This window comes from Methylobacterium nonmethylotrophicum (genome assembly GCF_004745635.1).
Taxonomy (GTDB): domain Bacteria; phylum Pseudomonadota; class Alphaproteobacteria; order Rhizobiales; family Beijerinckiaceae; genus Methylobacterium; species Methylobacterium nonmethylotrophicum.
Genome location: NZ_SRLB01000009.1, coordinates 1 through 57671, shown reverse-complemented (window position 1 = coordinate 57671; position 57671 = coordinate 1). Strand labels below are relative to the sequence as shown.

The following is a 57671-nucleotide window of genomic DNA, read 5'->3' as shown; positions in this document are numbered from 1 at the left end:
GCACCGATTTCCGTCTTGCTACAAAGAATAACACCAGCTTTTAGCTTCCTTCATCAATGGACCGCGTTCCTGATGCGCAGAGAAATTGAAGAATTTGATTGGAATATTGGAGCATATACATATGGACTTCCTAGGATACATGACAAGGGTCTTGCAAATTTGAGCATCGGACGCTTCTGCTCGATCGGCGAGGGCGTCAATATCGCCCTCGGCAACCATCGAATGGACACGGTATCGACATATCCATTCAGCCAGCTCCATGACATGGTCCAGGATTGGAGTGGTGCATCAGGCAAGCTTGACCACGCCACGAAAGGCGACGTCACGATCGGGTCGGATGTTTGGATCGCGACCGGGGCTTTCATCGCTTCGGGCGTCGACATCGGACATGGTGCGGTCGTTGCCGCAGAAAGCGTGGTCACGAAAGCCGTTCCTCCATACGCGATCGTCGCAGGGAATCCCGCGAGACTCATCCGTTACAGGTTCGGTGAGAAAACCGTTGAACGGCTGCTTCAGACCGCATGGTGGAATTGGAAAGCCGAAAAGATAAATAAGTGTCTTCCTCTGATGCTGAGCGGTGATGTGGAGCTGTTTTTGGAGCAGGCATGATATCATCGCTGCCGTGTCATCGACCGCATCCAGGACGGGGCGAGCGTCTCGACGAGGCCGTCCTTGAGGGCTCGCCGCGCCCATGACGAGGCGTCCCTGCTCGGGTGTTCGGGATCGGAACGGCGTTGGGACGCGGCCCGTCGGGCGGTGGCGGAGCATGCCGGAGCGCTCGATCGGGGTGGCGCGCGGGATGGCGTGAGCCGCGACTGGTCGTCGGGGACGTCCGGGGCCCTTGGTCTCGCGCGGCGGCTTGGCCTGGCGCGCGGCGGGAGGGGGCGCCCCCCGGCTCGCGCGCCAGAACCCGGACCGGGTCCGGGTCGGGAGCCCTCCGGCTCCCAGACCAAGGGCCGGTCGAGGCAAGGAGGAACGTCGGGCGAGATCGCGGTTCTCCGCCGTGGCGAAGAGTCGGCCCGATCGAGGATCGGCATTCACGACGCGGCGGCGTTGGGGCATTCTGACCGGTGTCCATCCGAGGCTCCGGATCCGGGGTTGCAGGTATCCCGACCACACCCTCGCTCCCACGCTTCGGACGGAAGGTCTCCACCGTCGCGACAGCCAGGGCGGCCGCATGCACCGTTCGAGAAGGACACCGACAATCGCGATCGCCTGCTCGGCGGCACCGGCGACGCAGTCCCGGCCGGTTGCGGCCCTCCGAACAGCGGGGGCCTGCCGGCGCATTCCCGATGCCGCGCGTCAGATCACGACTGCGTCGGGGCAGCGCCGCCGACCAGCGCCTCTCCCCCTTGCCGACGAGGCGATCGCGTGAGGCGGCGCGATCTCGTCGTGCTCGCGGCCGGCGCTTTGGCATCGCCACCGGCAGCTTGGGCACAGGGAACCACTTGGGCACAGGGAACCACTTGGGCACAGGGAACCACTTGGGCACAGGGAACCACTTGGGCACAGGAACGGGACAGTCCGTTCCGCATCGCCGTCCTGGGCAGCGTGGCCGCGACCAACCCCGTCAGCGTCAGCGAGCTTGCCTGGCTGAGAGAGGGCCTGGAGATGGAGGGCTGGTCGGAAGGCCGGCATTTCCTGCTCGACGCTCGTTACGCCGACGGCGATTACGGCCGCTTTCCCGAGCTGCTGGGCGAGCTCCTCGGCTGGAGGCCGGGCGCGATCACCGTGGGGACGATCGCCGGCGCCAAGGCTGCGCAGGCGGCGACCAGGACGGTTCCGATCGTCATGCTGGGGCTGAACGACCCCGTTCGGACCGGGCTCGTGGCGAGCCTCGCGAGCCCGGGCGGGAATGTGACCGGCCTTGCCACCCAGAATGAGGACCTGCAGGTCAAGTTGTTCGGGCTGATGCGGGAAGCGCTGCCGCGAGCGCGCTCGATCGCAGCCATCCTCAACCCCGAGAACCCGTCCAATCCGAGCATGCTGTCGGCGGTCTCCCGAGCGGCGGAGGCGGCCGGGCTGTCGCTCGACGCGTTCGAGATCCCAAACCCGTCCGCCGTGGAGGGCGCGGTCCGGGCAATGGCGGACAGGCGGCCGGACGTGGTGTTCGTCCTTCCGGACGTCGCGCTCGCGGGCCTCCTCGGCCGCATCGTGCTGGCCGCCACCGCGATGGGCGCGCCCACGATCGGGACGTTCCTCGAGTTGCCCGAGATGGGCGGCTTGCTCGCCTACGGCTTCCTGCGCCGGAACACGGTCCGACGCGCCGCCTCCTACCTCAAGCGGCTCGCCGGGGGCGCCCGGGCGGCGGATCTTCCGGTGGAGCAGCCGACGGCGTTCCGCCTCACCGTCAGCGTCCGTGCGGCAGCCGCGCTCGGCCTCGTGATCCCGCCCTCGCTCCTCGCCCGCGCCGACGAGATCGTCGAGTGAGACGCGGGCGCCCGAAACCCGCTCCCGGATGGTCCACGCGCCGGCGAAACCGAGCGCCGGCACCGCACGGTCCCGCTGGCCGGGGAGACGGACACGGTGCGCGGCTCGTCGAAGGTCAGGCTGAGCTGTGCGGCGGAATGGGTGGCGCGGTCGGCGTGGAGTGAGCGGGCCGGCGCAGTGCGACGATCACTCGATGCGCTCGACCGCGTAGCCGTCCTGCTCCAGAAGCCGCAGCAACCCTGCACGGCCCGGAAGATGGGCGACGCCCACGGCCACCAGGGTCGCACCCTTCGTGAGCAGCGGCTCCATCCGGATGCGCATCCGGGCGCTGCGCGCATCGAGGAGACGATCGAGAAACACCGGAGGGAGCCGGGAGGAGGGATCGCCGGGAACGAGCGCGGGCGAGCGCATCCACGCGAGCAGCGCTCCCGTGTCCCGCGCGGCGTAGCGGGCGATGGTGGTCTCGACGATGTCCTCGGCCGCGCCGGCCTGCCGCAGGACGGCCAGCAGGAGGGATCGCTCGACCGATGGGGAGAGGCGGCTCATGATCGCGATCTGCTCGGACAATGTCTCGAGCCCGACGACCGCGACGCCGGCCTTGGCCGCGCGCTCCGCCAGCACCTGCTCGGCATGGCCGTGGCCCCCGTCCCCCGACGGCCGTGCGCAGGCCGGCAGGTCGAGCATCAGGGCCAGCACGGCCGGGCGCAGCCGGAGGATCGCGGCCGGCGCGAAGCCGCGCTCCGTCGCAAGGCGGGTCAGGCGTGCGACGTCCGCGGGCTTCAGCAACCTTGATGCACGGTGCCGGACGGGCGCGCGAAAGGTGGACAGGACACGGGCGGCGTCCCGGCCGCGTTGCGCCTCCGGCGTCTCGGCAAGCTCGAGCGCGACCTGGCGCACGCTCGACAGCGCCTGGTGCACCTGCGGTGAGAACGCGACGACCCGTGGGTCGTTGAGGTGCAGGGTCCCGAGCAGGTAGGAAGGCTCGCGATCCGCCCGAGTCAGCCGAAACAGGATGCCGGCGGCGTGCGGCAGGGCGCGCCCGGCCTCGATCTGCGCCATCGCGTCCGGGGCCCGCTCGCGCAGGCGCGCGAACAGGTCGATGCCGCCGCAGGCCGCCTCGGCCCGGCCCGTCGCCGCGACGGCAAGCACCAGGAGCGTCAGCCAAGTGCCGGCTCTCGCCGGCGTGCCCGCCGTCATCGGCCCGGCCCGATGCGGCGTCGGCGCTCCGCGCTCACCATCGGACGCGGACGCCGCCCTTGCCGCCGACGCCGAACAGGTTCTCGCCGCCCCGCACCTCGCCCTGGAGGAAGGTCGAGACCCCGTTCCCGAAATCGAGATTGGCGGCGAGGATGCCCTGGCCGCGCACCTTGCCCTCGTCCGACCGCGCCAGGATGTCGGCGGCGATGAAGCCCGCTCCGGGGAGGAAGCCCCCCGTGACGATCACGTCCGAGTAGGCGAGCGCGGTGAACGACGTGGTCAGGCGGGTATCCCGCCCCAGCAGGAGGTCCGTGCCGACCCGCAGGCCGCCCTGGACGCGCAGCAGGTGACCGTCGTCGAGGCCCAGCGCCAGGGCGTTCCGGTCGTAGACCGAGGCGGTGTAGCGGATGCCCGCGGTCGGCTCGAGCCAGAGATCGGTGCCGATGGGGAAGCGGTAGTTCGCGTTGGCGATGACGGAGGTGTTGATCAGTCCCGTCGCGGCGCTGCCCGCGAAGGTCACGACGCTCGGCGGCCGCAGCACGCCGCCGATGATGTTGGCCGAGAAGCCGAGCTGGTCGACGAACCGCTCGTCCAGGGCGTAGATGTCGGCCTTGACGGTCAGGTCGGTCGAGAAGGGACCGTCGAAGTAGGTGGCGAAGGCGCCGACCGAGGGGCCGGCGAGATTCGCGCGCAGCGATCCGCCGCCATTCGGCACCTGCCCGGTATTGGAGGAGACCGCGCGGCTGGTGATGTCGATCGAGGCCGAGGTGTAGCCGGTCAGCAGGCCCAGGATGACGCCGTCGCCGGCGCGGCCGACGTCGCGGACCGTCATGTCGAGGCCGCCGATGAAGCCCGCCGTGGTGGTGCGGCTCTCGATCGAGATGGCGAGCGGCGTCGGGAAGCCGCCGGGCGCGGCGTTGGTGCAGCAGTTGATGTTGTTCTGGCCGCGGCCGGACCGCTCCTCGTAGTCGCCGAAGCCGAACGCCCAGGCCGAGAAGCGCGGCCCCTCGGGCAGCGGCACGAATTCGACGGGCAGGGGAGCGTCGTAGCCCTTGACGACCCGGTAGGGTCGCGGGGCGGGCTCGGCGCCGACGGGCTCGTCCCGCGCCGGGGCGACGATCCGGCCGGGACGGGCGCCAGGCTCCTCCCGCGCGACGGCGCGCGGTGCCTCCGCCCGAGCCCCGGCCGGACGACGCCCGGCCTCCCGGGGCGGCGGAACCTCCCGGTCGCGGGGCGGGGCGGCCTCCGTGCGGGCGCGGCGGCGTGCGGGTTGCTCTGCCGGCTCGGCGCGGCGCCCGGCCGCCCGGGGCGGCGCCTCCTGGTCGCGGGCCGGGGCGGCCTCCGCGCGGGTTCGGCGCTGCGCCGGCCGCTCCCGCGGCTCGGCGCGGTCGCGCTCGGCCCGCCGCTGCGGTTGAGCCTCGCGGTCGGTCCGCCGCTCCGCCGGCTGGCGGGCCGGGGCCTGGTCGCGGCCGGCCTCGCGCTCCCGGGCCGGGGGCGAGCGGTCCCGCTGCGCCTCGGCGTTGCGCCGGGCGCCGATCGCGTCCGTGGTCGCGCGGGAGGTCTCCTGGGTCGAGGTCTGCGACAGGTTGCTCAGGGCCTGGCTGCCGAGCGCCGCGCCCGAGAAGGCGCCGATCGTCCCGTTGGTGCAGGCCCCGTTGTCGAGATTGAAACCGGCCTGGTTCGGCGTTCCGGCGACCCCCGCCACGACCGTCGGGCAGAAGGCCTGCTGGGCTGCCGCCGGCAGTGCCTGGCTCAGCAGGAGCGCCGTCGTCCCGATCAGCGGCCAGCCGAGACGAGTATTGGTGCGCCGAATCATGCGATACTCCGAGCTGCGCCGCAGCGTAGATGCAAAGTGGAATCTTGGCTGTTGTCGTTTGGCAACTCGCGGAGGTCGACTGCACCGGCCGTGTCCGCGCCGCTCAGCCCGACCGGCCGATCGCGTGCGGAAGGGCACGCTGCCGCGCAGTGAACGCCACAATTCAGAATTGCCGCCGCACCAGCCGTGTTATGGTGAACAGAGTATGAAGGGGTACGGCATGTCACTTAACGGGCGGTATACTCGCGTGGTGACGCTGCTGGCCTGGATCGCGGCGGGCCTCGCCGGATCCGCCGCGGGTCTCGCCCGGCCCGCCTCTGCGGCGACCGGCGACCGGGAGGCCTGCAACCGGTCGATGGCGAACCCGAATGCCGGCATTCCGGCCTGCACCCGGCTCCTCAACGAGGAGCGGAATCCGGAGGTCATCCCGGGGCTCTACAACAACCGCGGCGTGGCGAAGGTGCAGGCAGGCGACCACCGCGGCGCGGTGGAGGACTTCACCAACGCCCTCAACCGCAACCCGTCCTTCCTCGATGCCCTGCGCAACCGCGGCATCGCCTGGCAGATGCTGGGGGATTACGAACGGGCGATCGCCGACCTGACCCAGGCTCTGCGGCTCGATCCCCGCTCCGCCGCGACGCTCAACGCCCGCGGCGCCGCCCTCCTCAGCAAGGAGGAGTACGACCGCGCGATCACGGACTTCACGGCCGCCATCGCGCGCGAGCCCACCTTCTTCCGCGCCTTCGCCAATCGCGGCCTCGCGCATCTCGCCAAGCGGCAGCTCGACCGGGCGCTCGACGACTTCAACACCCTGATCCGCCTGCAGCCGAACGAACCGATCGGCTACGAGAACCGCGCCGCGCTCCTGATCGATCGGGGCGAGTTCGACGAGGCGGTCGCCGACTACAACGCGGCGATCCGGCTGCGCCCGCGCCACTGGCCGGCCTACAGCCAGCGCGGCGAAGCCTGGCGCCTCAAGGGCGAGGTGCAGCGGGCGCTCGCCGACCACGACCGGGCGATCGAGCTCGGCCACGCGCCCGAGGCCTATACGAACCGTGCCCTGGTCTTCAAGCAGACGGGACAGCTCGACAAGGCCCTGGCGGATTGCGACGAGGCGCTGCTGCACAATCCCCGCTACGCGCTGGCGCTCGCCAACCGGGGCGACATCCTGCGGCTGCGCGGCGATCTCGGACGCGCCCTCGACGACCTGACCCGGGCCGTCGCCCTCAACCCGCGATCGCCGATCGCCCTGACCTTCCGCGGCGACGCCCACCGCCAGGCGGGCCAGCCGGACCGGGCGCTCGCCGATTACGACGAGGCGCTCCGGATCGTGCCGGATTTCGTGGCGGCCTATACGGGCCGCGGGCTGGCCCGCGAGCAGCAGGGCGAGACCGCCCTCGCGCGCGAGAACTACGAGCGCGCGATGAGCCTGTCGCCGGATCGCGACGCCGCCCTGGCGCGCCCGGCCCAGGCCCTCGCGCATGAGCGCATCGCCGCGCTGGTCAGCCTCCAGGCCGAGAAGGCGCGCAACGCCGCCCGCGCCGCCGAGGCCCAGACCGTCGAGGCCTCGGCCCGGCGCGCCTCGGCCACGCAGGCCGCCGAGGACGCCCGCGAGGCGCGCGTGCGGGCCGAGGCCGAGGCCGCGGCGCGCGGCCGCGCCGAGAGCGAGGCCCGCGCCGAGTTCGAGGCCCGCACCAAGGCGGAGGCGCGGGCCGAGGCCCTGTCGCGCATCCAGTCGGCCGACCAGGCGCGCAAGACCGCGCTCGCCGAGGCGGCGCAGGCCCGGGCCGCGGCCGAGGAGGCCGTGAAGGCCGCCGCCCAGGCGCGCATCGCCGCCGAGGCCGACGTGACGCTCAGGGCGGAGCGGGAGGCCGCCGCGCGGGCCGAGCTGATGGCGCAGGTCGCGGCCTCGAACACGGCGCTGGCGACGGCGCGGGCCGAGGCGGAGCGCGCCCGCCTGGCCGAGAATGCGGCCCGCAAGAGCGCCGACGCCGCCGAGATCCGCGCCCGCGCCGCGGAAGCCGAGGCGAAGAAGGAGCTCCAGCAGCTCAAGGCCAAGCTGGCCGAGACCCCGAAGCCCCCGGTCGCCACGGATCCCGGCCGCCGGGTCGCCCTGGTGGTCGGCAACGGCGCCTACCGCGACTTCTCGCCCCTCGCGAATCCGAAGCGGGACGCACAGGCGGTCGCCGACGCCTTCAAGCGTCTCGGCTTCCAGACGGTGATCGCGCAGAGCGATCTCGACCGGAACGGCCTCCTGAAGGTGCTGCGGGCGTTCGAGGACGAGGTCGAGAATGCGGACTGGGCGGTGATCTACTATGCCGGCCACGGCCTGGAGGTCGCGGGCATGAACTACCTCATCCCGGTCGATGCCTCCCTGAAGGCCGACCGGGACGTCCAGGACGAGGCCGTGACGGTGGAGCGCGTGCTCTCCGCCACCGAGCGGGCGCGCAAGCTCAGGCTCATCGTCCTGGATGCCTGCCGGGACAACCCGTTCATCCCGCGGATGCGCCGGCTGATGGCGACGCGCTCGATCGGCCAGGGCCTCGCCAAGATGGAGCCGGAAGGGGGGACCCTCGTCGCCTTCGCGGCCCGCGACCGGCAGGTCGCGCAGGACGGCATGGGCGCCCACAGCCCGTTCGCGGCCTCGTTCCTGAAGAACATCATGGAGCCCGGGCTCGAGATCAACATGCTGTTCCGCCGGGTGCGCGACGAGGTCTACGCGGCGACGGACCGCAAGCAGGAGCCGTTCACGTATGGGTCGCTGCCCGGCGAGGCGTTCTATTTCCGGACGCGGTGATTGCCATCGCGTACGGAGGTCTCGCAATGACGACGTAGCGTCACGCGATAGCGCCCTCGGCAGTCCTCGAACCGGCGACGTCCCAGAACTCGAAGTCGCGCCGGTCCGGCCCGGCTGCGAGCGCGGACCGGTACTGCACCGGAGGCAGCGGGTAGAGGCCCGGCCGGCCGGACGCGTCGAGGTACCAGCTGTCGCAGCCGCTCGCCCAGACCGTGCCCGCCAGGGCGGCGTCGATCCGCGCCATCTCGCGCCGAAGCGCCGACCAGGTCGGCGAGAGGGCGGCCCGCTCCCGCCGCGCGACCTCGAGGCAGCGCAGGATGAACGAGGCTTGCCACTCGGCGACCTTGACGGCCGACACGGTCGCGGTCGGGCTGTGCGGCCCGAGCAGCAGGAAGAAGTTCGGCATCTTCGGGAGCGCGACCGCGCGGTAGGCCTGGGGGCGCTCCCGCCAGAGCGCGTCGAGGGTCGCGCCGCCCACGCCGCTCAGCCGGAGCGGGCGCAGGTAGGCCTGCCCGTCGAAGCCGGTGGCCAGGACCAGGACGTCCAGGGGGTGCAGCCGCCCGTCGGCGGTGACGAGCCCCTCCGGGACGACCTCCCGGACCGGCGCCGCGACCACCGCGACGTTCGGGCGCTGAAGCGCCGGATAGTAGCGCGCCGAGAAGACGAGCCGCTTGCAGCCGGGCGGAAAATCCGGCGTGAGCGTCCGCCGCAGGCCCGGATCGCGCACGGTTCGCAGGGCCTGCGCGCAGCGGCGCGCGATCAGCCGGCGGACCAGGGGGCTCTCCCCGACGAAGGACGCCGCATAGGTTCGCGCCAGCACCTCCGAGCCGAGCGCGTGCCAGAGGCGCAGGAGGAGGGGCGCGCGGCGTAAAGCGTGCCGCAGCCACGCGGGCGCGCGGCGGTCGGGGAGCGGCAGGACCCAGGCGGGCGTGCGCTGGAAGACCGTGAGCCGTCGGGCCGTCTCGGCCAGGTGCGGGATGACCTGCGCGCCGGAGGAGCCGGTGCCCACGATCCCGACCGCCCGGCCGGAGAGCGCGACGTCGTCGCGCCAGCGGGCGGTGTGGATCACCGGGCCGGCGAACCGCTCGAGGGACGGGATGGCGGGCAGCCGCGGATGATGCAGGAGGCCGGTGGCCGACACGACCGCGTCGGCGCGCAGGGTGGACCCGGTCGACATCGTCAGGATCCAGTCCCGGCCGGTCCAATCCGCCGCCACGACCTCCTGGCCGAAGCGCAGGTGCGGCTGAAGGCCGGTTTCGGCCGCGACCGTCTCGGCGTAGCGCAGGATCTCAGCCCCCGGCGGGTAGCGGCGCGTCCAGTCCGGGTTCGGCGCGTCGGCGAGCGCGTAGAAATGCGCGGGGACGTCGCAGGCCACCCCCGGATAGGCGTTGTCCCTCCAGGTGCCGCCGAGGCGCCCGGCCTTCTCGAGCAGGACGAAGTCGTGAAAGCCCGCCCGCTTCAGGCGAAGCCCCATCACGATGCCCGACAGACCCGCGCCGATGATCGCGACCCGCATCCCGCCCGTCACCGGGCGGGCTCCGCGTCCGGCTTCGGCGGCCGGATCCGGAACCAGATCACGTAGAGGGCAGGCAGGAAGATCAGGGTCAGTACGGTCGCCATCGCGAGGCCGCCGATGATCGCGTAGGCCATCGGCCCCCAGAACACCGTCGAGGCGATCGGGATCATCCCGAGGATCGCCGCGGCGGCGGTGAGCATGATCGGGCGGAAGCGGTCGGTGCAGGCCTCGACCACCGCGTCCCATGGCGGCGCGCCCGCATCGCGCTCCGCGTCGATCTGCACCATCAGCACCACCGAGTTGCGCACGATCATCCCGATCAGGGCCACGACGCCGAGCAGAGCCACGAAGCCGAGGGACTTGTTGAACAGGAGCAGCGCGCCGACCACGCCGATCAGCCCGAGCGGCGCGACGCTCACGACGAGAAACAGCTTCTGGAAGCTGTGCAGCTGGACCATCAGGATGGTGGTGAGGAGGAGGAGCATCAGGGGCAGCACCGCCGCGACCGAGGCCTGCGACTTGGCGCTCTCCTCCGGCACGCCGCCCAGCGCCGCCCGGTAGCCGGGCGGGAGCGTGGCCTGGAAGGCGGCGAGCGCCGGCCGCAAGGCCAGGGCGACGGCTTCCGGCTGGTAGCCCGGCGCCGGTTCGGCATTGATCGTCAGCGTCGGCTGCCGGTTGCGCCGCCAGATCACCGGGAATTCCTGGCCGAATCCGATCGCGGCGATCTGCATCAGGGGCGCGGTGCGGCCGTTGGGCAGGGGGATCTGCAGCGTCTTGAGGCTCGACAGCGAGACGCGCTCCTCGTCGGAGGCCCGCGCCACCACGTCGAGGAGATAGATGCGGTCGCGCACCTGCGTGATGGTGATGCCCGACACCACCGTGTTGAGGAACTGCGACAGCGTCTCGGAGGAGACGCCGAGGAGCCGCGCCTGGTCCTGGTCGACCTTGATCTCCACGGTGCGGGTCGGGTCGACCCAGTCGAAGTTCACGTTGCGCAGGCGGGGATCGGCCGCGAGCGTGCCGGCAAAGCGCAGCGCGAGATCCCGCACCGTGACCGGGTCGGGCCCGGAGACGCGGTACTGCATCGGCCAGCCGACCGGGGGGCCGAGCTCGAGGGGATAGATGCGCCAGACCGCCTCGGGGAAGGTCTCCGGCATCAGGGCGGCGAGCCTGGCGCGCAGGCGCTCGCGCGCCGCGATGCTGCGGCTCACCACCACCGCCTGCCCGAAATACTCGTTGGCGAGCTGCACGTTGAGCGGCAGGTAGAACCGCACCGCGCCCTGCCCGACATAGGTGCTCCAGCTCTCGACATCCTCCTCCTTGGCCAAGAGCGCGTCGAGGCGCGCGGTGGATTCGGTCGTGGTGTAGATCGAGGCGCTGTCGGCGAAGCGCAGGTCGACGAGCAGCTCCGGCCGGTCGGAGGGCGGGAAGAATTGCTGCGGCACCAGCGCCATGCCGGCGAGGGAGAGCCCGAACAGCGCCAGCGTGGCGACGACGGTGGCGCGGGGCAAGCGCATCACGACGAGGAGCACGCGGCGGAAGGCGCGCACGACGAGGCCGGGACCGTGGGTCCCGTGGCCTTTCGGCGCCTTCAGGAGCACGACCCCGATCAGCGGCGTGAAGATCGCGGCGACGAACCAGGAGATGACGAGCGAGAGCGCCACGACCGCGAAGAGCGAGAAGGTGTACTCGCCGGCCGCGCTCTTGGCGGTGCCGATCGGCAGGAAGGCCGCGATCGTCACCAGCGTGCCGGTGCCCATGGGGAAGTGGGTGGTGACGTAGGCGGTGGTCGCGGCGGTGGCGACGTCGCAGCCCTCCTCGAGCTTCTTCACCATCATCTCGACGGTGATCATGGCGTCGTCGACGAGGAGCCCCAGCGAGATGATCAGCGCGCCGAGCGACACGCGCTGGAAGTCGATCCCGCACAGGTCCATCGCCACGAAGGTCGCCGCGAGGACGAGGGGGATCGACAGGGCGACCACGGCGCCGGCCCGCAGGCCGAGGCTGAGGAAGCTCACCAGCATCACGATGGCGATGGCCTCCCAGAGCGACTTCAGGAACTCGCCGATCGCGTGGGTCACGATCACCGGCTGGTTGGCCACGAGATGCGGCTCGATCCCGACCGGCAGGTCCTGCACGATCTCCTGCATCGCCGCGGCCACATTCTCGCCGAGCCGCTGCACGTTGCCGCTCTCGCGCATCGAGATGGCGAGGCCGAGCGCCTCGGTGCCGTTGACGCGGAAGATGGGCTTCGGGGGGTCGACGTAGGTGCGCCGCACCCGGCCGATGTCGCTCAGGCGGAACATCTTGCCGTTGGCGACGAAGTTCACCGCGAGGAGATCGCGCTCGGACGCGAAGCCGCCCGAGACGCGCAGCAGGATGCGCTCGTCGGGCGTGCGCACCTGGCCTGCGGGTGCCACGACGTTCTGCGCCTGCAGCGAGCGGATGAGGTCGTTGCGGTCGACGCGCAGGCTCGAGAGCTGCTGGAGCGAGAATTCGAGCAGAAGGCGCTCGTCCTGCGCGCCGATCACCTCGATCTTGGCGACGTCCTGGACCTGGAGGAGCTGCGAGCGGATGTCCTCGACCGCGTCCCGCAACTCCCGGCGGGAGAAGCCGTCGGCGGTGAAGCCGTAGATGATCGAGTAGGTGTCGCCGAACTCGTCGTTGAAGAACGGCCCGACCGTCCCGTCCGGCAGGCTCGCCCGGATGTCGTCGATCTTCTTGCGGACCTGGTACCACGTCGCCGTGACCTGGGCGGCGGTGGCGAGATCCGACAAGGTCACCATCACGGTGGATTCGCCGGGCGTGGTGTAGCTGCGCAGGTGGTCGAGGAACCGCACCTCCTGCATCTTCTTCTCGATGCGGTCGGTGATCTGCTGGATGGTGTCGCCGGTCGTCGCCCCCGGCCAGTGCGTCTTGATCACCATCAGCTTGACGGTGAAGGGCGGATCCTCGGCCCGCCCGATGCGCAGGAACGACCACGCCCCCGTCGCGATGACGACGATCATCGCGAAGGTCACGAGCGACCGGTTGGTGATCGCCCAGTGCGAGAGGTTGAAGTCGAGGATGCTCATGGAACGGAGGTCGGGGCGGGGGCGGGGGCGGGGGCGGCGCCGGCGGCGAGCAGGCGCACCTTCTGGCCGGGCTTGAGGGCGTGGACGCCCGCCGTCACCACCCGCTCGCCGTCGTCGAGCCCGGCCCCCGCCACGATGATGTCGGCGTCGTAGCGCATCACCTCGATCGGCCTGAGGGCGACCGTGCCGTCGGCCGGGCTCACCACCCAGACCGCCGGCCTGTCGCCGAGGCTGGTCAGCGCGCTCGCCGGCAGCTTCATGACCGGAGGCGAGACGAGGTTCATGCTGCCGCGCACGATCGCCCCGAGCCGCATCGCCTCGGGGGGCGCCAGGAGGGCGATCTTCACCCCGAAGGTGCGGGTCGAGAGGTCGGCCTGCGGGGCGACCTCCCGCACGCGGCCCGTCACCGTCACCTCCGGGTTCTCCGCCAGCACGATCGTGATCTCGGGATTCTCCGGCACGCCGCGGAGCTGGAACATCGGGGCCGGCACCTCGAACACCGCGTCCTTGGTGCCGCCGCGGGCCACCTGGAGAACTATCTGGCCGGCCCGGACGATCTCGCCCGGCTCGGCGAGCTTGGCGGTGACGATCCCCGCCCGGTCGGCCTTCAGCTCGGTGTAGGACACCCTCCCCTGCGCGGTGCGCAGCCGCGCCCGCGCGGCGTCGAGCTGGGCCTGCGACGTCTCGAGCTGCTGGGCGGCCTGCTCGTAGACCACGCGCGTGGCGTAGCCCCGGGTCAGGAGCTCCTTCTGCCGGGCCTCCATGCGCTGGGCCTGGACGAAGCTCGCCTGGGCGACCGCGACGTCGGCCTCCGCCTGGCGCAGCGCGTTCTGCTCCACCTGCGGGTCGAGGCGGGCGACGACCTGGTCGGGGACGACCGCATCGCCCGGCGAGACCGTGCGCTCGACGAGCTTGCCGTCGATGCGGAAGGACAGCCCGACCTCGTCCCGCGCCCGGACCGTGCCGGTGAGGGAGAGATGCTCGGTCACCGACCGACGCTCGGCGAGCGTCGTGCGCACGGGCCGCGCCGCGGCGGGCGGCGGCGGGGCCGCCTCGTGGCAGCCCGCCAGGAGGAGAAGGGCGAGCACAGCGAGCGGGCGCGGGCCGACCGAGCAACGGAGCCGCCCTCCCGTCCGCCCCCCGCTCACCCGGACCTCCATCCCCTCCCCCCTTCGCCAAGAGCCGCCCGTCGGGGCGCCCGTCACTCCACCACCGCGAAGCCGGCCTGGGTGGCGAGGCGCCCGATCGCCTCGATGGTCGCGAGGTCGAGGGCGCCGCAGAGATGGCCGTCGCGGTGCCCCGAGAGCGCCAGCACGATCGTCTCGGCCGCGCAGGCGACGAGCACGTCGGGCTGCCCGCACTCGCCCAGGCGGTCGAGGGCGGCGCCGGCCGGCGCGCGCAGGAGCCCGCTTCCGACCGGCACGAGGTCCGGGCGCTCGGCGTAGAGGTCGGGCATCGCGTTCTTCGGCCGCGAGACGTCGCAGATCAGGGCGCCCCGGCGCAGCTGGGTCCCGCGCAGGAACGGCGCGACGGCGCTCGTCGCGGTGAAGACCACGTCGGCCTCCGCGAGCGCGTCGAGGTCGAGGGTCGCCCGCACCGGGCGCCCGGACGCGGCGCGGCACGCGGCGGCGATCGCCTCCAGCCGGTCGAGGCCGCCTTGCGCGCTGCGCGGGTTGCCCACGAGGAGGAGCGCGCCGGCGCGGTCGGGGCAGAGGCGGGCGAGCGCGTGCCCGATGGCGCCCGCAGCACCCAGGATCGCCACCGTGCAGCCCTCGAGCGGCATGCGCCGCGCCGCGCAGGCCCGCTCGACCGCCGCGAGCGCGGTCCAGGTCGTCAGGCTGTTGCCGCTGGTGATCCGCAGCTCCGGCGGTGCCTTGAGCGCGAGGCCGCCATCCGAGACGATCGAGCTGAACCCGCCGAGCCCGATCACCGCGGCGCCGCGCTCCGCCCCGAGATCCACCGCCCGCTGGACGAGGTCGCGGGCCTCCGCGCCCGGCAGCGCCAGCAGCTCCTCGGGCGTGTGCGGGATCACCAGGAGCTCCCCCGCCGCCTCGCGGCCGGCGCGGTCCCGCACCTGCAGCGCGCCGCTCGCGAAGGGCCGCACGAAGGGGGCGGTGCGGCGCCGGAAGCCGTCGAGCTGGGCGGTCGTGAAGCGCGCGAAGCTCGGGTCGAAGCGGTGCATGTCCGAGGGGCCGAGGAGGTGCACCACGAAGGCGAAGCGGGCGGCGGTGGCGGGCGCCTCGCCGGGCGAGGCGGGCGCCTTGCGGGGCGAGGCGGGCTCGGCCGGGATCGGGGCGCCCGGCGCGATGAGGTGGGCGAGCAGCGCGCCGGCATCGCCCCGCTCGAGGATCGCCAGGACGCGCCGCAGCCCCGCCGCGACGGCGGCGCAGAAGGCCTCGTCCGCCACGAGCGGCGGCTCGATCCGCAGGACCGTGCCCTGGGTGAAGGAGGGCGCGATGCGGATGCGCGCGACGTTGAGCAGGTAGCTGACGACGAGGTAGAGGAGCAGGCCCTGCTGCTGCATCGCCGAGATGATGCCGCCGGCCGCCCGGCCCGCCTGGTCGAGGTCGAGGGCGACCCCGAGCATCAGGCCCCGGCCCCGCACCGCGGCGACGAGGCGGGGAAACTCCGCCTGCACCGCGTCGAGGTCGGCGCGCAGCGTCCGCCCCACCGCCGCGACGTGCCGCACGAGGGCCTGGTCGTCCCGTGTCAGGAGGTCGAGGGTCGCCATCGCGGCCCGGCAGGCGAGCGCGTTGCCGCCGAAGGTCGAGCCGTGCCGCAGGTCGAAGCTCTCGCGGTAGACCTCCCGGGTGTAGAGGCAGGCCCCGACCGGCACGAGGCCGCCGCCGAGCGCCTTGGCGAGGACCATGACGTCCGGCGTGACGCCGTCCTCCTCGCAGGCGAAGAGCCGCCCGGTGCGGCCGAGCCCGGTCTGGACCTCGTCGACGATCAGGAGAGCGCCGTGGCGCCGGCAGATCGCCTGCGCCTCCCGCAGGTAGCCGGGCGGCGCCGGCAGGATGCCGGATTCGCCCTGGACCGGCTCGACGATGAAGGCCGCGAAGTAGCCGGGCCGGGCCGCCATCGCGGCCTCCACAGCCGCGAGGTCGCCGAACGGCACGTAGTTGAAGCCGGCGGCCGGCGCGCCGAAGCCGCGCTGGAAGAAGTCGCGGCCCGTCGCCGACAGCGCCCCGAGGGTCAGGCCGTGGAAGCCGTCGCGGGCCGACAGGATGCCGGTCCGGCCCGTGGCCACCCGGGCGAGCTTGAGGGCGGCCTCCACCGCCTCCGCGCCGCTGTTGGAGAACACCGCGTGGGCGAGACCCGGCGGGGCGAGCGCGAGCAGGCGCTCGGCCAGGGCCCCGGCTTCCTGCGAGATCGACGTGATGACGAGGTTCGGCCGCCGCTCGCGGCGCAGGGCCACGATCGCGTCCCAGACGGGATCGGGGTCGTGGCCGAACGGCACGGCACCGAACTGGGCGATGCAGTCAGCGTAGCGATGCCCGTCTGCATCGACGAGGTAGCAGCCCTCCCCGCGCAGGAAGGTCTTGTCGAGCCCCATCCGGCCGTAGAGGAAGCCCTTGTAGGGCGAGACGTGGCGCACGTAGGGCGCCTGGTCCTCCAGCACCCAGTCGGGGATCGCGGCGAGCGACAGGACGTCGTCGTCGAGGGAGAAGCCGGCCGGCGCCCGAAGCGGCAGGGCGGCGGGCGGGGGCTGCGGCGCCGCCTCGGGCGCGGCCTCGGACGGGCTGGCGACGAGCCGCAGCAATTCGGGCTTGTGGCGCGAGAGCAGGGAGACGGCGGCGGCGTCCACGACGCCCCGGGGGGCGCTGAAGCGCAGGTCCGGCCCGTCGGCCCAGAGGGTGACGCCCTGCCGGCGGAGATCCGCCAGGACTTCCGACGCGGTCATACGACGCCTTCCTCGATCGCGCCTTCGGCGAGCCCGCCGACGAGGGCGTGCAGGAGCGGCTGGCGCTCGTCGAGCAGGAACAGCGGCCGGACCGGCTCGAAGTTGAGCCAGCCGATGGCGCAGATCCCGAGGCCGCAGCGGGCCCCCGCGCATTCGAGGGCATGCCCCATCGCGCCCGCCTCGAGCAGCAGGAAGCGCGAGGCCATCTCGCCGTAGAGCGGCTCGATCGCCCGCGGCTCGCCGACCAGGAAGACCGAGACCGCGGCGCCGCGCGCCATCGGGGCGTTGGCGAAGGGCTCGTGGATCTCCTCGGAAAGATCGACGCCGAGGGTCAGCGGGATAAGGACGTGGTCGGCGGGGTCGTAGCAGAAGGTCCCGGCCGGGCATCCGGCGACGCCGCCCTGCCTGACGTGCAGGTAGCACTGCACCGCGTAGGTGCCGCCGGCCGAGCCGTAAGGCCGGCGCCCGGCGGCCGTGCGGGCGAGCGCGCCGAGCCAGGTCCCGAGCGTCCCGAGCGGCACCGCATCCGGCAGGTAGCTGCGGACGCTGCGGCGCTCCGGCCCGTCCGCGGGCGCAGGCGGCGGCAGCGCCACGCGCCCCCACTCCTCGGGACAGCGCCGGCGTCCGTGCTCCGCGCGCAGGAAGGCCTCGCGCTCCGCCGGATCGAGGAGGACGGGTTCCGCGGCCGGCCGGTTCTGGTTGGCCGGAAGCGGGGCGCGGCGCCGATGCGCCGCGCTGTTCGCCGCACTCTCGGCCGCGATAGTGCGGGCGAGCGCCGCGACGGTGGGATCGGCGAAGAAGGCCGCGAAGGACGGCCGGATCCCGAACCGCGCCTCGATCCGCCCGACGATCCGCACGAGGTCGAGGGAGGTCGCGCCGAGCGCCAGCAGGTTGTCGGCGGCGGCGAGGTCCGGCCGCGCGAGCTCGCCCGCCACCAGCGCGAGCAGGATCTCCTCCTCCCCGGCCTGGGCTGAGACGGGTGCGGGTGCGGGCGCCGCGTCGAGCGGCGGCAGGAGCCGCAGCAGCGCGCGGCGGTCGATCTTGCCGTTCGGCGTCAGGGGCAGCGCCGGCAGGACCCGGCACAGGCCCGGCACCATGGAGGCCGGCAGGGTCGCGCGCGCGATTTCCGCCACCTCCGCCGGGTCGAGGCCGGGCGCCGCCACGAAGGCCGCGAGGCGCCCGCCCGAGGGCGTGCGCTCGAAGGTGACCGCCGCCTGCGCCACCCGGGGGTCGCGCGCGAGCACCGCCTCGATCTCGCCGAGCTCGATCCGGTAGCCGTTCAGCTTCACCTGCCCGTCGTCGCGGCCCAGGAACTCGATGGCGCCGTTGGGGAAATGCCGCCCGCGGTCGCCCGTGCGGTAGAGCCGGCTCCCGTCATGCGGCGAGACGACGAACTTCGCGGCGGTCTTGTCCGGATCGTTGAGGTAGCCGCGGGCGAGTCCGACGCCGCCGATGCAGATCTCGCCCCGCACCCAGGGCGGGCAGGGGCGCAAATCGGCGTCGAGCACCTGCATGGTCTGGTTGGCCAGAGCCGTCCCGTACGGGATGCTGGTCCAGGCGGGGTCGAGGGCGCCGATCTCGTGCACGATCGACCAGATCGAGGCCTCGGTCGCCCCGCCGAGGCTGATCGTCCGGGTGCCCGGCAGGAGCGCGCGCGAGCGCGCAGGCAGCCCGAGCGGGACCCAGTCGCCGCTGAGCAGCGCGAGGCGCAAGGTCCGGGCGACCGGGCCGGGCTCCGCCTCCAGGCGGTCGAGCCACAGGCCGTAGAGGGCCGGGACCGAGTTCCAGACCGTCACGCCCTCGCGGCGCACGAGGTCGTCCCAGTCGCCGGGCTCGCGCGCGCTCGTCGCGTGCGGGATCACCAGGGTCGCCCCGGCCGCCAGCGTGCCGAAGATGTCGTAGACCGAGAGATCGAAGCTCAGGGACGAGAGGCCGAGCACCCGGTCGCCGGGGCCGATGCCGAACCGGGCGTTGATGTCGAGGACCGTGTTGAGCGCGCTGCGGTGCTCGATCATCACGCCCTTCGGCTGGCCGGTGGAGCCGGAGGTGAAGATGACGTAGGCGAGGTCGCCGGGAACGGCCCGCCCCGCCTCGCACAGGGGCTCGCCGACCTCGCCCCACGAGAGCGCGAGGGCCGAGACCTGCGCCGGCAACGCGAGGCGCGGCAGGAGGCAGGGCTGCGTCAGGACGATTCCGACGCCGCCCTCGGCCATCAGCGCGTTGCGGCGCGCCGCCGGCAGGTCCGGGTCGAGGGGCAGGTAGGCCGCGCCCGCCTCCAGAACCGCCAGCACGGCCACGACCTGCTCCCAGCCCTTCTCCATCACCACCGCGACGAGGCGGCCCGGCCCGACGCCGAGGGCCTGGAGGCGCGCGGCGAGCCCGCGGGCGCGCCGCGCGAGGTCGGCATAGGTCAGGCGCCGCTCGAGGGTGACGACCGCGAGCGCATCGGGCCGCGCCCGTGCCTGCTCGAGGAACGGCAGGTGGAGGAGGCCGGAGGGGAGCGGCGCCTCGGTGCGGTTCGCCGCCAGGATCGGCGCGCGCAGGGCCGCCGGGACAAGGTCGGGATTGGCGTGCCAGGCCGCGTCGTCGGCCGCGAGACGGTGCAGCAGCGCGTCATAGGCCGCCGCCATCGCCTCGACGAGGCCGGCGGGAAACAGCGCCTCGACGGCGTCGAAGGACAGGAAGAGGCGGCCTGCCCGCTCGTAGACCTGGTGGTCGATCCAGACCTGGGGCGTCTGGCTCACCGCGTACTCGACGCTGCCGGCCTCGACCGTCGTCTCCAGCCCCGGCATGCTGTTGGCGAGCGCGCTCGTGAACACGACCGGCATGGCGGCGGGCCGGTCCGGGTCGCCGCGCCGGGCGATGTCCTGGAGGAGACGGATCCCGTCATAGGCCCGGTGGCGCAGGTCGGTGCGGAACTGCGCCGCGAGCGCCCGGGCGAAGTCCAGGAAGCCCCGCGCCGGGTCGTCGCGGACCTCCAGCAGGAGGAGCGCGGTGAAGTCGCCGACGATGCCGTAGACCTGGGGATCGAGGGGCGCGCGGTTGAACAGCGTCAGGTTGAGGGTGAAGTGGCGGCTCTCGCTCCACGCCGCGACGACCCGGGCGAAGGCCGCCATCACCACGCCGGTGGGCGTCAGGCCCGCCGCCTGCGCCCGCGCCTTCAGGATTGCCCAGGCCGCGGGCTCGACCGTGAGGCTGGTGCGCCGGAAGACCGGGCGGGCGATCGTGCCGGGCTGCCGGGCGAGGGGCAGGCGCGGCGCCGGCGGCAGGGTGTCGAGGCGATCGACCCAGTAGCGCCGCGCCCGCTCCAGGCGAAAGCCGTTCCGGCGCTCCTCGGCCGCCGCGAGGTAATCCGCGAAGGTCATGGTCAGCGGGACGAGGTCGGCGCCCGGATCGAGGATCAGGCGGGCGAGTTCGCCGAGCAGGATCTGGATGCTCCAGAAATCCGCGACGAGCAGGTCGAGGCTGAAATGCAGCAGCACCTTCGCGGGCGTCGCGGTGGTGCGAAGCTCGAACAGCGGCCAGGTCTCGGCGGCGTAGACGCGATGCGACATCTCGGCCCGCACCGCGCCGATCGCGGCCTCCGCCCGCTCCGGCGCGGCGCGGGTCAGGTCGAGATGGGAGATGCGGTAGGGCGGGACGTCGGCGCGCACCTCCTGGAGCCCGTCCGGGCGGATCACCGCGCGCAGCATCGGGTGGCGCTGCACCAGCCGCCGCCAGGCCGGCTCGACCTGCGGCAGGGCCGCCGGGACGATCCGCATCTCCGCGTAGATGTGGCAGCCGATATTGCCGAGGTCGAAGGCGGCGGACCGGCCGAGCCAGTAGGCCCGCTGGACATCCGTGAGCGGGAAGGGATCGGACGCCCGGACTCTCTCCCCGCCCCCGTCCTCTGCCGCCGACGGCTCCCGCGCTGCCGGTTCGCGCCCTGCAACGCGGTCCGTCTCCGCCATCCGCATCACCTCGCCCTCCTCGCGGCCGGAGATCGGCGGCCCGCCCGGTCGGCAGCGCAGCCCATCACAGTCAGCGGCTGTCGGAATGGCCGATCTCCACCGGATCGGCCGGTGCTCTCCCTATCTCCCGCAGAGGAGACGGATCCAATTCAAGAGGAAAACACTCAATCCCGAGATGATGCCATGCATTCAGCCCAAGATCAACATCAATCATTTGATGTATGCCGGAACGGCAGGCCGCCGGATTGGGCGCGATCAGGCCAATACCGGCGCGACACTGGGCGCGCGCGGAATGCCGGCATGTTTGTCCGGCGACGGCGCGATCGCGGGTCGGTTCGCGCGATGCTCATGCGGGCGTCACGTCATCCCGGCGTCTCCCCGTGCGAGAGTCTCCTCATTCCAGCGTCTCCGGACGGGTCAGGTGCCGGGTGATCGCCTTCTGCAGCATCTCGTTCGTACCACCGCCGATCTCGAGGAGACGTGCGTCGCGCCACAGGCGCTCGACCTCGTAGGCCTCGACGTAGCCGTTGCCGCCGAGCACCTGGATGGCGTGGTCGGCGACCGTCTTGGCCATCCGGGCGCAGTAGAGCTTCGCCCCGTCGGCATCGGCCCCGCAGCCAGGCCCGGCGAGCGCGGAGGCGGCCGCCGCCACGTAGGCGCGCCCCGCCCGGAAGGCCGCGTAGCTCTCCGCGAGGTAGCCCTGGATCTGGCCGTGCTCCCGAAGCGGCGCCCCGAAGGTCCGGCGCTCGCTCGCATAACGGTTCATGATCGCGAGGGCGCGCCGCGCGATCCCCAGCGCGATCGCGGCCAGCATCAGCCGCTCGATCTCCAGGGTGCGCATCAGCATCATCACGGCGCCGCCCTCCGGCCCGACCCGGTTCCCGTCCGGCACCGCGCAGCCGTCGAAGACCAGCTCGGCGCAGGTCGCGGTGCGCATGCCGAGCTTGCCGCCGATCACGCCGCCGAGCCGGAAGCCCGGCATGCCGCGCTGGACGAGGAACAGCGAGAGGCCGCGCACCCCCTCCCCGGTGCGGGCGTAGACGAGGGCGACGTCGCCGAGGTCGCCGGGGCCGAGCGCCCCGTTGGTGATCCAGGTCTTCGTGCCCTCGATGACGTAGCGCCCGCCCTCGCGCCGGGCGGTGGTGCGCATCGCCATCAGGTCGCTGCCCGCACCCGCCTCGCTCATCGCGACCGCGCCGATGGTCCGGCCGGAACAGGCATCCGGCAGCACGCGGGTGCGCTGGGCCTCGCCCGCATGCCGCGCCACCGCGTTCACGAACAGCACCGCATGGGCGAGATACGCGAGGGCAAGGCCCGGATCGGCGGCGGCGAGCTCCTCGTGGATGATCGCCACCGCGACCGGATCGAGCTCCGCGCCGCCGTAGCGCGCCGAAGCGAGGGCCCCGAGCACGCCGAGATCGCCGAGGCGGCGGAACAGGCCCGCGTCGAAGCGCTCCTCCCGGTCGCGGGCGGCCGAGCCCGGCCGCACCTCGCGCTCGGCGAAGCGGCGGACATTGGCGCGGATCTCCGCGGGGTCGAGGGTGTCGCTCACGTGAAGGCCGTGTGGATCGGCATCCGGGCGTCGAGCCGGAGCGAGGGATCGGGAAACAGCGTCACGGTGACGAGGTGGGGATCGACCGGCGCGAAGCCCGCGGCGAGGAGCGCCGCCCCGGGCGCCGTGCCGCCGTCGATCACGACGTTCATCTGCGCGCCCCGCGCGGCGAGGTCGCGCGAGGCCGCGGCGAGCCGGCGGGCGGCGGCCGCCGTCCCGCCCTCCCCGCCCTCGAGCTCGATGAAGCCGACCCGCACCGGCGCCGCGCCGAGCCAGTCGATGAGGTAGGCGGCAACGAAGCCGGTGGCGCGGCCCCCCTCCTCGAACACAAGGGTGTGGCTCGCCGGATGGTCGAGCTGCAGCGAGAGGCGCGCCGGCGACCACGCCATCCGGCAGGCGGCGCCCTGCATGCGGCCTTCCGTCCAGGCGGCGCAGGCGGGCAGGTCCGCGGCCGCGAAGGGACGCGCGGGAGGGCGCGGCCAGGCCCGGGCGGCGGCGGCAAGCGGCGCGGCGAGCCAGGGGGCGAGGCGTTCGAGCCGGTCGAGCCCCGCTGCGGCCACCCCGGGCGGGTCGACCACCGCGCTCCACATCCGCAGGGGCCGCAGAAAGGCGACGTCCTCGGGCCGGCGCGCGGCGGCACTGTCCCAGAAGCGCTTGGCCAGCGAGCCCGGCCGGGTGCTGGTCACCCCGAGGCTCAAGGCGAGGCCGCGCTCCCGGTGGAGCCGCTTCTGGTGGTCGAGCAGGCGCAGGGCGAGGCCACGGTGGCGCGTCTCCGGCGCGATGCTGAGATAGGAGGTCAGGCTGCCCGGCACCGAGCGGCCGCGGATCGCGAACCGCGCCTCCTCGCCGATGAGGCAGCCGATCAGGGCGTCGCCGTCGTAGGCGCAGGCCATCAGCTCCCGGTCGAGGATGCGCGGATCCATCATCCGCCACGCCACGTAGTCGCGGTCCCAGAGCGGGAACCAGGCTTTGCCCGCATAGGCCGTGCGCCAGGAGCGCCCGATCAGGTCGGCGAGGTCGGAGCCGTCCCCCTCGTAGGCGCCGATATGCAGGGGCATGGCGCGCGCTCCGTCAGGCCGCGTCGCGCAGGACCGCCCGGGTGCAGGGCGGGCGCGGGGCGCGCCGCTCGCGGCCGGTGCCGCGCACGTAGAGCCCATCCAGGAGGACGAGGGAGAGGAGGAGGAGGAAGGCCTGGTTCTCCCGCGGGCTCACCGCCCCGCCGCTGCGCCGGACCTTGTCGACGAGGCGCAGGGCCGCCCCGGCCTCGACGGGCCCGACCTCACCGAGCGAAGCGGGCGCGAGCGCGTCCTCGACCCAGGGGATCAGGCGCCCGGCGGCCGGATCGGCGAAGGCGGCGGCGTCCGGGGCGCGATAGGGCTGCTTGGGCTTCTCCAGGATGCGGGCGGGCAGGACGTCCGCGAAGGCGGCCTTGAGCAGGCGCTTCTCGCCGTCCTCGGGGGTCAGGTGGAAGTGGCGCGGCAGGCCCGCCGCGAAGGCGGTGACGTCGGGCGCCAGGAACGGGTTTCGCGGCTCGACCCCGTGGGCGAAGGTCATCCGGTCGCCCTGCGAGGACAGGAGGTAGCCCTCCATCAGGGTGCGGGTCTCGAGCCACTGCGCCCGCGCAACGGGATCGAGCCCGGCGAGCCCGGCGGCGACCTCCGGCAGGGCGCCGTCCTGCGGCGCGACCCTCAGCAGGCGCTGGGCGAGGCGCCCGTTCTCGAAGCGCAGGGCGTGCGAGTAGAGCGGGTCGTCGGCGCCGGCGCTGGAGCGGGCGAAGAGGGCTTCGAGCGCCCGCGTGTCCCCGGTCGCGAAATGCGGAAGGTACGGGTAGAGGCGGCGCAGCCGGCTGCGCCGCGTCTCGGCGTCGAGCGCCGGCCACTCCGCCCGCAGCGCCGTCTCCTTGAACAGGTCGTAGCCGTAGAAGACCTCGTCCGCCCCTTCCCCGCTCAGCACCACCTTGCAGCCGGCCTCCCGGATCCGGCCGGCGAGGCGGTAGATCGGCACGAAGGCGGTGCGGAATTGCGGGATCTCGGCGTGCCAGAGCGCCGGCTCGAAGGCGGCCGCGATGTCGCCCGGGCCGATGACGAGGCGGTCGTGGTCGAGCCCGAGGCGTCCGGCGACGAGGTCCTGGTCGGCGGATTCGTCGAAGGCCGCCTCGGTGAAGCCGACCGAGAAGGCCCGCGGCGGCCGGGCCCCCGCCTCGGCCGCCAGATGCGCCACGACCGCGCTGTCGAGCCCGCCGCTGAGCAGGACCGCGACCTCGACGTCGCCGCGCAGGCGCCGGGCGACGCTGCCGCGCAGGAGCGCCCGGGCACGCTCCGCCGCCGCCTCGAATCCGATCTTGGCGTCGCCCCGCGCCAGGGGCATCTCGGCGTAGCGGGTGAGCCGGATCCTCGTCGGATCGACCCGCAGGCTACCGCCCGCCGGCACCTGGCGGATCCCCCGGTAGGGCGTGGCCTCGCCGAAGGGCGTCCATTGGCCAAAGAGCGCGCTCAACCCGCCCTCGTCCCAGGCGAAGCCGTAACCGGGCCGCGCGAAGAACGCCTTCATCTCGGAGGCGAAGACGAGGCCGCCCGCCTCCTCGCGGTAGAAGAGCGGGCGCTTGCCGGCGCGGTCGCGCACGAGGTGGGTGCAGCGCGCGCGCCGGTCGTGGAGCGCGAAGGCGAAGCCGCCCTCCAGGCGCGACGCCGCCGCCTCGCCCCACTGCATCCAGGCGCGCAGCACCACCTCGGTGTCGCAGCGCGAGCGGAAGACGGCGCCCTCTGCCTCCAGCTCGGCGCGCAATTCGGGGAAGTTGTAGACCTCGCCGTTGAAGGCGATCCACCAGCGCCCGCTCTCGTCGCCCATCGGCTGCTGGCCGAGCGCGAGGTCGACGATCCGCAGGCGCACGGCGCCGAGGGCGACGCGCGCATCCGCGACCACGCCGGCCTCGTCGGGGCCGCGATGCGCGAGGCGATCGAGCATCGCCTCGACCTCGGCCGCGCGCTCGGCGGCGGGGCGGGGCGTTCCCGCGAGGTCGAGGAGGCCGGCGATGCCGCACATGCCCGCCGCCTCCCGTCAGGCCCGCCCGCGCGGCGGCGGCGCGAGGGCGAGATGCGTCAGCGACCGGTCGATGAAGAAGCCGAACCGGGTCAGCACGTCGCCGTAGCCGACCTCCAGGCAGGTGCGGATGCCCGACGCCGCCAGCGTGCGCACGCTCTGCATCCAGCGCACCGGGGCGGCCACCTGCCGGGCGAGAAGATCGTGCGGTGTGCCGGTCAGCCAGTCGCCCGCCACGTTCTCGACCACCGGCAGGCGGGGGCTCGCGAGCGGCAGGCCGCGCAGCAGCTCGGCCAAAGCCGCGGCGGCCGGCGCCATCAGCGGGCTGTGCCACGCCCCGGCGACCGCGAGGCGGCGCAGGGCCTTCGGCCGCAGGGCCGACAGTCGCGCCTCGACCCGGTCGAGGGCCTGGAGCGTGCCGCCGATCGTGACCTGGCCGGGCGCGTTGTCGTTGGTTACGCCGACGGGATGATCCGGCGCCGCGACCTCGCCGCAGACCGCCGCGACATCCGCCGCCCGCAGGCCGATCACCGCGGTCATGCCGCTCGGCGCGCTCGCGGCCAGGGCCTCGTCCATCAGGCGGGCGCGGGCATGGACGAGGCGAAACAGGGCCTCCTCCGGCAGGCTGCCGGCGGCGTGGAGCGCGGTCCATTGCCCGACGCTGTAGCCGGCGACCGCCGCCGTCTCGCCCGCCTGTACGCCGCGCAGGGCGGCGACGCTCGCCAGCACGGTCGCCAGCGAGCTGACGGCGTTCTCCCGCAGGATCTCGGGCCGGGCCTCGATCGAGGCCGGCAGGTCGAAGCCCAGGAGGTCGGAGACGACCGCCGCGCTCTCCCGGAAGCCCGGCGCGCCCCGGAACGGCTCCAGCATCCCCGGATGCTGGGCGCCCTGGCCGGGAAACAGGAGGGCGCGCGGCTCAGAGGGCATCGGCCGGAAGCCCGATCCGCTCGGCCATCCAGGCGACGTCGCCGCGGCCGGGCAGCGTGCCGAGCTTGCGCGCCGCCGCCTCGCGGGAGATCGTGCCGCCGCGCAGCTGCTCGGCGATCTCCATCGCGTAGGGGTGGAAGCCGTGGCGGCGCGAATGGAGATAGACCCCGAGGTCGTTCAGGCGGCAATTGGTGGAGGTGAGCCCGGTATCGGTCGGCTGGCGCCAGCCGAGGGGCGCGAGCGCCGCCTTGATCGCCTCCTCGGAGAGCGCGACGCCGAGCATCGGGTTGACGACGACGACCTCGGGGTCGCCCTCGGCCGCGCCCGGCAGGTCGAAGTAGCGCCGCGCGCCCTCTCCGAGGGCGCCGACGAAGCGGTTGACCAGCGCGGTGCGGATGCGGGCCTGGCGGCCGGGCCGGAGCGTCATCACGGCGCCGTCCCGCGGCACCTGCCCTCCGAGATAGCCGCCAGCGACGATCGGCACCCGCAATTCGAGCGCCCGCTGCAGCATGTGCGTGTTGATGAGGGTGATGCAGGACGAGCAGATCGCGCTCGCGCGCTTGACCGCCGCCGGGGCGTGCAGGTCGTCGCGCTCGACGCTCGCGCGGTACATCCGCTCGGTGAAACGCCGGCTCGGGGTGAACACGACGAGGTCGACGTCGAGGGCGGCGCAGACCGCGCGGCAATTGTCGAGCGTGCCCGCCGACAGGAAGCCGTTATCGACCGTGATCGCGAGGCAGCGCAGGCCCTGCTCCTCGACGAGATGCTTGAGGGTGTAGGAGCTGTCCTTGCCCCCGCTATAGGCGACGATGGCCGCATAGGGCCGCGTGCCGCGATGCGCGGCGTAGAGCGCGTCGAGGCGCGCGCGCAGGGCGACCCGTTCCGCCTCCGCCTCGGCCTCGCCGGTCGCCGCGCAGAGGTCGCACAGGCCGTCGGCCGTGAAGGCGAGCCCCGGCAGGGTCGCCGGCAGCAGGCAGCGCCGGCAGGCCTGGACGGGGGTCGGGCGCGGCCCCGTCACCGGAGGGCGCCCTGCTGCCGGAGCTTTCCGGTGACGACCCGCTCGATGCCGGCGAGCGTCGCCATCTCGGGCGAGGTCAGGTCGTCCTCCTCGATCGCGATCCCGAAGGTCTGCTCCAGGAAGGAGACGAGCTCGACGAAGCCGAAGCTGTCGATGACGTTCGCCTCGAACAGGTCGGTATCCGGACCGACCTCGCCGGCCCCGACCAGGAAGGTCGCGGCGGCGAAGTCCCGGATCCGGTCCCGGACCGCCTCTTTCACAGCCGGGTCCTCGGCCGGCGCCATGGCCTCGGCCAGCACAGTCTGCGCGCTCATCCTGCCTGCCCCCCTGCCCTCTCCTGCGCTACGGGCCGCGCCTGCGGCACGGCCGTCGGCCGGGGGCGGCGCGGATGCAGGGCCTGCCAGCGCCGGTCGGCGGCGCGCCACTCGGCCATCGAGTAGGGATTCGGGATGCCCCACTCGGCCATCCGGGCCCCCATCCGGGCGATGCGGTCGAGCTTGACCGCCATGACGTCCGGGATGTCGAGCTCGTAGTACTGGACGAGGAGCGCGTCGTCGTACTCCTCCGGATAGATCCGGTGCATGCCGAGCCGCGCCTCGAAGCTGTCGGCGGCGGTGAGCCGGCCGAAGACCGGGACGTCGCCGGTGGTCGGGTGGAAGACGAACTGCCAGGGATCGGCGGCGAAGATCGCGTCGCGGTGATCGGACAGGAAGTCGAGGGAGGCCTGGAAGGCGGCCTCGTCCTCGTTCGGGAAGCCGACGATCCATAAGGTGGAGGTCTCGATGCCGGCCTCCGCCAGGGTCTCGATCACCTCGCCCATCACGTCGGACGAGGTCCGCTTGTTCATGAGATCCAGCGTCGCCTGGTCGGCCGATTCGACGCCGAGGCGGGCCCGCACCATGCCGCCCGCCGCGAGGTGGCGGACGTAGTCGGGATCGGTGAGCGGCGCGTCGGCCCGCAGGTAGGCGTCCCAGCGGGTGTCGAGGCCGCGCCGCAGGACGCCGTCGGCGAGGTCCTCGGCGAACAGGTTGGCGAGGGAGTCGCAGAGGAAGAAGCTGCTGCGCCCGTGGCGGGCGCTCAGCGCCTCGATGTCGTCGAGGGCGCTCTCGATCGGCCGCTTGCGGTAGCGCCGCCAGTAGGTGGTCTCGTAGCAGAACGAGCACTGGTAGGCGCAGCCGCGGGTCACCCCCACCGACAGGCGCGTGTAGTGCGGCACGGCGAGCCCGGTATAGTCCGGCGTCGGCAGCCGCCCGACATCCTTGATGAGGTTCCTGTGCACCGGCGTCGCGGCGCGCTCGGCCAGCTCGGTCGAGACGTCGCGAAGCGCATAGATGCGCCGGCGCTCCAGGAGGCCGGCATGGAGGGCGTCCATCAGGATCTCACCCTCGCCGATCACCACGTTGTCGACGTACGGGCAGCGGTCGAGGATGCGCTGGGTGTCCGGGCTGTCGGCGCCCGCCCCCATGATCGGGCCGGGCCCGCCGAGCACGGTGCGGATCTCCGGATCGAAGGCCTTGGCGCGCTTGAGGATGTGGAGGGAGGCCGGGAGCGTCGTCGTCAGCATCGTGCAGCCGACCACCGTCGGCCGGTGGCGCGCGAGCTGCTCGTCCAGGAGGGCGTCGATCCGGGCGTATATCGCCTCGAAGATGCGGTCGAAGGCGGCGAGCGTGCGCGGGTCGATCCGCTGGCGGCCGTCGATGTTCAGGATGCGGGCGGCGAGGTCGCGGTAGGCGGACGGGTCGTCGCGCAGGGACAGCCATGCCATCTGGTGGCGCGCGAAGTAGTCCGGCCCGACCCGCATGATGTTCCAGTGCCGCGCCGCCGGCACCGCGTCGACGAAGGCGTCGAAATAGGCGCGTTGCGCCCGCCAGATCTCCTTGGAGGTGTTGAAGTCGAAGATCGCGACGTCGCGGCCGCGTTCCTTGAGGTAGGCCTGCAGCGAGGTGATGCCGAGGGGCGGGCAGTACGGGTCCCAGAAGGGCGCCATCGCCAGGAAGGTCTTCAACCCGCGCCTCCCGATCAGGGACCAAGGGAATGTCGATGCGCGGCCATCCGGTGCCGCGCCGGACCGGCGCCATCCGCGCCCGAAGGCGCGGCCCGCGCGCCTCAGGAGAACGGCCAGAGCGGCGGCGTCTCCTCCCGCACCACGATCACGACCGGCTGGGCGTCCGCCGCGACGGCGCCGGAGGCCACCAGCTCGCGCACGACCTTTTCGATCCGGGGCACGAGGCTGCCCCGGCCCTTGCGGAGCTTCTTGATCTTGTCCTTCGACTGCCGCTTGCCCAGGTCGACGATCAGCATCGGGGCCGGCGTCGCGGCGCCGTTCGCGACCGTCACGGTGGCTGGGTCATGGGTCGTCGTTTCGAAGACGACCGAGGAAGGCTGCGTGGCCATGCCGGGCTCCGTTCGGAATCATCATACGCAATCGGTCGATCGCTTCGGGATCGCGGCGTGACCGCCGCAGCACCGTCTCAGGCCTCATGTCTCAGAGCCTGTTTGACGTGCTTGGCAAATTCATCCCGCCCTCAACCTCACCCTGAGGTGTCGGCGATCGGAGATCGCGCACGATCGAAGATCGACTGACCTCGAAGGAGGCCTCCGGCAATCACCGTGGTGTCCGGAGCCCTTCTCCGAGGCTCCTTTCACCTGCGATCTTCGATCGCCGGTCACCTCAGGATGAGGTCGCGGATGGGACGGACGATGTCTTCGCGGTGCTGTCCTCGTAGATCGAAAAGCTCTCAGGCCTTGGGCAGCACGCCGCCCGGCAAGGCCTTGCGGGCGACGTTGTAGGCCTTGCGATTGGACTTGATTTGGTTTTCGAGCGCGTCGGCGAGCCATCCGTCCCGGCGCTTGCGGTTGGACTTCTCGTGCAGCCGCAAGCCTTCACGACCGCCAACCTCTTGCGATTCCAGCAACTTACGCTGAATTCGCTCGAACGGCTTGAGCAGCGGCGACACTTTCCGGCGCTTCTTGCCCGAGGCACGATAGATCACGTCCGCCTGACGTCCGCCTGCCTCCAGGCTGACCGCGGTGACACGCTTCACGAGTTTGTCCACCGGAGTCCTCCTGCCGGGCACGCTCCGCTGAAACCAATCATGATCCAGTCGAAGCACGCTGGCAAGCGCATTTCAGCGGCCGGATCCCGATCCGGACCCATCGGAAACTGTTCTGGATTGTCTGTAGCGGACGACGATGGGCACGATGATCTTACCGGAAGCGGTGGGGGCGAGCCCCGACAGAAGCAACCGCCGGGCGCGCTCCACCTCGGCAACCAGCGGGCCGTGCCCGGCCTGGAAGGCCGCGATGTCGGCCTCCCGCACCCGCCCGAGGTCGACCACCACCGGAGGCAGGCAGCGCCGGGTCACGCCGGCTCTCCCGGAGGCGCACTCGCCGCCTCGCCCGGCACGGGCTTCGGCAGCAGCCTGCCGGCCGGGGGATCGTCCACGCATTCGTAGAGCAGCACGACCGGGATCACGTCGCGCGCGTCGTTCAGCCTCGCGGCCTCGCAGATCCGCCCCGCGAGCGCCGCGAGCCGGCGGCTCAGGGCGCCCGACGACTGCCGGAGCCGGCGGATGCGCCCGCGCTTCTGCGCCCCGATGTCGATGATGGCCGTCGGCAGCACCAGGGGGTCGGCGGGGTCGAGGATCATCGGGGAATGCCTCTGCGGAGGGGAAGGACGGTCCGCGACGGGTCCGGGCGCCGTCCGCTCAGTCGGGTTTCGTGTCGGGGTCGTTGATCCGGAACAGGATGCGCCGGATCAGCAGGACCCCGAGGGCGAGCAGCGCCGCCTGCGGCCAGCCCACCGAGGTCGCCGCCTCCACCAGGCGCCCGCCGTCGATCTCGATCCCGAGCCAGCGATGCAGGCCGACCGGCATCACCAGCCAGCCCGCCGTGACCACCGCGAGGACGACGGCGAGCTTCAGCAGCACGTTCATGGTGTAGGCGATCTTGCCGACGATGTTGCGGAACCGGATGAGCGGCTGCTCGATCTCCTGCTGATACCGGAAGAAGGCCTGCGTCGCCATGTCGGCGGCCTGCTCGATCCGCAGGTAGTCCATGCGGGTCGGGCCGTAGATACGCTTGGCCATCGCGCGGCGCACCCGCCGCCGCGCCTTCTTGGCGGCGCGGCGGGTATGCGCCTTCCACGCCTCGTCGAAATCGATGTCCTTGTCGAGACGGGTGATGATCGAGTCGTACAGCACCGTCGAGCGGAAGAACTGGATCGTCTCCAGGCTGACGGGCAGGCCGTTGTCGCGCGCGAGGCTGATGTAGCGCAGCCAGGTCTGCGAGGTCGAGCGCTCCCACCATTCGGCGTCCTTGCTGCTGATGGCGTAGACCCAGTCGGCGTAGATGCCCTCCACCGACTTCATCACCCGCTCGACGTCGATCGGCGGCAGCGGTCCCGAGAGGTTGACGGTGGAGGCGACCATCCGGGCGACGTCGCGGTTGCGCATGTGGTAGTGCAGCTCCCGCCACATGTTCCGGGTCTGGGTCGAGAACCGGCCGATCGCCCCGAAATCGAGGAAGCAGATCCGGTTGCCGGGCAGCACCACGAGGTTGGCCGGGTGCGGGTCGCCGTGGAAGAAGAGCTCCTCCAGGAGCTCCCGGTGCACGGTGCGGATGAGGTTCTGCGCGACGGCCTTCGGCTCGATGCCGCGCGCCTGCAACGCCGCCAGGAAGGGCGCGTCCTTCGCGTCGACCGCGGCCATCAGCTCCCACATCCACACGCCCGACATCAGCTCGGTGACGAGCACGTCCTCGGTCGAGTGGTCGAAATAGACGCGCGGGGCGGTGACGGTGTTGCCGTCCTTCTTGGCGCGGCGCCGGAAGATGTCGGTGTAGCGGGCCTCGGCGCGGAAATCGAGCTCGGCGAGGAGCATCTTCCTGAGCTCCTGCCGGAAGCGGGCGGTGAAGCCCGGCCGGATCAGCGTGAGGGTCTCGGCGCCGATCAGGAGCCAGTCGAGGGCGCGCAGGTCCGCCGCCAGGGTCTCGCCGATCTGCGGCCGCTTCACCTTGACGGCGACGCGCTCGCCGGTCCGCAGCACCGCCTGGTACACGCAGGCGATCGAGGCCGCGCCGATCGGCTCCGGGTCGAAGGCCTCGAACACCTCCGCGAGCGGTCGCCCGAGGCTCCTCTCGACGACGGCGATCGCCACCTCGGTCGGGATCGCCTTGGCCTGGTCGAGCATCTTGCTGAGCTCGACGCAGTAGGCATAGGGCAGCAGGTCGGCGCGCAGGGAGAGCTGCTGGCCGACCTTGGCGAAGGTCGCCCCGGTATCCTCGAAGACGCGGCGCAGCCGTTCGGCGCGCCGCTCGACGGTGTTGCGGCCCCGCAGCGCGTCGACGGCATTGCCGAGGAAGAAGCGCCCGGTCGCGCCGGCCCAGACGAGGAGGCGCTGTGCGGGGCGCAGGAGGCCCGGCCGGTGGACCAGGACCTTCGCCATCGGCAGCGCGACGTGGGAATCGCTGGCCTTGTGCGTCACCACCCGCCGCGGCAGGCTGCGCACGACGCCCTCGGGCTCCGCGGGGCCCTGTGCGCGAGGCCGATATTCCGGGGCGATGTCGACCGGCCCGGGCCACCGCCTCAGGGCGGCGCCGACCGCCCGCTCGACCCGATCAGCCTCTTCCACGTCATCCCCCAACGACGGCGGCGCGCAGGAGCATGCCTGACAAGTGCAGGCCTGTCATGCCACAAGTCCGCGCGTCGTCTCTGCGCCGCGTCGATCGCGGATCGGCCGATCTGGATTTCAGGAGACGGCCGCCGGCGGGCCGGCCCGGATCGTCGCCGCGCCGGAAGGCTTGACGGAACTGACCGACGTCGCGGCCGGAGCCGGCCGGGACAGGATCTCGGCGGGCCATCCGGCACCGGGCGTCGGGGCGCGATCATGGGAGACGCGAACTCCTGCGCACGACCGCGTCATGCCCTTGCGCCTTCCCCCTGCGCCTTCGAGCCCGCTCGAAGGCGATGCGGCGTCAGACGCTCAGATGGCGAAGGATCCGCGCCCGCGCATCGCCGTCGACCGGACCCTCGTCGTCGATCTCGCCGAGCTTGAGCGCAGCCCAGCGGTTCGCGACCCGGAGGGCGAAGTCGAGGTTCTGCTCGACGATCAGCATGGTGGTGCCGTTCGCGACCCGCTCGGCCGCGAGCGCGGCGGCGATGCGGTCGACGACCGAGGGCTGCAGGCCCTCGGAGATCTCGTCGATGAGGAGCAGGCGCGGCCGCAGCATCAGGGCGCGGGCGAGGATCAGCATCTTCTGCTCGCCGCCCGACAGCGTGCCGGCGCGCTGGGAGAGCCGGTCCTTCAGGAACGGGAAGTGGCCGAACACGCGCGCGAGCGCCTCCGGCAGGAGCCGGTCCGAGGCGAGGGCGAGACGCAGGTTGTCGCGGATCGAGAGGTCCTGGAACAGGGGCTGCTCCTGGGGGGCGTAGCCGACGCCGAGCGCCACGAGCTTCGCGGGCGAGAGGTCCGCGACGGAGCGTCCGTCGATCGCGATCGCCCCCGACCGCAATCCGACGAGCCCCAGGATCGTCTTCAGCAGCGTGGTCTTGCCCATGCCGTTCTTGCCGAGCAGCGCGACGCTCTCCCCCGGCCGGATCGCGAGCGACACGCCCCTCACGATCGAGACGGCGCCGTAACCGCTCGACACCTCCGTCAGGACGAGGCCCGCTCCCGCCGCCCCGGTCATCGCGGCGTCGGCCGCGGACGCGTCAGCCCTGGACGCTTCCGCCATGGACATGTCAGCCATGCGCGCCTCCCGCGTAGATGGTCCGCACCAGCGCGGAGCCGACGACCTCGTCGACCGTGCCGTCGAGCACCAGGCGGCCCTGGTGCAGCACCACGATGCGCGAGGAGATCTCGCGCACGAAGTCGAGGTCGTGCTCGACCAGCACCACCGCGATCCCGAGATCGGCGGTCAGGCCCTTGAGCACGGTGCCGATCGTGGTGCGCTCCGCCTTGGTCAGGCCGGCCGTGGGCTCGTCGAGCAGGATGAGCCGCGGCTCCAGGGCCACCACCATCGCGAGTTCGAGCGCCTGCTTCTGGCCGTGCGAGAGCAGGCGGGCGGGCGCGGCGAGCTGTGCGTCGAGCCCGGTCATCCGCAGGATGTCGAGCACCGCCTGCGGCAGGCCGAGGGTCTCGGCCCGGGCGAGCGGGCTCAACCCCGCCCGGGAGGCGCGCGCGAGCCGCAGGCAATCGGCAATCGAGAGGCTCTCGAACACGCTCGCGACCTGGAACTTGCGCCCGACGCCGAGGGCGACGATGCGGTTCGGGGTCAGGCCGGCGGTCGGGACGCCGCCGACCGCGATGGCGCCCCGGAACGGCTCGGTGCCGTCGCTCAGGCAGCGCATCAGCGTGGTCTTGCCGGCCCCGTTCGGCCCGACGAGGCTGACGAGCTCGCCCGCCCGGACGGTGAGATCGATGTTCTCCAGCACCGTCAGGCTGCCGTAGGACTTGGCGAGGCCCTGGACGGCGAGGAGCGGACCGTCCGTCCGTGCGGCTGCCCGGGAGGGATCCGCGCGCAGGCGCGGCACGGACGCGGGCGACCGCCGGTGCGGCACGAGCCCCCAGGCGCGGCGGGCGAGGTCCGCGAGGCCCCCCGGCAGCAGGATGATGATGGCGACGAAGGCGGTCCCGAGGAGGAGCTGCCAGAGGAAGGGCAGGTCGCCCGAGAGGTTCGCCGCGAGATAGTCGATCGCGATCGTGCCGAGGACCGGTCCGATCAGCGTGCCGCGGCCGCCGAGCGCGACCCAGATCACCAGCTCGGTGCCGAACAGGAAGCCGGCATTCTCCGGCGCCACGACGCCGGAGGCGTTGGCGAAGACGAAGCCGGCAAGCCCCGCCACGCCCGCCAGCACCGCCGTGAGGCCGATCTGCAGGCGCCTCGGGTTGAGGCCGAGATAGGCGCAGCGCGCCTCGTTGTCCCGCAACGCCACGAGCAGGCGCCCGGCATCGGAGCGCACGAGGATCCAGGCCGCCAGCGTCACGGCGACGAGCAGGAGGCCCGCGAGGCGGAAATACCCCTCGATCTCGAGGGGCAGCACGTCGAAGCCGACGAGGCCGCTGCTGGAGCCGGTCCGCTCGCCGCCCGAATAGATGGCCTGCGTCACCACGATCGGCACGACGAGGGAGATCACCGAGGCGTAGAGCGCCGTCGAGCGGTGATAGAAGGACAGCCAGCCGACCGCGAGGCCGAGGAGGACGGGCGCCGCGACGGCGAGCGCGGCGGCGGCCAGCATCCAGGGCGGCGCCCCGCCCTTCGCGGTGAGCAGCATCGCGGTCGCGTAGGCGCCGATCCCGAAGAACGCCGCCTGCCCGAAGGTCAGGATGCCGGCGAACCCCCACAGGAGGTCGACCGTGACGGCGAGCACCGCGTAGATCATCGAGCGGGTCAGCACGTTGACCGCGAAGGTGTCGAGGCCGAGCGGCGCGAGCCAGAGCGCGCCGGCGGCCAGCAGCGCGACGACGAGCGGGGCCGCCCGCGCGAGACGGGGCCGCTCGCCCGCGCCGGCGGCGGGCCTGGCGGCCGTGATGGTCTCAGGCACGCGAGAATCCTTTCGGGCTGATGCGCAGCACGAGGGCGGCCAGGACCGCGACCGCGATGCTGCCGAGCACCGGGCTGACGAAGGTGCTGACGAGCACCTGCGCCGCCCCGAAGACGAGGCAGGCCGCGGCAAGCGCGAGGAACGAGGCGTCGGCGACCATCACCAGCATGAAGGCGCCGATCAGCCAGCCGACCCCCATGGTGGGATCGACGCTGGTCAGCGGCGTGAGGAGCACGCCCGCCAAAGCCGCGAGCCCGGCCCCGATCATGAAGACCACGAGGCGCACCCGGGCGGTGTCGAGGCCCAGGCCTCGCGCCAGGGTCTCGTTCATGATCACGGCGCGGGCCGAGAGCCCCAGCCGCGTGCGCTCGATGACGAGCGCGAAGGCCGCCCCGATGACGAGCGCGGCCAGGAGCGCGACGAGGCGGTAGGCGGAATAGCCGGTGCCCAGGACCTCGACGGTGCCGGAGAGGAGGTTCGGGGTGAGCTGGACGTCGCGCCCGAAGGCGAGCGTGATGAGCTGCCCGACGACGATGCCGAGGCCCCAGGTGGCCAGGATCGCGTCCAGGGGCCGGCGGTAGAGCGGGCGGATGATGAACAGCTCGGCGAGGCCCCCGAGGGCCGCGCCCACCGCGAAGGCGAGGGGCAGCGCCGCCCAGGGGTTCAGCCCGAGCCTCGCCGCCACGACGGCGCAGTAGGCGCCGATCGTGAGCCAGGCGCCGTGCGCGAAGTTGATGATCTTCAGCACGCCGAAGACCGCGAGAAGCCCGATCGCCACCACGAACAGGATCGCGGCGGTGGTCAGGATGTCGAGGAGGAGCAGCATCGTGCCTGTCCGGGTGGAGGCGAACGGCGGGGCGCCGGTCACGGGATCGTCTGAAATTCGGCCGATCGCTTCCGGCGATCACTCCGTGATCGCTTTCGGATGGCCGATCGCGTCTTCGCTCAAGCCTGCGGCGCCTCCGGCCCCACCGCGCGAGCGTCCTGAGAGCCTGTCTGATGGCTCCGGACGATGTCATACCCGCCGCGTCATTCCGGGGCCGCGCAGCGGAGCCCGGGATGATTGAGAGGAGTGTCGGTGTGCGTGCCAGATCGACCGGCGCAACCAATCAACCAGGCTCTCATGTCATTTCCGGTTGATCCGTTCCGATACGAACAGAGCGCGGGATCCCCTCTCCCGTGTGGGAGAGGGGTAGGGGTGAGGGTGGAGACGGTGCGGTGTGAACCAATGACCGCAGAGCTGCCAGCACGACGGTCTGAGCTTTAGCCAGAGCCGTGGCACCCTCACCCCCGGCCCCTCTCCCACACGGGAGAGGGGGGACGCGCTCTACCTTGAGGGGACGGATCAGGCGAACATCATATCAATCCAGCTTCGGGCATTGCTCGCCCGGATCGACATCCTTGAAGGTTCCGGCGACCTTGACCGAGCCGTCGGCCTGGACCTGACCGAGATACATCGTCAGCGGCGCGTGGTGCTGCTTGCTCATGCCGATCGTGCCGCGCGGGCCGGTGGCGGTCACGGTCGGCAGGGCCGCCAGCACCTTGGCGCTCTCGGTGCCGCCGGCTTTCTCGACCGCGGCCTTGTAGAGGTAGATCGCCTCGTATTGGGGGACCGAGAGGTCGTTGGGCGTGCGCAGGCCTGCGCCGAACTTCTTCTCCATGGCGGCGAGGAACGCCTTGTTCTGCGGGCTGTCGATGCCGGTGACGTAGGAGGCCGAGAGGTAGATCCCCTCCGCATCGGCCCCCATGCTCTTGGCGGTGCCCTCGTCGACCGCGAGGTTGGCGTAGGGCAGCGACACGCCGGCGCCGCGCAGCTGCTTGGTCAGCGTGACGTTCGGGGCGCCGCCGGCCGTGGAGGTGACGAGCGCGTCGGGCTTGGCCTCCTTCAGCTTCGAGATGATCGCGGTCCAGTCGCTGCCGTCCATCGGCAGGTATTCCTCGCCGACCACCTTCCCGCCGGTCTTCTCGATGTAGCCGCGCGTGAAGGCGAGCATGCCGCGGCCGAAGGCGTAGTCGCTGCCGATCAGGAAGTAGGTCTTGGCCCCCTTGTCCTTCGAGAAGGCGTCGATCACCGGCGGCACCTGCTGCTCGGGCACCCAGCCGTTGACGAACAGGTTCTTGTTGCAGGAGCGGCCCTCGTAGAACGAGGTGTAGATGTAGGGCACGCGGCCCTTGGTGACGGCGGGCAGGCCGGCGTTGCGGGCCGCGCTCGTCTCCATCGCGATGATGACGTCGACCTTCTTCTGGTAGATCAGCGAATCGAACGCCTTCTGGGCGCCGGCCGCGCCCGAGGCGTCGTCCGCGACCTCGAGGGCGAGCGGGCGGCCGAGCACGCCGCCGCCGGCGTTGATCTCCTCGACCGCGAGCTCCGCCGCCTGCACGACGGAGGGCGCGACGACGCTGTTGGCCCCCGACAGGCCGACCGGCACGCCGATGACGATCGGCTTCTCCGCCGCGAGGACGGGCGAGGCGGTGAGCGCGAGGGCGGCGAGCGCGCCGACGAGGTGACGGTTCTGCATGGTGCGGGCTCCTCTCAGGGTGCGGGCGTCAGGCGTAGAGGTCGGTGCGGCGGTCGCCGAGGACGGAGTTGAATTCGTTGAGGTCCTTGGCGCCGGCCTCGGCGAGGTCGATCACCGCCGAGATGGTCTCGGGGGCCTCACGGCTCGCCGGGCCGGCGAGCGTCCAGCCCTTGGGGCCGATGATCAGGCTCTGGCCCTCGAAGGGCTGGCCGCGCTCGACGCCGACGCGGTCGGCGCAGGCGATGAAGATCCCGTTGGAATGCGCCGCGGCCCGGTGCAGCGTGTTGGCCATCGCCGCCTCGCCCGCGGGCTGGTCCGGCATCGGCACCCAGTTGGTCGGTATGCAGACGATCTCGGCGCCGGCGAGGGCGAGCCGGCGGAAGGTCTCGGGGAACCAGCCATCGTAGCAGATCGCGATGCCGATCCGGCCCAGAGCCGTGTCGAAGACCGGGAAGCCGAGGTCGCCCTTGCGGAAGAACAGGTTCTCCCGGTACCAGAGATGCGCCTTGCGGTAGGTGCCGATGAAGCCGTCGGGCCCGGTGATCAGGGCGGCGTTGTAGAGCGCGTCCCCGGCCTGCTCGGCGATCCCCGCCACGATGTGGATGCCGAGCTCGGCCGCGAGGTCGCCCCAGGCGCGGGTGGTGGGGCCGTCCGGCACCGGCTCGGCGAGCGCCGCCGCCTCCTCCGGGGTCTCGAACACGTAGCCGGTGCTGGCGAGCTCCGGCAGCACGACGAGCCGGCTGCCCTCGCGGGCGGCGGCGCGGACGAGGTCCGAGGCGCGGGCGAGGTTCTTCGCGACGGCGCCGAATTCGGGCTCGAACTGGATGCAGGAGACCCTGAGGGGTGGACGAGCGGGATCATTCGCCTGGATCATGATCGCTCCAAAACGCAAAAAGCCCCTGGACGCGGAAAAGACTTCCGCAGACCAGAGGCTCCAAAGCCGGGATGTGGTGCAGCACGCGGCCGCTGGGCAACCTTGCCCATATCGCTACGATACTCAAGGAAGGGGCGGCCGCAAGACCATAATGCGGGCAGGCGCTGCCCGGATCAGGTCTTCTCCGCCAGCGCGATGCGCAGGCCGAGCCCGTTCATCGCCTCGTGCGCCGCCACGACGCTCTCGGCGACGCTTGCCATCGGCACCCGCGCCGCGGTGGCGCGGTCGCGCAGGAGCCGGTAGGCGGCGTCCTCGTCGATGCGGTTGAGGTCGACGAGCAGGCGCACCGCCTTCTCGACGCTGCGGCGCCCCTTCATGGTCTCCTCGAGCCGGGTGATCTTGCTGGTCAGCCGGCCCTCGTAGCCGCGCCGGTAGCGGGCGAGGGCGAACTGGGTCAGCACCCCGCGCGGCCGCAGCGGCTTCGTCAGGACGCCGTGGGCGTTGACGTCGACGATGGCCTTCAGCGAGGTCGGGCTCTCGTAGGCCACGACGGCGACGACCGCCGGCTCGGTCTCCTCGATGGCCGGCAGCAGGTGGCGGACATCGGCGTCGTCGAGCTGGATGAACAGCGTGTCGATGTCCGGCGGCAGAGCCGCCGGGGGCGGCCAGGCCTGGGAGACCTCGCAGCCGAGGCGACGGAGCTGGTCGACCAGCAGCGTGCCCTCCTCGTCGCGCGGATGGACGACCAGCGCCCGGGCGCGCCGCAGGTCGTCCAGGATCGTGCGGGTCGGGGTCTTGCGGGCCGGCGCGCTCATGCGGCCAACCCGTCCTCGAGGGCGTTCAGCTCGAAGCGCGACCAGGCGAGGTAGGGGTCGGGCCGCACCGGGCGGCGGGCGCGCCAGACCAGGTCGAACTGGCCGTCGGCGCGCGCGACCCCCATGCCGGGGGTGAGCCAGATGTGCCGGGTCTCGCCGTCGAAGGCGAGCTCGCCCTCCGGCGCGAGGTAGAGCTGGCGCAGGGCCGCCGCGCTCAGGCGCTCGGCGTCGAGCGTGCCGGCCTCGGCGAGGGCGCGGGCGAAGAGGTGGACCTGCGCGTAGGCCGTCTCCGACCACATGCTGGTCGGACGTTCCGGCCCGAACCGCGCCCGGAAGGCCGAGACGAAGCGGCGGTTCTCGTCGCCCTCGAGGCTGCCGAAATAGGGGGCCGCCAGCACGTGGCCGGTGCAGGCCTCGGGGCCGATCGCCCGGATCTGGCCCTCCGCCAGGGTGAGGCTCGCGATCGGGCAGCGCGTGCGGTCGATCCCGGCCGCCGCGTAGGCGCGGTAGAGCCGCTCCGCGCCCCGGCCGACCACGGTCGAGAACACGGCGTCGGGCGCGGCGCGCAGGATCTCGGCGACCATCCGCCCATGGGCGTCCTCGTCCGCGTCGAGGGGGGCGTAGATCTCGCCCAGGATCGTGCCGCCCTTGGTCTCGACCAGGTCGCGCATCACCCGGTTCGATTCCCGGGGATAGATGTAGTCCGAGCCGACCATGAAGATCCGCGGGCCGTATTCCTGCAGCAGGAAATCCGCAAGCGCGAAGACGTTCTGGTTCAGCGTGGCGCCGGTATAGACGACGTTCTCGGAATACTCGAACCCCTCGTAGATCGACGGGTACCAGAGCAGGCCGTTGTGGCGTTCCATGGTGGAGAGCACGGCCTTCCGGCTGGCCGAGAGCGAGCAGCCGAACACCACCTCGACCCCGTCCTCGGCGAGCATCCGCCGGGCGAGGCCGCGATAGGCGTCCATGTCGCCGGCCGGATCGTAGCAGACCGGCTCGATCGCGCGACCGAGCACGCCGCCGGCGGTGTTGATCTCCTCGATCGCGAGCGCGGTTCCGAGGAAGTGCTCGGTCTCGGTGATCCCGCTCACCCCGCTGCGGGAAAAAAGCACCCCGACGCGCCACGTCGCATTGCCCGTGCCCACCATGCGTCACCCGTCGTTCCGTGCAGGGCCGCACTCGTAGCCGAGGGACGGTGCGCCTGGGAAGCGCGCCGGCCGGGCATCGGCGCGCATCGCCCGCATCACCGGCTTCGCCGAGGGCATCCCGGAACGGCGCGACGGGTCGGGAGCATGGCGCGGGGTCCCCTGGGCCGGATCGGGGGGCGCGGCCGCACCGGCGCATGCCCGGGGTCCGGAGCGGGCCGGTCAGGAGGCTGCCGGGCCGATCGGGCCGACGCCGCGCAACGGACGAGGTCGCGGCCGCGGGCGGGGGCATGCCCCGGCACCGCCCGGGACGGTCGTCCGGCGGCCCCGCTGTCCCGTTCGATCAAGCCGACCCGGCGCGAGCTGCCACGATGCCGCGCGGTCCTCCGGACGCGGGCGGATCCGAGCCTGGCGAAGGTGGCGAGGGCGATCATGCATCAAGCTTGCGGTCTCCTGCTCGTCCTCGCCCTCGCGGTCGCGCCCGCCGCCCGCGCCGAGCCCGACCCCGGCGCGCTGGCGGTCGGCACCGTCGCCGCCCAGCGCAAGGCCATCGACAAGGCGCTCGACTTCGTCGGCCGCGTCGAGGCGGTGAGCCGGGTCGAGGTGCGGGCGCGGGTCACCGGCTATCTCGAGGCGGTCCTGTTCAAGGAGGGCGACCTCGTCAAGGAGGGCGCGCCCCTCTACCGGATCGAGCCCGACCTGTTCGAGGCTTCCGTTCGCCAGGCGGAGGGCGCGCTGGAGCGCAGCCACGCCGCCGAGACCCTCGCGGCGATCCAGCTCCAGCGCGCGCAGGACCTCCTCGACCGCAATTCCGGCACGGTCGTCGCCCGCGACCAGGCCCGCGCCGCCCTCGACCAGTCGCGGGGCGCCGTGATGGGCGACGAGGCGAACCTGAAGACCGCCCAGATCAACCTCGGCTACACGAAGATCGTCTCACCGATCGCCGGCCGCATCGGCCGCACCAGCGTCACCAAGGGCAACGTCGTCGGGCCCGACAGCGGGGTCCTGACCGCGATCGTCAGCCAGGACCCGATGTACGTCACCTTCCCGGTGAGCCAGCGCGAGTTCCTGCGCGTGCAGCAGGGCGGTGCCGTGCTGGACCGCAGCAAGATCGCGGTGCGGCTGCGCTTCCCGGACGGCTCGACCTACGACCAGGTCGGGCGGGTGAACTTCGTCAACATCAGCGTCGAGCGCACCACCGACACGGTGCTGGTGCGCGCCAGCATGCCGAACCCGGCCGGCATCCTGCGCGACGGCCAGCTCGTGCAGGTCGCGCTCCAGACCGGCACGCCGGAGGAGAAGGTGGTGGTGCCGCAAGGCGCGCTCATCGCCGACCAGGGCGGCGTCTACGTCTTCGTGGTCGAGAACGACCGGGCGGTGACGCGGCGCGTGACGCCGGCTTCCGGCGGCGGCGGCACCGAGGCGGTGATCGAGAGCGGCCTCAACGGCGGCGAGCTCGTCATCGTCGACGGATTGCAGCGGGTGCGGCCCGGCCTCGCGGTCCGGGCGGTCCCGGCCTCGCCGTCTGCCGGCAGGACGTGACCCGATGCTCTCCGCCATCTTCGTCGACCGCCCGCGCCTCGCGATCGTCATCGCCATCGTGACGTCGATCGCAGGCGCACTGGCGCTCCTCACCATCCCGGTGGCGCAGTATCCCGACATCGTGCCACCCCAGGTCTCGGTGACGACGGCCTATCCGGGCGCCTCCGCCGACGTGGTCGAATCGACCGTCGCGCAGCCGATCGAGTCGCAGGTCGTCGGCGTCGACAAGATGATCTACATGAAGAGCGTCAGCGGCAACGACGGCAGCTACACGCTCACCGCCTCGTTCGAGCTCGGCACCGACCCCGACATCAACGCCGTCAACGTCAACAACCGGGTCCAGATCGCGCTCGCCAAGCTCCCCGAGGACGTCCGCAAGCAGGGCGTCACGGTCAAGAAGAAGTCGTCGGCCCTGCTCGGCGTGCTGGCGGTCTACTCGCCGAAGGGCGCCCAGGACCCTTTGTTCATCTCGAACTACGTCACCATCAACCTGCTCGACCGGATCAAGAGCACGCCGGGCGTCGGCGATGCGACGCTGTGGGGCCCGCAGGACTACGCCATGCGGGCCTGGGTGCGGACCGACCAGCTCACCGGGCTCGACCTCACCGCCGGCGACGTCATCGGCGCCATCAAGGCGCAGAACGTCCAGGCGCCGGTCGGCCGGATCGGCGCGCGCCCGGTCTCGGACGAGCAGCAGCTGCAGCTCAGCATCCAGACGCAAGGCCGGCTCACCTCGCCCGAGCAGTTCCGCAACATCGTGCTGCGCACCAACCCGGACGGCTCGCTCCTGCGCCTCGGCGACGTCGCCCGGATCGAGCTCGGCGCGGCGAGCCTCGACCGCGAGACCCGGCTCAACGGCAGCCCCGCGACCGTGATCGCGATCTACCAGTCGCCCGGCGCCAACGCGATCGCGACGCTGAAGGAGGTCAAGGCCCGGGTCGAGGCGCTGAGCCCCTCCTTCCCGGAGGGGCTGGCCTGGAAGGTCACCTACGACCCCACCGCCTTCATCACCGAGACCGTGCACGAGGTGCAGAAGACCCTGGTCGAGGCCTTCGTGCTCGTCGTCGTGGTGGTGTTCCTGTTCCTGGGAAGCCTGCGCGCGACGCTGATCCCGACGCTCGCCGTGCCGGTGAGCCTGATCGGCACCTTCATCGCGCTGAAGGCCGTCGGCTACTCGGCGAACTCGGTCTCGCTGCTCGCCATGGTGCTGGCCATCGGCATCGTGGTCGACGACGCCATCGTGGTGGTCGAGAACGTCGAGCGGGTGATGGAGGAGCACCCGGAGCTCTCCCCCCGCGAGGCGACGAAGCGGGCGATGGCGGAGATCACCGCGCCGATCATCGCGATCACCCTGGTGCTGCTCTCGGTCTTCGTGCCGGTCGCCTTCGTGCCGGGCATCTCGGGCGAGCTCTTCCGCCAGTTCGCCGTGGCGGTCGCGGTCTCGATGTTCCTCTCGGCGATCAACGCGCTGACGCTCTCGCCGGCGCTCTGCGGCGTGCTGCTGCGCCCCCATCACGGGCCGCGGCGGGGCATCATGGGCCTCGTCATGCGCGCCATCGACGCCGTGCGCGACGGCTACGGCGCCGCGGTCGCCCGCATCGTGCGCCTGTCGATCGTCGGGCTCGTCCTGTCCCTGGCCGCCGCCTGGGGCACCGTGGAGCTCGCCAAGATCACCCCGACGGGGTTCCTGCCGGAGGACGACCAGGGCGCGTTCTTCGTCGTGGTGCAGCTCCCCGAGGGCGCCGCTGTCGGCCGGACCTCGGAGGTCGCCGCCAAGGCCGAGGCGATCCTGCGCGAGGAGCACGCGGTCGCCGACGCCACCACCGTGGTGGGCCTCAACTTCATCGACAACTACTCGCAGAGCAACGCCGCCTTCATGGTGGTGACGCTCAAGCCCTTCGAGGAGCGCAAAGGCGCGGGCGACGGCGCGGCGGCGCTGATCGCGCGGCTCGGACAGCGCTTCCGCACGATCCCCGAGGGCACCGTCGTGCCGATCGCGCCGCCGCCGATCATCGGGCTCGGCACCGGCGGCGGCTTCGCCTACGTGCTCGAGGACCTGCGCGGCGGCGATCCGAAGGAACTGGCCCAGGTGCTGCGCGGCCTCGTCGTCGCGGCCAACCAGGAGCCGAAGCTCAACCGGGTGTTCAGCACCTTCTCGGCGACGAACCCTTCCGTCTTCCTCGACATCGACCGCAACAAGGTCCAGATCCTCGGCGTCTCGCTCGACGCGGTGTTCCAGGCGCTGCAGGCCTCGCTCGGCGGCTACTACGTCAACGACATCAACCTGTTCGGCCGCACCTGGCAGGTCCAGGTCCAGGCCGAGGCCGACGACCGCCGGCGGATCGACGACATCTACCGCATCAACGTGCGCAACCGGGACGGCCAGATGGTTCCGTTGCGCAGCCTCGCCGAGGTGCGCATCGTCGTCGGACCGCCCGCACTGATCCGCTACAACAACCTGCGTGCCGTGACCGTGCAAGGCGGGCCGGCGCCGGGCGTCTCCTCCGGCCAGGCGCTCGCCGCCATGGAAGCGGTCGCCGCCCGCACCCTGCCCGCAGGCTTCGGCGGCGAGTGGACCGACACCGCCTTCCAGGAGAAGCGGGCGGAAGGCAAGACGGCGATCATCCTCGCCTTCGCGGTCTTGTTCGCCTTCCTGTTCCTGGTGGCGCTCTACGAGAGCTGGACGATCCCCGTGCCGGTGCTGCTCTCGGTCACGGTCGGCATCGTCGGCGCCTACGCGGCGATGGTCTGGGGCGGGCTCACCCTCGACCTCTACGCCCAGATCGGCATGGTGGTGCTGATCGGGCTCGCCGCCAAGAACGGCATCCTGATCGTCGAGTTCGCCAAGGAGCAGCGGGAGAAGGGCGTGCCCTTGCGCGAGGCCGCGACCGAGGGCGCGCGGCTGCGCTTCCGCCCGGTGATGATGACCTCCTTCGCCTTCATCCTCGGGCTGCTGCCGCTCGTCATCGCCACCGGCGCCTCCCAGCTCGCGCGGCGCGACGTCGGCACGCCGGTCTTCGGCGGCATGATCGCCGCGTCCTTCCTCGGCATCTTCGTGATCCCGCCGCTCTACGTCGTGTTCCAGGGCCTGCGCGAGCGGGCCTGGCGCCTGCTGGGAGGCCGGGAGGCCGCGGCGGATCCGACCGCCAAGCCCGGCAGGCCTGCCGACGCGCCCGCCGGCGCGCCCGGGCACCTGCCGGCGGAGTAGGGGAGGACCGGCCATGGACAAGATCGAACTGGACGAGACCGACCAGGGATTGCTGGCCGAGATCCGCGACGACGAAGCCGAACCGGTCGCGGGCGGCGGACGGCTCAAGCGCAAGTCCTATGAGCGCGAGCTGCACAAGCTCCAGGTGCAGCTCAGCCACCTCCAGACCTGGGTGCGGGAGACCGGCGCGCGGATCATCGTCGTGTTCGAGGGCCGCGATGCGGCCGGCAAGGGCGGGACCATCCGGGCGATCACCGAGCGGCTCAGCCCGCGGGTGTTCCGGATCGTGGCCCTGCCCGCCCCCTCCGACCGGGAGAAGACCCAGCTCTACCTGCAGCGCTACCTCGCACATTTCCCGGCCGCCGGCGAGATCGTGATCTTCGACCGCTCCTGGTACAACCGCGCCGGCGTCGAGACCGTGATGGGCTTCTGCAGCGAGGCCGAGCGGCAGCGCTTCTTCGCCCTGTGCCCGCCCTTCGAGCGGGTCATCACCGGCAGCGGCATCCGGCTCGTCAAGTTCTGGCTCGAGGTCGGCCGGCACGAGCAGCGCCGCCGTTTCGAGGCCCGCATCCACGATCCGTTGCGGCAGTGGAAGCTCAGCCCGATGGACGTCGAGTCCTACCGGCGCTGGTACGCGTATTCGCGCGCCCGCGACGCGATGCTGGCGGCCACCGACACCGAGGACCTGCCCTGGCACGTGGTGCGCTCCGACGACAAGCGGCGGGCGCGCCTGAACTGCATCGCGCACCTCCTCCACCTGATCCCCTACGAGGCGCGCGAGGTCGAGCCGGTGGAACTGCCCAAGCGCAGCAAGAAGGACGCCTACGACGACACTTTGCGCAACCGGCGCTTCGTGCCGGAGCTGTATTGATACGGTCCATCACGGGCCACGGCCCACAGACGGAGCAGGGCTGTCCCGGAAAACAAGAGGCACGGGTTTTCCCCTCTCCCCGCGGGCGGGGAGAGGACTTCTGGGGATCGAAGATCCCCCACGACCTTGTCGTCGATGAAGTGAGCCCGCAGGGCGAGGGTGAGGGGGTGTTTCCGGAAGAGGCTCATCCGGAAATACCCCCTCACCCTCGCTCCGGCTTTCGCCTGCGCTTGCCGTATCTCCTGAACAGAGACACGGCCCTCTCCCCGCCCGCGGGGAGAGGAGAGAACCCGCGCCATGTCTTGCTCCGAGATTTTCCCGGACAGCCCTGCGGATGGCTGGGCCCGGGCTAACGTCACACCCCCAGGCTCGCCTTGACCTCCTCCAGCCGCCGGATCGCCGCGTCGCAGCGGGCGCGGCGCGCGTAATCCGCCGTGCTGTCCTGCTCCAGGCGCAGCTCGGCGATCTCCTGGTCGAGCCGGTCGCCGTTCAGCTCCTCCATCGGCGTCACGCGCTCGGCCAGGATCGTGACCCGCTCCCCCGTCACCTCGGCGAAGCCGCCGCTGACGAAGGCCCGGCGGCCGGTGCCAGTTGCGTCGGTGGCGAAGACGATCCCGGCGAGCAGAGCGGTGACGACCGGGACGTGGCCGGGCAGCACCGTCATGTCGCCCTCGGCGGCCGGCAGGAGCACGGAGCGGACCTCGCCCGAGAACATCAGGCGCTCGGGCGTGACGAGCTCGGCGACGAGGAGGGCCATCGCGATCGCCTCACGCCATGATGCTCAGGCCGCCGTCGACGTAGAGCGTCGTGCCGGTGAGGCGGGCGGCGTAGGGCGTGGTCAGGAAGGCGGCGGTGAGGCCGACATCGTCGATGTCGACGAGCTCGCCGATCGGGGCGCGGGCGACGGCCTCGTTGAGCAGGAGGTCGAAGTCCTTGAGGCCCGAGGCCGCGCGGGTCTTGAGGGGTCCCGGCGACACGGCGTGGACGCGGATGTCGCGGTCGCCGAGCTCGTAGGCGAGGTAGCGCACGGTGCATTCGAGCGCCGCCTTGACCGGACCCATCAGGTTGTAGTTCGGCACGACCTTGCTGGCGCCGTGGTAGCTCATGGTCAGGAGCGTGCCGCCCTCGGTCATCAGCGGCGCGGCGAGCCGGGCCATGCGGATGAAGGAGTGGCAGGAGACGTCCATGGCGACCCCGAACCCCTCGGGCGAGCTGTCGACGAGCCGGCCCTGCAGGTCGGCCCGGGGCGCGAAGGCGATCGAGTGGAGCGCGATGTCGAGCCGGCCCCAGGTCGCGGCGATCTGCGCGAACACCCCCTCGAGGTCGCCCGGCTGCTGCACGTCGCAGGGCGCGAGGATCGGCGCGTCGAGCTCGCGCGCCAGGGGCTCGACGAAGGGCTTCGCCTTCTCGTTGAGGTAGGTGAGGGCGATCTGCGCCCCGAGCCGGCGGAAGACCCGGGCGCAGCCATAGGCGATCGAGTGCGCGTTGGCGACGCCGAGCACCAGGGCGTGCTTGCCGGCGAGCGCGTGGCCGTCGGGGATCTGCGTCATGGCTCTCGTCTCCGTTGGCCGGCGGCTCTCGTTTCCCAAGGTCTGGGGCCGGTGCCTCTGCGGTCACCCGCGCGAGGCGGATCCCGGCCCGGCTCAGCCGGCCTTCCGGGGCGCGGCGGCGTCCGACGGGACGCCGGCGGGCGCGAGGCCGAGGAGGTCGCGGAACCGCGGAAGCAGCGCACGCTGCTCCGGTCCGAGGCCGAGGCGGTTCGCCAGGCGGTCGACGACGTCGAGGAGGCGGCGGCGCTCCTCCGCCGTCCGCACCAGGTCCGGCAGGGACGCCATGGCGGCATCGGGCGCGTGCTCGACGACCGCCGCCTGCCGGCGGACGACCCGGGCCGCGTCGCTCGCCGACATGGCGAGCAGGCCGACATCGCGGCCGACGAGCTCGCGGATACGCTTCAGGGTCGACAGCCGCCGCTCCTTCGGACCGAGGCGGGCCATCAGCAGGCAGGCCCGAACGGCCGCATCGGTGAAGTCGCCCTCGGCGATGCGCGCAACCGCCTCGCGCAGGGCCGGCGTCCCCTCGGTCGCGGCGGCCGGCGCCTCGACGCGGGGCAGCACCACGCTCAAGCTCGCATAGGTGGCGTAGAACAGGTTCTCGGCCGACGCGTCCCGCATCTGGCGGTAGAAGTCCCAGGCCGCGGTGATCCCGGCGGCGCTCCGGCGCTCGGCCGCCGCCCAGAGTCCGGCCTCGTCGCGGTGGACGCGGTGGGCCCGCGCAAGATCGGCCCAAGGCGTGAGGGCGGAGAGGGCGGGGTTGAGGTCGGACAGCGCCCAGCGCCGGACCCGGAGCGGGTGCAGCGCCCGCAACGCCGCGCCGGCCTCGCGCGGCACCCACGCGCTCACGACCGGATGCACGAAGGTCTCGTAGGCCGCGGCGTTCAGGTCCGACACCCGGCGCACCGCCTCGAACGGCACCTCGTCCTTGCGGGCGTATTTCTGCAGCCGCTGCAGGTCCTCGACCTCGAGTTCGCGCAGCACCACGTCGTAGCGCGGCCCGCCCCCGGCTTCGGCGTCTTGAGGCATGTCCTCGACCGTCATGCCGTAGAGGCCGGGCGGCAGGTGCTCGATGTAGTCGAGGAGGTCGACGATCTGGGCGTGCTCGCGCCGCGCCACGTTCCCTGAGACGAAGATGCCGAGATGCCCGACGCTCTCGTGCATCAGCCCGACGATGACCTGCCCGTTGGCCTTCAGGTCCGCGGTGGTGGGATAGAGGTCGGCGACCCAGTTGAAGGCCTGCTGGGGCGGCGTGATGTTGTCGCCGAGCGAGGCGAACAGGATGATCGGCGAGCGGATCGCCCGGAGGTCGAAGGCCTTGCCCTCGGCCCACTCGGCGCGGCCGGCGGCGAGCCGGTTGCCGACGAACAGGGTGTCGACGATCCAGCGGATCTCCTCCCGGTTCATCAGGAAGTAGCCGCCCCACCAGCGCTCGAACTCGAGGAAGCGCGCCGGCTCGGTGTCGATCTTCGAGAAGAGCCCGTAGGCCTTGCCGAAGTTGGTGTTGGCCGGGTTCAAGGACTCGAAGTTCTCGACGAGGTGGGCGCCGTCGAAGACGCCGCCGCCGAGGTCGCTGGCCAGAAGCGCCGGCCACGACCCGCCGAGGAGCCCGCCGGCGTAGCGCATCGGGTTCTCGGCGTCGTTGCCGGCCCAGTACGACATCGGTGCGCCGTTGATCACCAGGGGGCCCGCTTGCTCGGGATCGAGCGCCCCCACCAGCATTGCGGCCCAGCCGCCCTGGCAGTTGCCGACGATCACCGGGCGGCCGCGGGTCGGGTGGCGCTCGCCCACCAGGCGCAGGAAGGCCGCCTCGGCCTGGGCGACGTCGGCGAGGGTCTGGCCCGGGACGGGCTCGGGGAAGAAGATCACCACGTAGACCGGGTGGCCGGCGCGGAGCGCCACGCCGACCTCGGAATCGGGCTTGAAGCCGCCGATGCCCGGGCCGTGGCCGGCCCGCGGATCGATGATGACGTAAGGCCGCTTGTCGGGATCGGTGGCGACGCCGTCCGGCGCCAGGATGCGGGCGAGCGCGTAGTTCGCCGGCCGGGCGAAGCCGCGCGCGTCGGCGACGATCTCCCACGGGAAGGCGAGGAGCGGCGGCTTGCCGGCCGCCTCGTGCGCCAGCCAGTCGTTGCCGCGCCGGCGCAGCGTGTCCCAGAACAGGAGCGAGCGCTGGGCGAAGTCGGCCCAGTAGGTCACCGCGTCGCCGAAGCCTTGCGCCGGCGTGACGGGCTTGAGCGCCTCGGTCCAGGCGCGGTTGGCCGCGAGCGTCGCCTCACAGCAATCCTGGAACGCCTTGGCGCAGCGCTCGCGGTAGAGCTCGGCCACGCGGGCCTGGACCGCGAACAGGGAGGGCGGCGCCGCGGCCGCGTCGGGGCGGGTCGTCCGGGTCTCGGCCATGGTCGTCTCTCCCTTGCGGCGGCGCCCTCGCGGCGGCGGCGCTCAGTGGCGCGTGGTCTCCCAGGTGAGGAAGAGGCCGACATCGCCCGGCATGCCGTCGGGCCAGTCGACGATCATCGCCCGCAGGCCGTAGCCGGCCGGATGCAGGCGGTCGTGCCAGAACTCGTAGGCCTGGCGCGGCCGGCCGGTCAGGGTCGCGGGCCAGCCCGGCTCCGCGTTGTTGATCGCCCGTCCCTTGTCGGTGCACATCAGGTTGGGGAAGCGCATCACCAGGAGCTCCTTCTTGCCCTGCTCGGCGGCGATGCGGAGCCGGTGCAGGAGCATCTGGGTGATCTCGTGCACCTTCTCGGGCGTCAGCGCGACAGGCTCGGCAAGCTGCTTGACCAGTTCCGCGCGCGCCTTGCCGGCGCGGTCCTGCCCTTCGATCTCCTTCATCGCCCGGGCGGCCTTGACGCGGGCCGAGTAGGCGTCGAGGTCGTCGGCCGACATGAACGGCTCGTTGCCGAGGTCGGCGGCCGGTTGCGTCGTCTGGGTCTCCATCGCTCAGTCTCCGTTCGCGAGGCTCGGACATGTCAGAGCGCCGGCCGGGATGCCGGCGCGAGCACCGCGCGCATCCCGCGCGCGATCATGGCCTCCTCGTCGGTGGGGATGACGAAGGCCTGCGGGCCGGGACCTCGCGTGATCCGCGGGCCGCCCGCGTCGTTCGCCGCCTCGTCGAGCCGGAAGCCGGTCCAGGCGGCGCCCCGCAGCACCTCGGCGCGGGTCGCGGCGTCGTTCTCGCCGATGCCCCCGGTGAAGACGAGGCCGTCGATGCCGCCGAGCGCCGCCACGAGCGAGCCGAGCTCGCGTCCGATGCGGTAGACGAAGAGGTCGATGGCCGTCCGCGCGCGCCGGTCCTCGGCGGCGCGCGCGCGCAGCGTCCGCATGTCGCCCGACAGGCCCGAGACGCCGAGCAACCCCGAGCGGGTGTAGAGGAGGCGTTCGGCCTCGTCGGCGTCGAGGTGCATCTCCCGCAGCAGGTAGAACACCACGCCCGGATCGAGGCTGCCGCAGCGCGTGCCCATCGGCAGCCCGTCGAGGGCCGAGAACCCCATCGTGGCGGCGACGCTGCGCCCGCCCGCGAGGGCGCACAGGCTCGCGCCGCTGCCGAGATGGGCCACGACCACCCGTCCCGCCGCGAGGGCGGGCGCGCAGGCGCCGAGCCGTTCGGCGACGAAGGCGTAGGACAGGCCATGGAAGCCGTAGCGGCGCACACCCCGGTCGGTGACCTCCGCCGGCAGGGCGAAACGCTGCGCGATCTCCGGCTGGCCGCGGTGGAAGGCGGTGTCGAAGCAAGCCACCTGCGGCAGGTCCGGGAATCGCCGGCGCACGATGCGGATCGGCGCGAGGTTGTGCGGCTGGTGCAGGGGCGCGAGCGGGACGAGGCGCTCCAGCGCCGCCAGCACCGCGTCGTCGACCCGCACGGGCGCGGCGTAATCGGCGCCGCCATGCACGACCCGATGCCCGACCGCCGCCAGCCGGTGCCCGCGCGCGTGATCCCGCAGCCAGGCGGCGACGTGGAGCAGGGCCTCCTCGTGGCCCAACGCCGTCTCCCGGCCGACATCGCCCGCGCCGAAGCGCTCGTCGGCGACGACCGCGCCGGTATGGTCGCGCACGATCATGTGCGCCGCGCCGCCGAGCCCCTCGAAGAGGCCGCGATAGAGACGGCGCGGCGCGCCGCCCTCGCCGGGCCCGAAGGTCTCTCCCGGTTCGAAGGATCCTTCCGGTTCGAAGATGTCTTCCGGTTCGAAGACCTGGAACTTCAGGCTCGAGGAACCGGCGTTCAGCACGAGCGAGGCCGGGATCATCGCTAGACCTCCGGCAGCGGGCTGGCGGCGCGCCGGCCCGAAGCGAACAGCGTGGCGACGGCGCAGGAGGCGAGCCGCGTCAGGCGCGCATCGGCCCGGCTCGTCAGGATGATCGGCACCCTGGCGCCGAGCACGATCCCGGCGGCGTCCGCATCGGCGAGGAAGGTCAGGCTCTTCGCCAGCATGTTGCCGGCCTCGAGATCCGGCACCACCAGCACGTTGGCGCGGCCGGCGACGGCTGAGCGGATCTTCTTGATCGCCGCCGCGCCGAGGTCGATGGCATTGTCGAGGGCGAGCGGCCCGTCGAGGACCGCACCGGTGATCTGACCGCGATCGGCCATCTTGCACAGCGCGGCGGCGTCGACGGTCGAGGGGACCTTCGGGTTGACCGTCTCCATGGCCGAGACGATCGCGACCCGCACCACCTCGACCCCGAAGGAATGCGCGAGGTCGATCGCGTTCTGGACGATGTCGCGCTTCTCCTCGAGCGTCGGGGCGATGTTGATGGCGGCGTCGGTGATGATGAGCGGATCGTCGTGGCCGGGCACGTCCATCACGAAGCAGTGGCTGAGGCGGCGCGCGGTCCGCAGCCCGCCCTCGCGCCGCACCACCGCCCCCATCAGCTCGTCGGTGTGGAGGCTGCCCTTCATCAAGGCGCCGGCCTCCCCGGCATTTACCAGCGCCACGGCCCGGGCGGCGGAGTCGTGGCTGTGGGCCGCCTCGACGATCCGGAGCGCCCCGAGGTCCCGGCCGCCGGCCGCGGCGGCGATCCTCGGCCGCGGACCGACCAGGATCGGCTCGATCAGCCCGAGATCCGCCGCCTCCAGGGCGGCGCCGAGCGAGGCTTCGTCGCACGGGTGCGCGACCGCGACCGCGAGGCGGGGCCGCGCCTGCGCGGCGGCGATCAGGCGCTCGTACTTCTCGTGCCGGCGGCGGGCCGGCGCCTCCTGCGTCGTCGAACGCACCACGCTGCTTCCTCCGGATCGGGTCGGACGCATCCCGGCGACGGCCGGGGCGGGTCCGCGACGGATGGCGGCTGCGCCTCCCGGCCGGCGGGCATCCCGGCACCTGCCGGCACTCTCGCAGCGGATGCGCCGCGCCGCTTGATCGCGCGGGACAGCATCGCCGGATCGGGACCGGCTCGTGCGGGCTCCTCGCCCGCGCCGGAGCGATCGTCGGTCGGCGGCGACCGTGACCCCGGTGCCGATGTCCGGCCGAGCGTCGCGACCGCCGCGCGCCGTCCGCCACGGCCGGATCGCCGAGCATGACCGATTCCGTAACGAGCGCCTGATCAACCGGGAGTTGAGCGAACGAGACTTGAGCGAACGAGACTTGAGCGAACGAGACTTGGACGTCGACCTGGACCTCGCGCGGACGCCTGTTGGACCTCGCGCGAGTGCCTGGCGGCGCGCGCTGCGGGGCTTCGTGACCCGTGCGATCAAGTGCGCGAGGCTTCCGCAGCCTACCCTCCGACGGACCCTGCGGGAGGACGGCCTGCGTGGACGGCGACCGTCGCCTCCGACGACCGCTCACGACCGTCCGCGACGGGCGGAGCATCGGTCCCTCCGACCCAGGAAGGAGACAGTCTCATGAAGCGCGTCATCGTCATCATCGCTGCTTCCGCCATCGCCGCCCTGTTCCTCGCGACCGCCGCCGAGGCGCGGGGCGGCTTTCGCGGAGGCGGATTCCGAGGCGGCGGCGTCCGGGGCGGCGGCATTCATGGCGGACGCGTCGCCGGCTATCGCGGTGGGTACGCCTACCGCGGACGCTACGGCTACCGGGGCGGGTACGGCCGCTACGGCTACGGGGTGGCGGCCGGGGCCGTCGGGGTCGCGGCAGCGGCGGGCTATTACGGCGCGACCCGCGGCGGCTGCGGTCCCTACCGGTACTGGGATGCCTATGCCGGCCTGTGTCGGCCGTACTGAGGGCATCCACGCCACCCGTCCCGTGGGCACCGTTCCCGCGACTGCGTCGCGCCCTCCCCCGGGGCAGCGACGCTCATCCTGATGTCATTCAGGGGCGCGGAGTGACCGTCCTGCGCACATGGCCAGCATCCGCAAGGCGTTGCGCCCCAAGATCCTGCGCCCCAAGATCCTGCGCCCCAAGATCCTGCGCTCCCCTGCGGTGGTCGAACCTCGGCGAGGCCGGAATGGCAATCCGGTGCTCGCCAGCCCTCCGCGACCACGACTGATCGTCTCGGACCTGGAATGCGGCCGCCGGTTGCCGATGATCGCGCGTGCGGTCCGACGACATGCCGGACCGCATCGTTCATGGATCTCTACAGCGTCACGAGAAGACGAGCTGATCCTGGATCTGGGCCACGGTGAAGTTCTGGACGATCACGCCGCCAGTGCCGCCCAGCTGCGTCGTGCTGACCAGGACGTCGCTGCCCTGCTGCGTCACCTGCAGGCTCGCCGGCGACATCCCCAGGAAGGTCAGGGCATCGGTATCGCCCGCCGCCTCGTGGAAGTCGCTCACACGATCGAACACCCCGGCCTGGAAGTCGCCGGCCTGGAACGCGAAGGTGTCCGACCCGGCTCCGCCCACGAGGGTGTCGGCCCCCTGGCCGCCATACAGGAAGTCGTTGCCGGCCTGGCCGTAGAGCTGGTTGGCGCCGCCGTCGCCCTGGAGGTTGTCGTCGAAGGCCGACCCGACCAGACCCTCGATGTTGGCGTAGCTGTCGCCCGCCGCCTCCCCGGTGTTGAAGCCGGGATTGTACAGCACCGCCGTGACCGCGCTCGTGGCGTAGTCGTAGCGGGCGAGATCGAAGCCGGCGCCGCCGTCGAGGCTGTCGCCGCCTTCGCCACCCCACAGGTTGTCGCTGCCGTCCCCGCCCGAGAGGCTGTCGGCGCCCGCCAGGCCGAAGAGCTGGTCGTCGCCGGCCTGGCCGAAGAGCTGGTTGACCCCAGCGTCACCCTGGAGGTTGTCGCCGAAGGCCGACCCGACCAGACCCTCGATGTTGGCGTAGCTGTCGCCCGCCGCCTCACCGGTGTTGAAGGCCGCGTTGTACAGCACCGCCGTGACCGCGCTCGCCGCGTAGTCGTAGCGCGCCAGGTCGAAGCCGGCGCCACCGTCGAGGCTGTCGGCCCCCTCGCCACCCCAGAGGTTGTCGTCGCCGCTCAGGCCGTAGATCTGGTTGGCGCCGGCGTCACCCTGGAGGTTGTCGCCGAAGCCCGAGCCGACCAGCCCCTCGATGCTGGTGTAGGTGTCGCCCGCCGCCTCACCGGTGTTGAGGGTGGCGTTGGACAGCACCGCCGTGACCCCGCTCGCGGCGTCGTCGTAGCGGGCGAAGTCGAAGCCGGCGCCGCCATCGAGCCCATCGCCGTCCAGGCCACCCCAGAGGCTGTCGTTGCCGTCGCCGCCCGAGAGGCTGTCCTTGCCGGCCAGACCGAAGAGCAGGTCGTCGCCGGCCTGGCCGAAGAGCTGGTTGACCCCGCCGTCACCCTGGAGGTTGTCGGCGAAGCCCGAGCCGACCAGCCCCTCGATGGCGGTGTAGCCGTCGCCCGCCGCCTCACCGGTGTTGAAGGCTGCGTTGTACAGCACCGCCGTGACCGCGCTCGCGGCGTAGTCGTAGCGCGCCAGGTCGAAGCCGGCCCCACCGTCGAGGCTGTCGCCGCCCTCGCCGCCCCACAGGTTGTCGCTGCCGTCCCCGCCCGAGAGGCTGTCGCTGCCCGCCAGGCCGAAGAGCTGGTCGTCGCCGGCCTGGCCGTAGAGCTGGTTGACCCCACCGTCGCCCTGGAGGTTGTCGGCGAAGCCTGAGCCGACCAGACCCTCGATGTTGGCGTAGGTGTCGCCCGCCGCCTCGCCGGTGTTGAAGCCGGCATTGTACAGCACCGCCGTGACCCCGCTCGCGGCGTAGTCGTAGCGGGCGAAGTCGAAGCCGGCCCCGCCGTCGAGCCCATCGCCGTCCAGGCCGCCCCAGAGGCTGTCGCCGCCGTCCCCGCCCGAGAGGCTGTCCTTGCCCGCCAGGCCGAAGAGCAGGTCGTCGCCGCTCAGGCCGTAGATCTGGTTGGCGCCGGCATCACCCTGGAGGTTGTCGCCGAAGCCCGAGCCGACCAGGCCCTCGATGGCGGTGTAGGTGTCGCCCGCCGCCTCCCCGGTGTTGAAGATGGCATCGTACAGCACCGCCGTGACCGCGCTCGCGGCGTCGTCGTAGCGGGCGAAATCGAAGCCGGCGCCGCCATCGAGCCCGTCGCCGTCCAGGCCGCCCCACAGGCTGTCGCCGCCGTCCCCGCCCGAGAGGCTGTCCTTGCCGGCCAGACCGAAGAGCAGGTCGTCGCCGGCCTGGCCGAAGAGCTGGTTGACCCCAGCGTCACCCTGGAGGTTGTCGCCGTAGCCCGAGCCGACCAGCCCCTCGATGCCGACGTAGCCGTCGCCCGCCGCCTCACCGGTGTTGAAGGCCGCGTTGTACAGCACCGCCGTGACCGCGCTCGCGGCGTAGTCGTAGCGCGCCAGGTCGAAGCCGGTCCCGCCGTCGAGGCTGTCGGCCCCCTCGCCGCCCCACAGGTTGTCGCTGCCGTCCCCGCCCGAGAGGCTGTCGGCGCCTGCCAGGCCGAAGAGCTGGTCGTCGCCGGCCTGGCCGTAGAGCTGGTTGGCCCCGCCGTCGCCCTGCAGGTTGTCGGCGTAGCCCGAGCCGACCAGACCCTCGATGTTGGCGTAGGTGTCGCCCGCCGCCTCGCCGGTGTTGAAGCCGGAGTTGTACAGCACCGCCGTGACCCCGCTCGCGGCGTAGTCGTAGCGGGCGAGATCGTAGCCGGCGCCGCCATCGAGCCCATCGCCGTCCAGGCCGCCCCAGAGGTTGTCGCTGCCCTCCCCGCCCGAGAGGGTGTCCTTGCCGGCTTGGCCGAGGAGCTGGTCGTCGCCCGCCAGGCCGGACAGGACGTTGCCATTCGCGTCGCCGGTGAGCGTGTCGCCGGCGCCGGCGACGTCGGCTCCGATCAGGATCTCGACCGAGGTGTAGGTGTCGCCGGCCGCAAAGCCGGTGTTGCCGCCCGGGCTCGACAGGTTCGCCACCACCGAGGCGCCCGCATCCTGGTAGGACGCGGTGTCGGTCCCGGCCCCGCCGTCGAGGACGTCGGCGCCGGCGCCGCCGACCAGGGTGTCGTTGCCGTCGCCGCCGGACAGGGTGTCGTTGC

General features: G+C 72.4%; 40 protein-coding genes (1 of these 40 running past the window's edge). 7 read left to right on the top strand and 33 right to left on the bottom strand.

The genetic code is table 11. The annotated features are described in order from the left end of the window. Together EU555_RS37490 and EU555_RS13540 are read left to right on the top strand one after the other, a co-directional pair. Positions 1-609 carry the 3' portion of a CatB-related O-acetyltransferase gene (locus EU555_RS37490; protein WP_281041287.1) on the top strand. 285 nt of this gene lie to the left of the window's left edge, so the window shows 609 of its 894 coding nt (coding positions 286-894); the start codon falls outside the window, past its left edge; the stop codon is at positions 607-609. Between the two features lie 783 nt (positions 610-1392). Continuing rightward, on the top strand, positions 1393-2430 hold the full coding sequence (locus tag EU555_RS13540) for an ABC transporter substrate-binding protein (protein ID WP_135415171.1): 1038 nt from the start codon (positions 1393-1395) through the stop codon (positions 2428-2430). Positions 2431-2616: 186 nt separating this feature from the next. On the opposite strand, the gene EU555_RS13535 is transcribed toward EU555_RS13540, so the two are convergent. After that, positions 2617-3627, bottom strand: coding sequence for a TraB/GumN family protein (locus EU555_RS13535; protein ID WP_135415170.1), 1011 nt, complete (start codon positions 3625-3627; stop codon positions 2617-2619). Positions 3628-3661: 34 nt separating this feature from the next. Further along, positions 3662-5443: an autotransporter outer membrane beta-barrel domain-containing protein gene (locus EU555_RS13530; RefSeq protein WP_135415169.1), complete on the bottom strand. Its 1782-nt coding sequence runs from the start codon at positions 5441-5443 to the stop codon at positions 3662-3664. 247 nt (positions 5444-5690) lie between these two features. On the opposite strand from EU555_RS13530, the gene EU555_RS13525 reads away from it, so the two are divergent. Further along, positions 5691-8240, top strand: a complete 2550-nt coding sequence (locus EU555_RS13525; protein ID WP_245524293.1) for a tetratricopeptide repeat protein — start codon at positions 5691-5693, stop codon at positions 8238-8240. 40 nt (positions 8241-8280) lie between these two features. On the opposite strand, the gene EU555_RS13520 is transcribed toward EU555_RS13525, so the two are convergent. The 24 genes from EU555_RS13520 to EU555_RS13410 form a co-directional block, all read right to left on the bottom strand. Next, the gene (locus EU555_RS13520; protein WP_167858539.1) at positions 8281-9768 is read right to left on the bottom strand and encodes a flavin-containing monooxygenase; all 1488 of its coding nucleotides are present in this window, start codon (positions 9766-9768) and stop codon (positions 8281-8283) included. Continuing rightward, positions 9765-12830 (bottom strand): efflux RND transporter permease subunit, encoded by a 3066-nt coding sequence (locus tag EU555_RS36145; RefSeq protein WP_167858538.1) that lies wholly within the window; start codon positions 12828-12830, stop codon positions 9765-9767. Before EU555_RS36145 ends, EU555_RS13520 begins: the two co-directional genes overlap by 4 nt. Then, the gene (locus tag EU555_RS13515) at positions 12827-13918 is read right to left on the bottom strand and encodes an efflux RND transporter periplasmic adaptor subunit (protein ID WP_245524292.1); all 1092 of its coding nucleotides are present in this window, start codon (positions 13916-13918) and stop codon (positions 12827-12829) included. Before EU555_RS13515 ends, EU555_RS36145 begins: the two co-directional genes overlap by 4 nt. Positions 13919-14031: 113 nt before the next feature. Beyond that, positions 14032-16734 (bottom strand): aminotransferase class III-fold pyridoxal phosphate-dependent enzyme, encoded by a 2703-nt coding sequence (locus EU555_RS13510; protein WP_135415165.1) that lies wholly within the window; start codon positions 16732-16734, stop codon positions 14032-14034. Next, a complete protein-coding gene (locus EU555_RS13505) occupies positions 16731-20684 on the bottom strand; it encodes a non-ribosomal peptide synthetase (protein WP_167858537.1) in 3954 nt (1317 codons plus the stop codon). The genes EU555_RS13510 and EU555_RS13505 overlap by 4 nt, the downstream gene beginning before the upstream one ends. Before the next feature lie 394 nt (positions 20685-21078). Further along, positions 21079-22236 carry an acyl-CoA dehydrogenase family protein gene (locus tag EU555_RS13500; protein ID WP_135415163.1) on the bottom strand — a complete coding sequence of 386 codons (1158 nt, stop codon included), beginning with the start codon at positions 22234-22236 and terminating at the stop codon, positions 21079-21081. Next, positions 22233-23294 carry a GNAT family N-acetyltransferase gene (locus EU555_RS13495; RefSeq protein WP_167858536.1) on the bottom strand — a complete coding sequence of 354 codons (1062 nt, stop codon included), beginning with the start codon at positions 23292-23294 and terminating at the stop codon, positions 22233-22235. The genes EU555_RS13500 and EU555_RS13495 overlap by 4 nt, the downstream gene beginning before the upstream one ends. Positions 23295-23307: 13 nt before the next feature. Beyond that, entirely contained in the window at positions 23308-25278 is a 1971-nt protein-coding gene (asnB, locus tag EU555_RS13490) for an asparagine synthase (glutamine-hydrolyzing) (RefSeq protein ID WP_135415161.1), read from the bottom strand. A gap of 15 nt (positions 25279-25293) precedes the next feature. Next, positions 25294-26202 (bottom strand): ACP S-malonyltransferase, encoded by a 909-nt coding sequence (locus EU555_RS13485; protein ID WP_135415160.1) that lies wholly within the window; start codon positions 26200-26202, stop codon positions 25294-25296. Beyond that, the gene (locus EU555_RS13480) at positions 26192-27220 is read right to left on the bottom strand and encodes an adenine nucleotide alpha hydrolase family protein (RefSeq protein ID WP_135415159.1); all 1029 of its coding nucleotides are present in this window, start codon (positions 27218-27220) and stop codon (positions 26192-26194) included. The genes EU555_RS13485 and EU555_RS13480 overlap by 11 nt, the downstream gene beginning before the upstream one ends. After that, positions 27217-27534 carry an acyl carrier protein gene (locus EU555_RS36140; protein ID WP_167858535.1) on the bottom strand — a complete coding sequence of 106 codons (318 nt, stop codon included), beginning with the start codon at positions 27532-27534 and terminating at the stop codon, positions 27217-27219. Before EU555_RS36140 ends, EU555_RS13480 begins: the two co-directional genes overlap by 4 nt. Next, positions 27531-29225: a B12-binding domain-containing radical SAM protein gene (locus EU555_RS13470; protein ID WP_135415158.1), complete on the bottom strand. Its 1695-nt coding sequence runs from the start codon at positions 29223-29225 to the stop codon at positions 27531-27533. Before EU555_RS13470 ends, EU555_RS36140 begins: the two co-directional genes overlap by 4 nt. 101 nt (positions 29226-29326) lie before the next feature. Continuing rightward, a complete protein-coding gene (locus tag EU555_RS13465; RefSeq protein WP_135415157.1) occupies positions 29327-29614 on the bottom strand; it encodes a DUF6200 domain-containing protein in 288 nt (95 codons plus the stop codon). Between the two features lie 344 nt (positions 29615-29958). After that, entirely contained in the window at positions 29959-30276 is a 318-nt protein-coding gene (locus tag EU555_RS13460; protein ID WP_135415156.1) for a DUF6312 domain-containing protein, read from the bottom strand. Between the two features lie 72 nt (positions 30277-30348). Next, positions 30349-30585, bottom strand: coding sequence for a hypothetical protein (locus tag EU555_RS13455; RefSeq protein ID WP_135415155.1), 237 nt, complete (start codon positions 30583-30585; stop codon positions 30349-30351). Next, complete coding sequence (locus EU555_RS13450; protein WP_135415154.1) at positions 30582-30869, bottom strand: hypothetical protein; 288 nt, start codon at positions 30867-30869, stop codon at positions 30582-30584. The genes EU555_RS13455 and EU555_RS13450 overlap by 4 nt, the downstream gene beginning before the upstream one ends. Positions 30870-30927: 58 nt before the next feature. After that, a complete protein-coding gene (locus EU555_RS13445; protein ID WP_135415153.1) occupies positions 30928-32850 on the bottom strand; it encodes an ABC1 kinase family protein in 1923 nt (640 codons plus the stop codon). Between the two features lie 343 nt (positions 32851-33193). Then, complete coding sequence (locus EU555_RS13440) at positions 33194-33907, bottom strand: ABC transporter ATP-binding protein (protein WP_135415352.1); 714 nt, start codon at positions 33905-33907, stop codon at positions 33194-33196. A 52-nt stretch (positions 33908-33959) separates the two neighbouring features. Beyond that, positions 33960-35762 carry a branched-chain amino acid ABC transporter ATP-binding protein/permease gene (locus EU555_RS13435; RefSeq protein WP_135415152.1) on the bottom strand — a complete coding sequence of 601 codons (1803 nt, stop codon included), beginning with the start codon at positions 35760-35762 and terminating at the stop codon, positions 33960-33962. Continuing rightward, positions 35755-36588 carry a branched-chain amino acid ABC transporter permease gene (locus EU555_RS13430; RefSeq protein WP_135415151.1) on the bottom strand — a complete coding sequence of 278 codons (834 nt, stop codon included), beginning with the start codon at positions 36586-36588 and terminating at the stop codon, positions 35755-35757. Before EU555_RS13430 ends, EU555_RS13435 begins: the two co-directional genes overlap by 8 nt. Before the next feature lie 535 nt (positions 36589-37123). Further along, complete coding sequence (locus EU555_RS13425; protein WP_135415150.1) at positions 37124-38281, bottom strand: substrate-binding protein; 1158 nt, start codon at positions 38279-38281, stop codon at positions 37124-37126. Between the two features lie 28 nt (positions 38282-38309). Further along, positions 38310-39155 carry a nitrilase family protein gene (locus tag EU555_RS13420; RefSeq protein WP_135415149.1) on the bottom strand — a complete coding sequence of 282 codons (846 nt, stop codon included), beginning with the start codon at positions 39153-39155 and terminating at the stop codon, positions 38310-38312. Between the two features lie 173 nt (positions 39156-39328). After that, positions 39329-39970, bottom strand: coding sequence for an ANTAR domain-containing response regulator (locus EU555_RS13415; protein WP_135415148.1), 642 nt, complete (start codon positions 39968-39970; stop codon positions 39329-39331). Beyond that, a complete protein-coding gene (locus EU555_RS13410) occupies positions 39967-41121 on the bottom strand; it encodes a transporter substrate-binding domain-containing protein (protein ID WP_135415147.1) in 1155 nt (384 codons plus the stop codon). Before EU555_RS13410 ends, EU555_RS13415 begins: the two co-directional genes overlap by 4 nt. 429 nt (positions 41122-41550) lie before the next feature. On the opposite strand from EU555_RS13410, the gene EU555_RS13405 reads away from it, so the two are divergent. The 3 genes from EU555_RS13405 to ppk2 are packed head-to-tail and all read left to right on the top strand — an operon-like array spanning position 41551 to position 46739. Then, positions 41551-42660: an efflux RND transporter periplasmic adaptor subunit gene (locus tag EU555_RS13405; protein WP_205820921.1), complete on the top strand. Its 1110-nt coding sequence runs from the start codon at positions 41551-41553 to the stop codon at positions 42658-42660. A gap of 4 nt (positions 42661-42664) precedes the next feature. Beyond that, positions 42665-45868 (top strand): efflux RND transporter permease subunit, encoded by a 3204-nt coding sequence (locus tag EU555_RS13400; protein ID WP_135415146.1) that lies wholly within the window; start codon positions 42665-42667, stop codon positions 45866-45868. A 28-nt stretch (positions 45869-45896) separates the two neighbouring features. After that, a complete protein-coding gene (gene ppk2, locus EU555_RS13395) occupies positions 45897-46739 on the top strand; it encodes a polyphosphate kinase 2 (RefSeq protein WP_135415350.1) in 843 nt (280 codons plus the stop codon). A gap of 355 nt (positions 46740-47094) precedes the next feature. Here ppk2 and atpC read toward each other — a convergent pair whose 3' ends face one another. The 6 genes from atpC to EU555_RS13360 all read right to left on the bottom strand — a co-directional run bounded on the left by atpC (position 47095) and on the right by EU555_RS13360 (position 53504). Further along, positions 47095-47496, bottom strand: coding sequence for an ATP synthase F1 subunit epsilon (gene atpC, locus EU555_RS13385; protein WP_135415145.1), 402 nt, complete (start codon positions 47494-47496; stop codon positions 47095-47097). Positions 47497-47506: 10 nt separating this feature from the next. Next, positions 47507-48289 carry an enoyl-ACP reductase FabI gene (gene fabI / locus EU555_RS13380; RefSeq protein ID WP_135415144.1) on the bottom strand — a complete coding sequence of 261 codons (783 nt, stop codon included), beginning with the start codon at positions 48287-48289 and terminating at the stop codon, positions 47507-47509. Positions 48290-48382: 93 nt separating this feature from the next. After that, positions 48383-50689 carry a DUF3141 domain-containing protein gene (locus tag EU555_RS13375; RefSeq protein ID WP_135415143.1) on the bottom strand — a complete coding sequence of 769 codons (2307 nt, stop codon included), beginning with the start codon at positions 50687-50689 and terminating at the stop codon, positions 48383-48385. Positions 50690-50731: 42 nt separating this feature from the next. Further along, entirely contained in the window at positions 50732-51229 is a 498-nt protein-coding gene (locus EU555_RS13370; RefSeq protein ID WP_135415142.1) for a hypothetical protein, read from the bottom strand. 32 nt (positions 51230-51261) lie between these two features. Next, a complete protein-coding gene (locus EU555_RS13365) occupies positions 51262-52536 on the bottom strand; it encodes an acetate/propionate family kinase (RefSeq protein WP_135415141.1) in 1275 nt (424 codons plus the stop codon). A gap of 2 nt (positions 52537-52538) precedes the next feature. Then, entirely contained in the window at positions 52539-53504 is a 966-nt protein-coding gene (locus tag EU555_RS13360) for a phosphate acetyltransferase (protein ID WP_135415140.1), read from the bottom strand. 621 nt (positions 53505-54125) lie between these two features. Here EU555_RS13360 and EU555_RS13355 point away from each other — a divergent pair. Beyond that, positions 54126-54461: a hypothetical protein gene (locus EU555_RS13355; protein WP_135415139.1), complete on the top strand. Its 336-nt coding sequence runs from the start codon at positions 54126-54128 to the stop codon at positions 54459-54461. A gap of 361 nt (positions 54462-54822) precedes the next feature. Here EU555_RS13355 and EU555_RS37485 read toward each other — a convergent pair. After that, on the bottom strand, positions 54823-57671 hold a 2849-nt coding region (locus EU555_RS37485; RefSeq protein ID WP_135415138.1), incomplete at its 5' end, for a beta strand repeat-containing protein.

Coding starts and splice junctions, on each gene's coding strand:
- EU555_RS13505 (WP_167858537.1), bottom strand. CDS start 20,684: ATGGCGGAGACGGACCGCGTTGCAGGGCGCGAACCGGCAGCGCGGGAG.
- fabI (WP_135415144.1), bottom strand. CDS start 48,289: ATGACGCAGATCCCCGACGGCCACGCGCTCGCCGGCAAGCACGCCCTG.
- EU555_RS13410 (WP_135415147.1), bottom strand. CDS start 41,121: ATGGTGGGCACGGGCAATGCGACGTGGCGCGTCGGGGTGCTTTTTTCC.
- EU555_RS13440 (WP_135415352.1), bottom strand. CDS start 33,907: ATGACCGGGGCGGCGGGAGCGGGCCTCGTCCTGACGGAGGTGTCGAGC.
- EU555_RS13355 (WP_135415139.1), top strand. CDS start 54,126: ATGAAGCGCGTCATCGTCATCATCGCTGCTTCCGCCATCGCCGCCCTG.
- EU555_RS13465 (WP_135415157.1), bottom strand. CDS start 29,614: ATGGCCACGCAGCCTTCCTCGGTCGTCTTCGAAACGACGACCCATGAC.
- EU555_RS13400 (WP_135415146.1), top strand. CDS start 42,665: ATGCTCTCCGCCATCTTCGTCGACCGCCCGCGCCTCGCGATCGTCATC.
- EU555_RS13365 (WP_135415141.1), bottom strand. CDS start 52,536: ATGATCCCGGCCTCGCTCGTGCTGAACGCCGGTTCCTCGAGCCTGAAG.
- EU555_RS13430 (WP_135415151.1), bottom strand. CDS start 36,588: ATGCTGCTCCTCCTCGACATCCTGACCACCGCCGCGATCCTGTTCGTG.
- atpC (WP_135415145.1), bottom strand. CDS start 47,496: ATGGCCCTCCTCGTCGCCGAGCTCGTCACGCCCGAGCGCCTGATGTTC.
- EU555_RS36140 (WP_167858535.1), bottom strand. CDS start 27,534: ATGAGCGCGCAGACTGTGCTGGCCGAGGCCATGGCGCCGGCCGAGGAC.
- EU555_RS13425 (WP_135415150.1), bottom strand. CDS start 38,281: ATGCAGAACCGTCACCTCGTCGGCGCGCTCGCCGCCCTCGCGCTCACC.
- EU555_RS36145 (WP_167858538.1), bottom strand. CDS start 12,830: ATGAGCATCCTCGACTTCAACCTCTCGCACTGGGCGATCACCAACCGG.
- asnB (WP_135415161.1), bottom strand. CDS start 25,278: ATGTGCGGCATCGCCGGCCTCCTCGACCTCGCGGGAACGCCCCGCCCC.
- EU555_RS13495 (WP_167858536.1), bottom strand. CDS start 23,294: ATGCCCCTGCATATCGGCGCCTACGAGGGGGACGGCTCCGACCTCGCC.
- EU555_RS13405 (WP_205820921.1), top strand. CDS start 41,551: ATGCATCAAGCTTGCGGTCTCCTGCTCGTCCTCGCCCTCGCGGTCGCG.
- EU555_RS13415 (WP_135415148.1), bottom strand. CDS start 39,970: ATGAGCGCGCCGGCCCGCAAGACCCCGACCCGCACGATCCTGGACGAC.
- EU555_RS13510 (WP_135415165.1), bottom strand. CDS start 16,734: ATGACCGCGTCGGAAGTCCTGGCGGATCTCCGCCGGCAGGGCGTCACC.
- EU555_RS13370 (WP_135415142.1), bottom strand. CDS start 51,229: ATGGAGACCCAGACGACGCAACCGGCCGCCGACCTCGGCAACGAGCCG.
- EU555_RS13530 (WP_135415169.1), bottom strand. CDS start 5,443: ATGATTCGGCGCACCAATACTCGTCTCGGCTGGCCGCTGATCGGGACG.
- EU555_RS13420 (WP_135415149.1), bottom strand. CDS start 39,155: ATGATCCAGGCGAATGATCCCGCTCGTCCACCCCTCAGGGTCTCCTGC.
- EU555_RS13450 (WP_135415154.1), bottom strand. CDS start 30,869: ATGATCCTCGACCCCGCCGACCCCCTGGTGCTGCCGACGGCCATCATC.
- EU555_RS13375 (WP_135415143.1), bottom strand. CDS start 50,689: ATGGCCGAGACCCGGACGACCCGCCCCGACGCGGCCGCGGCGCCGCCC.
- EU555_RS13535 (WP_135415170.1), bottom strand. CDS start 3,627: ATGACGGCGGGCACGCCGGCGAGAGCCGGCACTTGGCTGACGCTCCTG.
- EU555_RS13485 (WP_135415160.1), bottom strand. CDS start 26,202: ATGCCCTCTGAGCCGCGCGCCCTCCTGTTTCCCGGCCAGGGCGCCCAG.